The 55,339-nt window shown below is 63.0% G+C and carries 54 protein-coding genes and 2 pseudogenes; 21 read left to right on the plus strand and 35 right to left on the minus strand.

Annotated features, from left to right (window positions below; translation table 11 throughout):
- Positions 1 to 96 precede the first annotated feature (96 nt).
- A pseudogene (locus AC0ZT5_RS17615) lies at positions 97 to 737 on the plus strand (IS5 family transposase); the annotation flags it as partial.
- A gap of 172 nt (positions 738 to 909) precedes the next feature.
- Here AC0ZT5_RS17615 and AC0ZT5_RS17620 read toward each other — a convergent pair.
- The 9 genes and pseudogenes from AC0ZT5_RS17620 to AC0ZT5_RS17660 all read right to left on the minus strand — a co-directional run.
- A pseudogene (locus AC0ZT5_RS17620) lies at positions 910 to 1,648 on the minus strand (ABC transporter ATP-binding protein); the annotation flags it as partial.
- A gap of 30 nt (positions 1,649 to 1,678) precedes the next feature.
- Positions 1,679 to 2,470, minus strand: coding sequence for an ABC transporter permease (locus tag AC0ZT5_RS17625; RefSeq protein ID WP_184876711.1), 792 nt, complete (start codon positions 2,468 to 2,470; stop codon positions 1,679 to 1,681).
- Positions 2,467 to 3,381 (minus strand): ABC transporter permease, encoded by a 915-nt coding sequence (locus AC0ZT5_RS17630; RefSeq protein WP_425492274.1) that lies wholly within the window; start codon positions 3,379 to 3,381, stop codon positions 2,467 to 2,469. Before AC0ZT5_RS17630 ends, AC0ZT5_RS17625 begins: the two co-directional genes overlap by 4 nt.
- A 65-nt stretch (positions 3,382 to 3,446) precedes the next feature.
- Positions 3,447 to 4,553 carry an ABC transporter substrate-binding protein gene (locus AC0ZT5_RS17635; RefSeq protein WP_488497463.1) on the minus strand — a complete coding sequence of 369 codons (1,107 nt, stop codon included), beginning with the start codon at positions 4,551 to 4,553 and terminating at the stop codon, positions 3,447 to 3,449.
- A 243-nt stretch (positions 4,554 to 4,796) separates the two neighbouring features.
- A complete protein-coding gene (locus tag AC0ZT5_RS17640; protein WP_488497464.1) occupies positions 4,797 to 5,969 on the minus strand; it encodes an iron-containing alcohol dehydrogenase in 1,173 nt (390 codons plus the stop codon).
- Between the two features lie 19 nt (positions 5,970 to 5,988).
- Entirely contained in the window at positions 5,989 to 7,377 is a 1,389-nt protein-coding gene (locus tag AC0ZT5_RS17645) for an aldehyde dehydrogenase family protein (RefSeq protein ID WP_488497465.1), read from the minus strand.
- 175 nt (positions 7,378 to 7,552) lie between these two features.
- Positions 7,553 to 8,923 carry a glutamine synthetase family protein gene (locus AC0ZT5_RS17650; RefSeq protein WP_488497466.1) on the minus strand — a complete coding sequence of 457 codons (1,371 nt, stop codon included), beginning with the start codon at positions 8,921 to 8,923 and terminating at the stop codon, positions 7,553 to 7,555.
- An 87-nt stretch (positions 8,924 to 9,010) separates the two neighbouring features.
- On the minus strand, positions 9,011 to 10,567 hold the full coding sequence (locus tag AC0ZT5_RS17655; protein ID WP_477285816.1) for an amino acid permease: 1,557 nt from the start codon (positions 10,565 to 10,567) through the stop codon (positions 9,011 to 9,013).
- Between the two features lie 20 nt (positions 10,568 to 10,587).
- A complete protein-coding gene (locus tag AC0ZT5_RS17660; protein WP_488497467.1) occupies positions 10,588 to 11,406 on the minus strand; it encodes an N-formylglutamate amidohydrolase in 819 nt (272 codons plus the stop codon).
- A gap of 237 nt (positions 11,407 to 11,643) precedes the next feature.
- Between AC0ZT5_RS17660 and AC0ZT5_RS17665 the strand changes: the two genes are divergently transcribed.
- The 3 genes from AC0ZT5_RS17665 (at position 11,644) to AC0ZT5_RS17675 (ending at position 17,024) form a co-directional block, all read left to right on the plus strand.
- Positions 11,644 to 12,471, plus strand: a complete 828-nt coding sequence (locus AC0ZT5_RS17665) for a MurR/RpiR family transcriptional regulator (protein WP_457150364.1) — start codon at positions 11,644 to 11,646, stop codon at positions 12,469 to 12,471.
- A gap of 261 nt (positions 12,472 to 12,732) precedes the next feature.
- Positions 12,733 to 13,896, plus strand: coding sequence for an efflux RND transporter periplasmic adaptor subunit (locus AC0ZT5_RS17670; protein WP_488497468.1), 1,164 nt, complete (start codon positions 12,733 to 12,735; stop codon positions 13,894 to 13,896).
- Complete coding sequence (locus tag AC0ZT5_RS17675) at positions 13,893 to 17,024, plus strand: efflux RND transporter permease subunit (protein ID WP_488497469.1); 3,132 nt, start codon at positions 13,893 to 13,895, stop codon at positions 17,022 to 17,024. Before AC0ZT5_RS17670 ends, AC0ZT5_RS17675 begins: the two co-directional genes overlap by 4 nt.
- A 49-nt stretch (positions 17,025 to 17,073) precedes the next feature.
- Here AC0ZT5_RS17675 and AC0ZT5_RS17680 read toward each other — a convergent pair whose 3' ends face one another.
- The 6 genes from AC0ZT5_RS17680 to AC0ZT5_RS17705 all read right to left on the minus strand — a co-directional run bounded on the left by AC0ZT5_RS17680 (position 17,074) and on the right by AC0ZT5_RS17705 (position 22,975).
- Entirely contained in the window at positions 17,074 to 17,484 is a 411-nt protein-coding gene (locus AC0ZT5_RS17680) for a GtrA family protein (protein ID WP_488497470.1), read from the minus strand.
- The gene (locus AC0ZT5_RS17685; RefSeq protein WP_488497471.1) at positions 17,481 to 18,293 is read right to left on the minus strand and encodes a ChbG/HpnK family deacetylase; all 813 of its coding nucleotides are present in this window, start codon (positions 18,291 to 18,293) and stop codon (positions 17,481 to 17,483) included. Before AC0ZT5_RS17685 ends, AC0ZT5_RS17680 begins: the two co-directional genes overlap by 4 nt.
- The gene (locus AC0ZT5_RS17690) at positions 18,290 to 19,279 is read right to left on the minus strand and encodes a glycosyltransferase family 2 protein (protein ID WP_477285803.1); all 990 of its coding nucleotides are present in this window, start codon (positions 19,277 to 19,279) and stop codon (positions 18,290 to 18,292) included. The genes AC0ZT5_RS17685 and AC0ZT5_RS17690 overlap by 4 nt, the downstream gene beginning before the upstream one ends.
- On the minus strand, positions 19,272 to 20,435 hold the full coding sequence (locus AC0ZT5_RS17695; protein ID WP_488497472.1) for a glycosyltransferase 87 family protein: 1,164 nt from the start codon (positions 20,433 to 20,435) through the stop codon (positions 19,272 to 19,274). Before AC0ZT5_RS17695 ends, AC0ZT5_RS17690 begins: the two co-directional genes overlap by 8 nt.
- Positions 20,436 to 20,641: 206 nt before the next feature.
- On the minus strand, positions 20,642 to 21,679 hold the full coding sequence (locus AC0ZT5_RS17700; protein ID WP_488497473.1) for a zinc-binding dehydrogenase: 1,038 nt from the start codon (positions 21,677 to 21,679) through the stop codon (positions 20,642 to 20,644).
- Positions 21,680 to 21,733: 54 nt separating this feature from the next.
- Positions 21,734 to 22,975 carry an acyl-CoA dehydrogenase family protein gene (locus AC0ZT5_RS17705; protein ID WP_488497474.1) on the minus strand — a complete coding sequence of 414 codons (1,242 nt, stop codon included), beginning with the start codon at positions 22,973 to 22,975 and terminating at the stop codon, positions 21,734 to 21,736.
- Positions 22,976 to 23,107: 132 nt separating this feature from the next.
- Here AC0ZT5_RS17705 and AC0ZT5_RS17710 point away from each other — a divergent pair, with 132 nt between their 5' ends.
- The 6 genes from AC0ZT5_RS17710 to AC0ZT5_RS17735 all read left to right on the plus strand — a co-directional run bounded on the left by AC0ZT5_RS17710 (position 23,108) and on the right by AC0ZT5_RS17735 (position 27,453).
- Positions 23,108 to 23,923, plus strand: a complete 816-nt coding sequence (locus tag AC0ZT5_RS17710; RefSeq protein ID WP_488497475.1) for an SDR family oxidoreductase — start codon at positions 23,108 to 23,110, stop codon at positions 23,921 to 23,923.
- Between the two features lie 36 nt (positions 23,924 to 23,959).
- Positions 23,960 to 24,445 carry a MaoC family dehydratase gene (locus tag AC0ZT5_RS17715; RefSeq protein ID WP_378922604.1) on the plus strand — a complete coding sequence of 162 codons (486 nt, stop codon included), beginning with the start codon at positions 23,960 to 23,962 and terminating at the stop codon, positions 24,443 to 24,445.
- Positions 24,442 to 25,476: a phosphotransferase family protein gene (locus tag AC0ZT5_RS17720; RefSeq protein ID WP_488497476.1), complete on the plus strand. Its 1,035-nt coding sequence runs from the start codon at positions 24,442 to 24,444 to the stop codon at positions 25,474 to 25,476. The genes AC0ZT5_RS17715 and AC0ZT5_RS17720 overlap by 4 nt, the downstream gene beginning before the upstream one ends.
- Positions 25,476 to 26,252 (plus strand): SDR family NAD(P)-dependent oxidoreductase, encoded by a 777-nt coding sequence (locus AC0ZT5_RS17725; RefSeq protein WP_488497477.1) that lies wholly within the window; start codon positions 25,476 to 25,478, stop codon positions 26,250 to 26,252. The genes AC0ZT5_RS17720 and AC0ZT5_RS17725 overlap by 1 nt, the downstream gene beginning before the upstream one ends.
- Positions 26,253 to 26,344: 92 nt before the next feature.
- Entirely contained in the window at positions 26,345 to 26,989 is a 645-nt protein-coding gene (locus AC0ZT5_RS17730) for a TetR/AcrR family transcriptional regulator (RefSeq protein WP_488497478.1), read from the plus strand.
- Positions 26,990 to 27,204: 215 nt separating this feature from the next.
- A complete protein-coding gene (locus AC0ZT5_RS17735; protein WP_488497479.1) occupies positions 27,205 to 27,453 on the plus strand; it encodes a DUF680 domain-containing protein in 249 nt (82 codons plus the stop codon).
- A 133-nt stretch (positions 27,454 to 27,586) separates the two neighbouring features.
- On the opposite strand, the gene AC0ZT5_RS17740 is transcribed toward AC0ZT5_RS17735, so the two are convergent.
- The 7 genes from AC0ZT5_RS17740 to AC0ZT5_RS17770 all read right to left on the minus strand — a co-directional run bounded on the left by AC0ZT5_RS17740 (position 27,587) and on the right by AC0ZT5_RS17770 (position 34,304).
- Complete coding sequence (locus tag AC0ZT5_RS17740; RefSeq protein WP_457150377.1) at positions 27,587 to 28,372, minus strand: ThuA domain-containing protein; 786 nt, start codon at positions 28,370 to 28,372, stop codon at positions 27,587 to 27,589.
- A 76-nt stretch (positions 28,373 to 28,448) separates the two neighbouring features.
- A complete protein-coding gene (locus AC0ZT5_RS17745; RefSeq protein WP_457150378.1) occupies positions 28,449 to 28,679 on the minus strand; it encodes a hypothetical protein in 231 nt (76 codons plus the stop codon).
- Between the two features lie 59 nt (positions 28,680 to 28,738).
- Positions 28,739 to 29,323: a sarcosine oxidase subunit gamma gene (locus tag AC0ZT5_RS17750; RefSeq protein WP_488497480.1), complete on the minus strand. Its 585-nt coding sequence runs from the start codon at positions 29,321 to 29,323 to the stop codon at positions 28,739 to 28,741.
- Positions 29,316 to 32,309 (minus strand): sarcosine oxidase subunit alpha, encoded by a 2,994-nt coding sequence (locus AC0ZT5_RS17755; RefSeq protein ID WP_488497481.1) that lies wholly within the window; start codon positions 32,307 to 32,309, stop codon positions 29,316 to 29,318. The genes AC0ZT5_RS17750 and AC0ZT5_RS17755 overlap by 8 nt, the downstream gene beginning before the upstream one ends.
- Entirely contained in the window at positions 32,306 to 32,617 is a 312-nt protein-coding gene (locus tag AC0ZT5_RS17760; protein WP_379024984.1) for a sarcosine oxidase subunit delta, read from the minus strand. Before AC0ZT5_RS17760 ends, AC0ZT5_RS17755 begins: the two co-directional genes overlap by 4 nt.
- A gap of 11 nt (positions 32,618 to 32,628) precedes the next feature.
- Positions 32,629 to 33,051 (minus strand): hypothetical protein, encoded by a 423-nt coding sequence (locus AC0ZT5_RS17765; RefSeq protein WP_488497482.1) that lies wholly within the window; start codon positions 33,049 to 33,051, stop codon positions 32,629 to 32,631.
- Positions 33,051 to 34,304: a sarcosine oxidase subunit beta gene (locus tag AC0ZT5_RS17770; RefSeq protein WP_488497642.1), complete on the minus strand. Its 1,254-nt coding sequence runs from the start codon at positions 34,302 to 34,304 to the stop codon at positions 33,051 to 33,053. Before AC0ZT5_RS17770 ends, AC0ZT5_RS17765 begins: the two co-directional genes overlap by 1 nt.
- Positions 34,305 to 34,504: 200 nt before the next feature.
- On the opposite strand from AC0ZT5_RS17770, the gene AC0ZT5_RS17775 reads away from it, so the two are divergent.
- Positions 34,505 to 34,873: a DUF2568 domain-containing protein gene (locus AC0ZT5_RS17775; protein ID WP_488497483.1), complete on the plus strand. Its 369-nt coding sequence runs from the start codon at positions 34,505 to 34,507 to the stop codon at positions 34,871 to 34,873.
- Between the two features lie 47 nt (positions 34,874 to 34,920).
- Here AC0ZT5_RS17775 and AC0ZT5_RS17780 read toward each other — a convergent pair whose 3' ends face one another.
- Entirely contained in the window at positions 34,921 to 35,634 is a 714-nt protein-coding gene (locus AC0ZT5_RS17780; protein WP_488497484.1) for a hypothetical protein, read from the minus strand.
- A 194-nt stretch (positions 35,635 to 35,828) separates the two neighbouring features.
- On the opposite strand from AC0ZT5_RS17780, the gene AC0ZT5_RS17785 reads away from it, so the two are divergent.
- The 7 genes from AC0ZT5_RS17785 to AC0ZT5_RS17815 all read left to right on the plus strand — a co-directional run bounded on the left by AC0ZT5_RS17785 (position 35,829) and on the right by AC0ZT5_RS17815 (position 41,586).
- Positions 35,829 to 36,587, plus strand: a complete 759-nt coding sequence (locus AC0ZT5_RS17785; protein ID WP_488497485.1) for an SDR family oxidoreductase — start codon at positions 35,829 to 35,831, stop codon at positions 36,585 to 36,587.
- A gap of 126 nt (positions 36,588 to 36,713) precedes the next feature.
- On the plus strand, positions 36,714 to 37,100 hold the full coding sequence (locus AC0ZT5_RS17790) for an SET domain-containing protein (protein WP_457153128.1): 387 nt from the start codon (positions 36,714 to 36,716) through the stop codon (positions 37,098 to 37,100).
- Between the two features lie 177 nt (positions 37,101 to 37,277).
- Positions 37,278 to 37,556: a 30S ribosomal protein S21 gene (gene rpsU / locus AC0ZT5_RS17795; RefSeq protein WP_023810129.1), complete on the plus strand. Its 279-nt coding sequence runs from the start codon at positions 37,278 to 37,280 to the stop codon at positions 37,554 to 37,556.
- A 192-nt stretch (positions 37,557 to 37,748) separates the two neighbouring features.
- Positions 37,749 to 38,600 (plus strand): tetratricopeptide repeat protein, encoded by an 852-nt coding sequence (locus AC0ZT5_RS17800; protein ID WP_477398800.1) that lies wholly within the window; start codon positions 37,749 to 37,751, stop codon positions 38,598 to 38,600.
- A 188-nt stretch (positions 38,601 to 38,788) separates the two neighbouring features.
- Positions 38,789 to 39,265, plus strand: a complete 477-nt coding sequence (locus AC0ZT5_RS17805) for a DUF992 domain-containing protein (RefSeq protein WP_095084635.1) — start codon at positions 38,789 to 38,791, stop codon at positions 39,263 to 39,265.
- A 197-nt stretch (positions 39,266 to 39,462) separates the two neighbouring features.
- On the plus strand, positions 39,463 to 39,945 hold the full coding sequence (locus AC0ZT5_RS17810) for a DUF992 domain-containing protein (RefSeq protein ID WP_488497486.1): 483 nt from the start codon (positions 39,463 to 39,465) through the stop codon (positions 39,943 to 39,945).
- A 204-nt stretch (positions 39,946 to 40,149) separates the two neighbouring features.
- Positions 40,150 to 41,586: an MFS transporter gene (locus tag AC0ZT5_RS17815; protein ID WP_488497487.1), complete on the plus strand. Its 1,437-nt coding sequence runs from the start codon at positions 40,150 to 40,152 to the stop codon at positions 41,584 to 41,586.
- Between the two features lie 101 nt (positions 41,587 to 41,687).
- Here AC0ZT5_RS17815 and AC0ZT5_RS17820 read toward each other — a convergent pair whose 3' ends face one another.
- The 7 genes from AC0ZT5_RS17820 to AC0ZT5_RS17850 are packed head-to-tail and all read right to left on the minus strand — an operon-like array spanning position 41,688 to position 49,900.
- Positions 41,688 to 42,380: a response regulator transcription factor gene (locus tag AC0ZT5_RS17820; RefSeq protein ID WP_488497488.1), complete on the minus strand. Its 693-nt coding sequence runs from the start codon at positions 42,378 to 42,380 to the stop codon at positions 41,688 to 41,690.
- The gene (locus AC0ZT5_RS17825) at positions 42,377 to 45,112 is read right to left on the minus strand and encodes a DUF4118 domain-containing protein (RefSeq protein ID WP_488497489.1); all 2,736 of its coding nucleotides are present in this window, start codon (positions 45,110 to 45,112) and stop codon (positions 42,377 to 42,379) included. Before AC0ZT5_RS17825 ends, AC0ZT5_RS17820 begins: the two co-directional genes overlap by 4 nt.
- A gap of 57 nt (positions 45,113 to 45,169) precedes the next feature.
- Positions 45,170 to 45,736: a potassium-transporting ATPase subunit KdpC gene (gene kdpC, locus AC0ZT5_RS17830; RefSeq protein WP_488497490.1), complete on the minus strand. Its 567-nt coding sequence runs from the start codon at positions 45,734 to 45,736 to the stop codon at positions 45,170 to 45,172.
- A gap of 11 nt (positions 45,737 to 45,747) precedes the next feature.
- Positions 45,748 to 47,841 carry a potassium-transporting ATPase subunit KdpB gene (gene kdpB / locus AC0ZT5_RS17835; RefSeq protein ID WP_488497491.1) on the minus strand — a complete coding sequence of 698 codons (2,094 nt, stop codon included), beginning with the start codon at positions 47,839 to 47,841 and terminating at the stop codon, positions 45,748 to 45,750.
- Entirely contained in the window at positions 47,838 to 48,047 is a 210-nt protein-coding gene (locus AC0ZT5_RS17840) for a hypothetical protein (protein ID WP_488497492.1), read from the minus strand. Before AC0ZT5_RS17840 ends, kdpB begins: the two co-directional genes overlap by 4 nt.
- A 25-nt stretch (positions 48,048 to 48,072) precedes the next feature.
- Positions 48,073 to 49,776 (minus strand): potassium-transporting ATPase subunit KdpA, encoded by a 1,704-nt coding sequence (kdpA, locus tag AC0ZT5_RS17845; protein WP_488497493.1) that lies wholly within the window; start codon positions 49,774 to 49,776, stop codon positions 48,073 to 48,075.
- Positions 49,777 to 49,810: 34 nt separating this feature from the next.
- A complete protein-coding gene (locus tag AC0ZT5_RS17850) occupies positions 49,811 to 49,900 on the minus strand; it encodes a K(+)-transporting ATPase subunit F (protein ID WP_095084642.1) in 90 nt (29 codons plus the stop codon).
- A gap of 442 nt (positions 49,901 to 50,342) precedes the next feature.
- Here AC0ZT5_RS17850 and AC0ZT5_RS17855 point away from each other — a divergent pair, with 442 nt between their 5' ends.
- Positions 50,343 to 50,840 carry a YciE/YciF ferroxidase family protein gene (locus AC0ZT5_RS17855; RefSeq protein WP_488497494.1) on the plus strand — a complete coding sequence of 166 codons (498 nt, stop codon included), beginning with the start codon at positions 50,343 to 50,345 and terminating at the stop codon, positions 50,838 to 50,840.
- A 39-nt stretch (positions 50,841 to 50,879) separates the two neighbouring features.
- On the opposite strand, the gene AC0ZT5_RS17860 is transcribed toward AC0ZT5_RS17855, so the two are convergent.
- Positions 50,880 to 51,599: a Crp/Fnr family transcriptional regulator gene (locus tag AC0ZT5_RS17860; RefSeq protein ID WP_477227958.1), complete on the minus strand. Its 720-nt coding sequence runs from the start codon at positions 51,597 to 51,599 to the stop codon at positions 50,880 to 50,882.
- Positions 51,600 to 51,820: 221 nt separating this feature from the next.
- Between AC0ZT5_RS17860 and AC0ZT5_RS17865 the strand changes: the two genes are divergently transcribed.
- Positions 51,821 to 52,057, plus strand: a complete 237-nt coding sequence (locus AC0ZT5_RS17865) for a DUF6894 family protein (protein ID WP_095084645.1) — start codon at positions 51,821 to 51,823, stop codon at positions 52,055 to 52,057.
- Between the two features lie 145 nt (positions 52,058 to 52,202).
- Complete coding sequence (locus AC0ZT5_RS17870; RefSeq protein WP_488497495.1) at positions 52,203 to 52,400, plus strand: hypothetical protein; 198 nt, start codon at positions 52,203 to 52,205, stop codon at positions 52,398 to 52,400.
- A gap of 128 nt (positions 52,401 to 52,528) precedes the next feature.
- Here the strand turns inward: AC0ZT5_RS17870 and AC0ZT5_RS17875 are convergent, their stop codons facing one another.
- From AC0ZT5_RS17875 to AC0ZT5_RS17890, 4 genes are all read right to left on the minus strand, one after another.
- The gene (locus tag AC0ZT5_RS17875; protein WP_488497496.1) at positions 52,529 to 52,831 is read right to left on the minus strand and encodes a DUF982 domain-containing protein; all 303 of its coding nucleotides are present in this window, start codon (positions 52,829 to 52,831) and stop codon (positions 52,529 to 52,531) included.
- A 168-nt stretch (positions 52,832 to 52,999) separates the two neighbouring features.
- The gene (locus AC0ZT5_RS17880; RefSeq protein WP_488497497.1) at positions 53,000 to 54,241 is read right to left on the minus strand and encodes an acyltransferase family protein; all 1,242 of its coding nucleotides are present in this window, start codon (positions 54,239 to 54,241) and stop codon (positions 53,000 to 53,002) included.
- A 114-nt stretch (positions 54,242 to 54,355) separates the two neighbouring features.
- Positions 54,356 to 54,640, minus strand: a complete 285-nt coding sequence (locus tag AC0ZT5_RS17885; RefSeq protein WP_488497498.1) for a hypothetical protein — start codon at positions 54,638 to 54,640, stop codon at positions 54,356 to 54,358.
- 24 nt (positions 54,641 to 54,664) lie between these two features.
- The gene (locus tag AC0ZT5_RS17890; protein ID WP_488497499.1) at positions 54,665 to 54,913 is read right to left on the minus strand and encodes a hypothetical protein; all 249 of its coding nucleotides are present in this window, start codon (positions 54,911 to 54,913) and stop codon (positions 54,665 to 54,667) included.
- Positions 54,914 to 55,339: the final 426 nt, after the last annotated feature.

Below are 55,339 nucleotides of genomic sequence, written 5' to 3' on the forward strand. Positions count from 1 at the left end.
TAAGGCTTGTTGAGATTCGGGATTCCCCCTGAGCCTGGATTGTGATTCAAGCTTTGGATGGAACGATTTGTGCTGACGGACGCCCAATGGGCGAAGATGGAACCGCATTGCCTGGGTAAGCCAAGCGATCCCGGACGAAGTGGCGGTGACAATCGCCGCTTCATCGAAGCCTTGCTTTGGATCGTGCGGACAGGAAGTCCGTGGCGTGACCTTCCAGCCTTCTTCGGGAGCTGGAACACCGTTTTTAAGCGCTACCGCGATTGGGTCAAAGCCGATGTTTTCGTTCGGCTTTTCGAAGCCTGTTCGGATGAACCGGACATGGAATACGCCATGGTTGATGCCACCATCGTCAAGGTCCACCGCCACGGACAGGGCGCAAAAGGGGGACTCAAAGCCAGGCCATAGGCCGCTCCAAAGGCGGCATGACAACCAAAATCCTGGCACTCACCGATGCACTTGGCAATCTTGTGCGCTTTGTCCTCTTGCCCGGCCAGCGGTTCGATACGGTCGGCGTTGCACCACTTATCGATGGTGTCTGGTTCGGCGGCTTGATCGCCGACAAAGCCTTCGACAGCAACACCATCATTGCCGATCTGAATGAGCGCGGCGCCAAGATCGTTATTTCACAGCACTCACGTCGTACTTTTCCGCTGCCGCTCGACAAGGAACTCTACAAATGGCGCCACCTCATCGAGAACTTCTTCTGCAAACTCAAGGAATTCAAACGTATCGCCATGCGAGCTGACAAAACCGACCAGAGCTTCGCAGCCTTCATCAATCTCGCAGCCGCCGTCATAAATTCACGCTGAATCTCAACAAGCCTTAGGTCGCCGGACTTCGAGCCGTTGAGCTTGCCCTTGAGCGAGACTTCCTGCGTGTCGACTTGCACTTTGCCGGATGCAGCATCGGTGACCTTGCCTTCGAGCACGTTCAGCGTACCGACGAAATTGGCGACGAACTTGGTTGCCGGACGGTTGTAGATCTCGAACGGCGTGCCGACCTGTTCGGCCTTGCCGCCGTACATGACAGCAATGCGGTCCGAGATCGACAGCGCCTCTTCCTGGTCATGGGTGACGAAGATGGTGGTGATGCCGAGCTTCTTCTGGATGGAGCGGATTTCCTCGCGCAGCGACACGCGCACCTTGGCGTCGAGCGCCGAAAGGGGTTCGTCCAGCAGGAGCAGCTTCGGCTTCGGCGCGATGGCGCGGGCCAGCGCTATGCGCTGCTGCTGGCCGCCCGAGAGCTGGTAGGGATAGCGATCCGCCATCTGCGGCAGTTTGATGATGCCGAGCATCTCGGCGACACGAGCATCGATGTCCGCCCTGGGCATGCCGGCTACCTTCAGGCCGAAACCTATGTTCTGTGCCACCGTCAGGTTCGGGAAGAGTGCGTAGGCCTGGAACACCATGCCGACATTGCGCTGGTTGGGCTTCAGCCTGGTAATGTCCTTGCCACCGACGACGATCTTGCCGGCTGTCGGTTCCTCGAAGCCCGCCACCATGCGCAGCACGGTGGTCTTGCCGCAGCCGGACGGACCGAGGAACGAGACGAATTCGCCACGCTCGACGTCGAGATTGAAATCCTCCACCACCGTGGTGGCACCGAAGGATTTTCGCACGTGCTGGATGGAGAGGAACGGGTCGGCCATGGTGTTGTTCTTTCGATCAGTACTTTTCGATCAATTGGGGCGGTTCGCCGATCTCGGCGCGAAGCGGGACAGGATCTGGATCAGCGACATGCAGCCCCAGGTGATGGCAAAGGCGATGATGGCAAGGGCTGCCGGCTCATAGGCGCGGTTGGCGCCGATGTTCTGTAGATATGGGCCGAAAGCTGGCCGGTTGAGCAGGCTGGCCATGGTGAACTCGCCAATGACGATCGCGAAGGTCAGGAACGCGCCCGACAGCACCGCGATCAGCACATTGGGCAGGATAACGCGCGTGATGATCGTCGACCAGCCGGCGCCAAGGATCTGCGCCGCCTCCGTCAGCGTTCGCACATCGATGGTTCTGAGCCCGGTGTCGACCGCACGGTACATATAGGGCAGTGAAAGCGTGGCATAACCGATAACCAGCAGGGCGTTCGTACCGGTGTCGCTGGCCAGGAACGGCAGCGGCGAGTTCGATCCGTACATCCTGATATAGCCAAAGACGATGACGATGGCTGGAATGACCAGCGGCAACAGCGTGATGAACTCTACGAGCGGCCGCAACTGCGGCAGGCGCAGCCGGATCCAGTAGGCGGCCGGCACCACGATCAGCACGCCGAGGATGATGGTGAATACGGCGGCAAGCACTGAATAGCCGAACGTCGCCTGGAAGCGAGGATCGCCCAACACCACCTTGTAGGCGTCAAAGGAGTACGCCCCACGCCGCATGCGCATGGAAAACTCCACCGTCGCGATCAGCGGGATGAAGAAATAGGCCGCGCCCAGCGCGAAGACGACCCAGGCCCAGAACTTTCCCGACTTCATTTGAGCCACCTCTCGGAACGGGTCCGGAACCAAATATAGAAGACATTGGCTAGGCCGGTGATGAAGATCATGCCGAAGGCGATCGCGTAGCCAAGATGGGCATTATGCAGCACGTCGCCGCGAATCTGCGCGTAGAGCAGGATCGGCACGATATTGAGCGACGAGCCTGTCAGCGCATAGGCGGTGGCGATGGCGCCGAAGGCGTTGGCGAACAGCAGGATGACCGTGCCAAGGAAACTTGGCCAGATCACCGGAATGACCACCATGCGCCAGTATTGCGCCATGGTTGCACCGAGTGTCGCGGCGGCCTCGCCCCACTCCTTCTTCAAGCCGTCTATTGCCGGCACGATGATCACCACCATCAGCGGGATCTGGAAGTAGACATAGGTCAGCGTCAGCCCCCAGAAAGACAGGATGTTGAAGCCGTGAGCGTAAATGTTGAGGCCGAAAAAGGTGTTCAGGATCACCGTGGCAAGGCCAAGCCGGCCGAGCGTGGCGATAAAGGCGAAGGCCAGCGGCACACCGGCGAAATTGGAAGCGACACCGGAGAAGGTCAACGTTGCGGAGCGTATCCATTCCGGCAGACCGCCGCGCACGATCGCGATGGCGATGGCGAGACCGGCGAAGGCACCAATCAACGATGAGGCAAGGCTGACCTTGATCGAAATCCAGTAGGCGGCAACGATCGACGGCTGCGCCAGTGCTGCGATATTTTCGAAGGTGAACTCACCCGCATCATTCTGGAAAGCGCCCAGCATCAGATAGAGCGTGGGCAAGATCAGGAACATGATGGCAAAGATGAAGAAGGGGGCAACGCCGAACCACTGCGTCGGCAGCCTCATGCTGCGTGCCTCGGCGGGAGGCGCGGTCTTCCCGGTGACAGCGTGGTCTGACATTGGGATATCGGTCATGCGCCGGCTACCGTCTTCGAGAAAAGGAGACCGGGCGACCTCAAGGCCGCCCGGCATGGTATTGGTTACTTGACGTTGGCGCCGACGACCGCATCCCAGTTCTTGGTGATGGCTTCCTTGGACTTGGCTTGCTCGTCCAGCGTCGGGAACACCGCCGCGGCATAGGATTCGGCCGGCGGCAGCTTAGCCAGCACGTCCGCGGGGATCTTGCCGTTCTTGGCAAGGTCGTTGAAGCGGATCGGGTGGCAATAGCCCTTCAGCCAGCCGATCTGGCCTTCGTCGGAATAAAGGTATTCCAGCCACAGCTTGGCAGCGTTCGGATGCGGCGCGTAAGCGCTGATCGCCTGCACGTAGACACCGGCAACGACACCGGTCTTCGGCACGACGACGTCGACGGGCGGGTTGCCCTTCAGCGTGTCACGACCGGCGAGCGCGTTGTAGTCCCAGGTGATCAGGATCGGAGTCTGGCCCTGGGCGAGGGTCGCGGCCTTGCCGATGACCGGGACGAAATTGCCGGCGGCGTTCAGCTTCTTGAAGAAGTCGAGGCCAGCAGTGCCGGCGGCTTCACCAGCAGCGGCGCCCGACGACAGGCCAGCAGCATAGACGCCCTGGATAGCCTGGTTCGACGCGCGCGGATCGCCGGCCAGTGCGACGGTGTTGGCGAATTCCGGCTTCAGCAGATCGGCCCAGTCAGCGGGAGCTTCCTTGACGATGTCCTTGTTCACTTGGAAGGACAGCACGCCGTAATAGTCGCCAGTCCAGTAGCCTTCAGCATCCTTGGCGCTGTCGGGGATCGAGTCCCAGGTCGACACCTTGTAAGGCTGGATCAGACCATCCTTCTTGGCCGACGGGCCGAAGGACAGGCCGACGTCGATGACGTCAGGCGCCTGCGGACCCTTGTTGTCCTTGTTCGCCTTGATTGCCTCGACCTCATCGCCGGAGCCGGCATCGGGGTTGAGTTCGTTGACAGTGATTTCGGGATACTTCGCCTTAAAGCCGGCGATGACGTCACCGTAGCCGCACCAGTCATGTGGCAAGGCGATGGTGGTGAGCTGGCCTTCGGCCTTGGCGGCCTTGACGAGATCGTCCAGCGAAGCCGCGGACGAAATCACCGACGACACCATCAGGGTCGCGGCCGAAAGGGAAAGTACTTTCCCCGTGAATTTGAACATGTGTTCTCTCCGTTGAACTGACGCCGTTGGACGCCTGCGATCCGGTATCGTTTTCATGTGACAGCCAGATGAAAGCTTTGTGAAACCGGCTGCTCGCAGCGCGAAAAGTTAACTCTTTTTAACCGGCTGTAGCAATTAGCCATCACTTATTTTTCCGGCTAATTACTTTCTGCCATGTGTTTCATCCCTTCCCCCTTGGTTTGCCCTGATTTTTCCAGATCAATCTTCAACAAGAAAACCGTCTTACACCGTGCCGGCGATAGCGTTTTCAAGCAAGGTCAGGGCCGCCTTCTTGGTCAGCTTGACCGGGTTGCCGCCTGCGGTCGGATCGACCACCGCCATGTCGGCGATGAGCCCCTTGCGCTTCTTGTCCATGTCGAGCCCCTTGATCAGGCCCGGCAGCGCATGTGGCACCTTGAGTTCCCTACGCAATTTGATGATCGCCTTGGCGAAGCCGTCGAAGCCGCCCTTGATGCCGCAATAGGCGGCAAGCCGCCCGATGCGCTCCTCGATGGAGTCCCTGTTGAAGGCCAGCACATAGGGCATGAACACCGCATTGGTCATGCCGTGATGGGTGTCGTACAGCGCGCCGACCGGATGCGACAGCGAGTGGATGGCGCCCAGCCCCTTCTGGAAGGCGGTGGCGCCCATCGCGGCGGCGCTCATCATATGGGCACGCGCGACGAGATCCTTGCCGTTGGCATAGGCCTTCGGCAGGTTCTCGAAGACCAGACGGACACCTTCGACGGCGATGCCGTCGGCCATCGGATGGTAACCCGGCGCGCAATAGGCCTCGAGGCAATGGGCAAGCGCATCCATGCCGGTGCCGGCGGTGATGAAGCCGGGCATGCCGACCGACAGTTCCGGATCGGCAATGACGATGGCCGGCAGCAATTTGGGATGGAAGATGACCTTCTTGGTGTACGTCGCTTCATTGGTGATGACGCCGGCGCGGCCGACTTCCGATCCGGTACCGGCTGTGGTCGGCACCGCGATGATCGGCGCGATCGCGTCGGAATTGGCGCGCGTCCACCAGTCGTCGACATCCTCGAAGTCCCAAACCGGCCGCGTCTGGCCAGCCTGGAAGGCGATCAGCTTGCCGAGATCGAGCGCCGAGCCGCCGCCGAAAGCGATGACGCCGTCATGCTTGCCTTTCTTGAACACCGCGATGCCGGCGGTCAGATTGGACTCGACCGGGTTCGGCCTCACTTCGGAAAAGACGCCGTAGGGGACCTTGGCATCGTCGAGGATCTTCAGGGTCGAGGCAACGACCGGCAGTTTCGCCAGGCCGGGATCGGTGACGAACAGCGGCCGCTTGATGCCGGTAGCCGCCAACACCTCAGGCAGTTCCTTGATGCGTCCGGCGCCGAAGCGGACGGTGGTGGGGTAGTTCCATTTGGAGATCAGCTTGGACATTTTTTGTCTTTCGAAAAAATCAGATGGCTTCGCGCAGGTGGAACGACTTCGGCCTGGTCAGATTGTCATAGCCGATGGCCGACAGGGCAGCACCCTTGCCGGTGTCCTTGACGCCGGTCCAGACCAGGGCCGGATCGAGGTAGTCGCAGCGGTTCATGAACACCGTGCCGGTCTCGACGCGGTTGCCGATCGCGACGGCATGCTCTGTATCGCGGGTCCAGATCGAAGCGGTCAGCCCATAAGGGCTGTCGTTCATCAGCGCGATCGCCTCTTCATCGTTGCACACCTTCATGATGCCGACGATCGGCCCAAAACTCTCCTCGCGCATGACGCTCATCTGATGGTCGACTTGCGTCAGCACTTCCGGCGCCAGATAGGGCGAGCCGGCCTTGTCATTGGCCACCTTCATGTTGATGTGCGCCACCGCGCCCTTGCGCAGCGCTTCGGCCTTCTGCTCGCGGATCAGGTCGGCGAAACGCGCCTGCGCCATCGGCCCCATCGTCGTTGCCTGGTCGAGCGGATTGCCGACGACGTAGTTCTTGGTCTCGGCGATGAAGCCCTCGACGAACTCGTCATAGACCCTTTCGTGCACGTAGACGCGCTCGATGCCGCAGCAGCACTGGCCGGAATTGTAGAAGGCGCCATCGACCAGATTGGCGACCGCATGATCCATCTTGGCATCAGGCAGCACATAGGCCGGATCCTTGCCGCCAAGCTCGAGGCCGAGTGTCATGAAGGTACCGGCCGCCGCCTTTTCGATGGCGCGGCCGCCGCCGACCGACCCTGTGAAATTGACGTGGTCGATCTTGCCCGAACCGAGCAGCTTCTCGGTCTGCGCATGGTTGAGCACGACGTTCTGGAACACGCCCTTGGGCAGGCCAACCTTGTCGAAAGCCTGTTGGAAGCGCTCGCCAACCAGCAGCGTCTGCGCCGCATGCTTGAGGATGACGGCGTTGCCGGCCATCAGCGCCGGAACGATGGTGTTGACCGCGGTGAGGTAAGGATAGTTCCACGGCGCGATCACCATGACCACGCCGAGCGGGTCCTTCTTTACATAACGCCGGAAGCCGTCCTTCGGGTTGGAAGCCGGCACGGCCTTGAGCGCCGCCTCGGCGATCTCGACCATGTAGTTGGTGCGCTCCTTGACGCCGCCGAACTCGCCGCCATAGCGCACCGGGCGCCCCATCTGCCAGGCGATCTCCGGCACGATCTCGTCGGTCATCGCGACCAGCGCTTCCAGCATCGCCAGCATGTACTTGCCGCGCTCGACGATCGGCGTCTCGGCCCATTTCTCCTGCGCCGCCTTGGCGCGCTCGACCGCGGCATTGATCGCCTGGTCCGTTGCCACGGGCCGCTCGGCGTGAATCGAGCCATCGATGGGGGATTTGAGTTTGACCGTCTCGGTCATTTTGTAAGTCCTCGCATTCTACAACAAAATCTTGTGGCTTGGCGGCGCCCTCGTCCGCCTGCCCGGCACCTTCGCCTCGTATGGTGACGGGGGAAGTGCTCCGGCGCGGGCATCCCCTGCCCGTGTTTGACGGGAGGGGTAGGGTGAGAGGCGGCGCCAACGTTCGCCGGTTAGTTTAATACCGCTCGAACCCCCTGTGCAGCTCCCAATCCGTAATGCGGCGGTCGTATTCGAACTGCTCCCACTTTGCGGTGTGGACATAATGTTCGAGCACGTCCTCGCCGAGCGCCTGCTTGAGCATCTTCGATTTCGCCAGCGTCTCGGTGGCGTCGCGCAGCGTCTTCGGGATCTCCGGCAAACGCGACGCCTGGTAGGCATCGCCGACGAACGGCTGCTGCAGTTCCAGCTTCTCGTCGATGCCGGCAAGGCCGGCGGCGATCAGCGCCGCAAAGGCGAGATACGGGTTGAGGTCGGCGCCGCCGATGCGGCATTCCATGCGGATGCCCTTGGTGCCCTCACCGCACAGCCGGAAGCCGGCGGTGCGGTTGTCTTCGCTCCACATGATCTTGGTCGGCGCGAAGGTGCCTGCCTGGAAGCGCTTGTAGGAGTTGATGTAGGGCGCCAGGAACCAGGTGAATTCCTTGGCGTATTTCAGCTGTCCCGCCGCCCATTGCTGGCCAAGCGCCGACAGCGACCAGTCAGCCTTCTTGTCGAAGAACAGCGGCGTCTTGCCGTCGGCGCTCCACAGCGAATTATGGATATGGCTGGAATTGCCGGCCAGCCCGTAATTGTACTTGGACATGAAGGAAATCGCCTTGCCTTCGGACTCGGCAATCTCCTTGGCACCGTTCTTCAGGATGACGTGGCGGTCCGCCATGTCGAGCGCTTCGGCATAGCGCACATTGATCTCTTCCTGGCCTGGGCCCCACTCGCCCTTGGAGTTCTCGATCGGGATGCCGGCCGCTTCCATCTCGTTGCGAAGCCGGCGCATGACGCCTTCTTCCTTGGTGGTGATGCCGATCTGGTAGTCGCCGATGTAAGGCGAAGCGGTGTCGAGACCCTGCCAGTGTTTCTTGCGGGCGGAATCGTAGGTCTCGTTGAACAGATAGAATTCGAGCTCGGAAGCGAAATAGCCGATATAGCCGCGCTCCGTCAGCCGCTTGACCTGTTTCTTCAGGATGGCGCGCGGCGAATGCGGCAGGTCGTCATGCGTGTGGTGGTCGAGCACGTCGCAGATCACCAGCGCCGTCTTCTCCAGCCACGGAATGCGCCGCAGCGTCGCCAGATCCGGCTTCATGACGAAATCGCCATAGCCCTTCGACCAGCTCGCCGCCTTGTAGCCGGGCACCGGCTCCATATCGATGTCGGCGGCCAGGAGATAGTTGCAGCCATGCGTCTCGTCATGCGCGGAATCGACGAAATACTGCGCCAGGAACCGTTTTCCCGCCAGCCGCCCCTGCATGTCGACGATGCAGGCCAGCACCGTGTCGATCTCGCCACTGGAGACCGCTTTCTTCAACTGATCGAACGAGGAATTTCCGGCCATTCCTTTGGCACTCCAGCGCTTGAGCTTTGAACAGGTTAGACAAAACCATGGCCGGCGCGATGCCGGCCATGGCCAGGATGGTTGATGTCAGTGACCAGTTTCGCCGACGGCCTGTTCCGCCGCCTTGATGGCTGCCTGACGCGCCGCGATGATGTCGCCGAGCGGCGGACCCTGGAACCGGTTCCGTTCGAAGGCGAACCAGACGATCGCCGTCAGGATGAAGAAGCCGACGGTGATGTAGAGCGCCCAATCGTTCGGCGGCTGGATGCCGATGACGAAGATCAGGATCATCGACACGATCGACAGGAAGGCGAACAGCATAAAGACGCCGCGGCCCATGTTCCACGGACCCATCTTGTCCCACTTCGGTGTGCCCCATGCCAGCATGCCGAGCACGATCGGCACGGTGAAGGACAGGAACAGGAAGATGACGGTGCAGGACACGACGATGGTGTAGGCCGAGGTGCCGGCGACCGACACCAGCGTCGAACCCCAGACGAACAGCACCGACAGGATCGACGCCGTCCAGATCGCCGCCACCGGCGTGCGGTAGGTCGGGCTGACCTTGGCGAGTGCCGATGAACCCGGCAGGCCGCCGTCACGCGAGAAGGCGAAGATCATACGCGAGGCAGAGGTCACGGTTGCGAGGCCGCACAGAAGCTGCGCGACGAACACGACGAGGTACACGAACTCCTTGACACCGGGGCTGACGCGCTGGTCGAAGGCCCAGAAGAACACGTTCCAGCCCTGCTTGGCGGCGTCGTCCATGTTCGGGATCATCAGCACGAAGGCGGCCAGGAACAAATAGCCGAAGACGGCCGACCAGATCACCGACATGACCATGGCGCGCGGCACCGAGGAGGCTGCCTTGATGGTTTCCTCGGAGGTGTGCGCGGAAGCATCGTAGCCGGTGATCGTATAGATCGGCAGCAAGAGGCCAAGTGCGAACACCCAGGCATTCGAAACCGACGGCCAGACGCTGGCGCCGGCATCGCCGGAGTAGTTGTGGAAGGTGAACAGCCGGCTGAAATCCCAGGTCTCGGCGGAGAGAAGGCAAACGACCGCGATCAGGATCGAACCGAAGAAGATCAAATAACCCGAGAAGTCGGTCAGCTTCGCCGTCAGCTTGATGCCGAGATGATTGATCAGTGCCTGGGCGCCGGTGATGATGACCAGGAAGATCATCTGGTTGGTCAGCGTGCCCTCGATGCCGAGCGCCGGTCCGAAGGCGCCGACGAAGAACGTCCAGGTGCCGACATTGATGGCGCCGAGCACGGTGATCAGGCCGAGCAGGTTGAGCCAGGCCGTGACCCAGCCGGTGCCGCGGTTACCGAGAATCGAACCCCAGTGATAGAGGCCGCCGGCAGTCGGATAGGCCGAACTGATCTGCGACATAGCGACCGCGAAGGTCAGTGACACGAAGCAGCCGACCAGCCAGCCGATGCCGATGCCGATGCCGCCGGCGCCGGAGGTTGCCTGGGCCAGCGAATTGATGCCGCCCGAAAGGATGCAGATGATCGAGAAGGAAACGGCGAAATTTGAAAAGCGGCTGAGGCGCCGCTCCAGTTCCTGGGCGTAACCCATGCTGTGGAGGGCCTTTACGTCCTCCGCCTTGTCAACTTCAGTATATCCCGGTGCTGCCATTGGAAGTCCCCTGTTGGTTCTTAGCTGGCCGATTGAACTGACTTTCCGACTTTATGCGATCTGGCGTGTCCGGCCCCCTGTGGCTCCAGATCCGAAAAAATACCCGTGAGCAGATCCGCCCATTTCCGCTGCCCGGTCTCGCCGGCGATTTCGTCGTTGCGGATTTCGATCATCGCGCACGGCAGGCCGCGCGAACGTGCGTGCCGCTCCAGCGTGAAATAGACGCGGTCGGCAGGCGAATAGGGCTCGTTGACGCCGACGGTGACGCCGGCAAGCCGTTTCAGCGCGCCAATCAAAGGCGATGCCAGCCGGCGGTCCTCGTCGTGAATGATGCCGACATGCCAGGGCCGGTTGCGGCCCTTGTAGACAGGCGTGAAGGAATGCACGGAAACCAGGCGGGTTTCCTGCCCGCGCGCCAGCCTGCCGTCGACAATCTGCTCGATGGCAGCATGAAACGGCTGCCATGACAGCGCGACACGGGCCGCGCGCTGCTTGTCCGACAGGCCGGTATTGCCGGGTATCGCCGTGGTCTCGCTGACCGGCGGCACCAGATCGGGCGCATCGAGCGGACGGTTACAGTCGATGACGAGGCGCGAAATGCGGGTTTCGACCAGCGTCGCGTCAAGCGCCTCGGCCATGCGGCGGGCAACCGGCAGCGCACCGGGATCCCAGGCGATGTGACGGGACAGGTCCTCGGCGGCGAGGCCGAGCGTGCCGAATTCGGCCGGAAGGAAATTCGAGGCGTGATCGCAGGTCAGCACGAAAGGGCTCGATCCGCCGGGGTTGGTCACCCTCACGGTATCAGACGATGCAAGGCTGGCGGGCCGTGCTTGCTCCATAGTCTGCCGTCCCCGGGGAGCGCTGTATCGTATGTTACGTATTTTGTCTCATTGCGTCCCTATGGATGATTTCATACAGTTTACCCGGCTTTGTCAAATGCGATTTCGGAAAAGGCAGTGGACAGGGCCGAAGCATTTTGCAGCCAGGTGGAATCACCCGGCGTCGCGGAAATGCAGCCAAGACAAACAGACGGAGCCGGATGGTTTTAACCATTCCGCTCCGGGGGCGGGGAAAAGATGATTTCCAGCATTGCCGAACTGATCGCCGACCGCGTCGGCACGATGCCGGCCAGTGAAAGGCGCGCAGCCCAGACCCTGATCGCCAGCTATCCGATGATCGGGCTCAAGACGGTTGCCGAATTCTCGGCCGCGGCAGGCGTCTCTTCGCCGACGATCCTGCGCTTTGTTGCCCGGCTCGGCTTCCAGAATTACCCCGAATTCCAGTCGAGCCTGCAGGACGAACTGGCGGCGCAGCTGCAATCGCCGGCGATAAGGACGCTCAACCCGCCCTCGCCCGGCGGCGGCACCGCCTCACCGATGCTGGAAGCGACGCTCGACAATATGCGCGAGACGTTCAGGCACCTGTCCGACAAGCAGCTCGCCGACATCGCCGCCCGCCTTGCCGACCGACGCGGCAAGACCTTCCTGATTGGCGGCCGCTTCACCGATCCGCTGGCGCGTTACATGGCCGCCCACCTCGCCATCATCCAGCCCGAGGTCTTTCACCTCGCCGGCCAGGAAAGCATGTGGCGCGACCGGCTAATCGACATGGGCAAGCGCGACGTGCTGGTGATCTTCGACATCAGGCGCTACCAGGACAGCCTCCTCCGTTTCGCCGAGAAGGCACATCAGCGCGGCGTACAGATCGTGCTGTTCACCGACCAGTGGCTGTCGCCGATCGCCCGCTTTGCCCGCCACGTCATTGCCGGACGAACCGCGGTGCCGTCGGCATGGGACTCTTCGGCAGCCCTCTTCGTCGTCGCCGAAACACTGATCGGAGCCGTCACAAGGCAACTGGAAGCAGAAGGCGCCAAGCGCATCCGCGAGATGGAAGGTCTGCGTTAGACCGTCAACGTTACACAGATTTAATGTGCGCAGACACTGGCGAGTTGTCATAAAGGCGCGATATCGGGGCGTCTTCTTGCCTTAGAATAGCCTCGCTGCGTCTGCTTCCTTTCGGGAAACCGCCAATGCATGTCGCTCAAAAGTGGCCGCGGTTTTGAGATAACGACATGCATCAACAAAAGACCTAAAGCGCGTCACATGAATCCGTTTCGACGCGACGCGCTTTAGACGGAAGGATCGTTTTGCCCAACCGGAGTGCCTATGGCCGCCTGGAAACAGATACTTTTCGCGCTTGTGGTGCTGGTCGTGGCGGCAGCCGCCTGGCTGCGCTTTTTTCCGGGCGCACCGGAGGTGCTGGCACGCTGGGGGATAGACTGGGTTTACGCGGCAACGCTCCCGGCTGAAACCGGGGCCGCCAACGCCAAGCAGGCAAACGGCGGCAATGGCGGCAACCGGCGGGTGAACGTGGTCGCGCTGGCCGCCACTTCGGCCACCATCAACGACCGCCTTCAGGCGATCGGCACTGGCCGTGCCAATGCCTCGGTGACCGTCAATCCCTACAGCTCCGGCCGCCTTGCCGAACTGCTGGTCGAATCTGGCAGCCATGTCGACAAGGGACAGATCATTGCCACCCTCGATTCCGAGACCGAGGTGATCGCGCAGGATCGTGCCAAGCTCGTCTTACAGGACTCGCAGAACAAGCTCGACCGGGTGAAATCGCTGCGGGCCTCCAACGCAGCGACACCGGTCGCCGTCGCCGATGCCGAAGTGGTGCTGGCGGTCGCCAAACTGGTACTTCGCGATGCCGAACTTGCCCTGCAGCGCCGCTCCATCGTCGCGCCGATCGCCGGCACCGTCGGCATCCTGCCGATCGCCGCCGGGAATTATGTGACCAACCAGTCGGCGATCGCCACGCTCGACGACCGCTCCAGTATTCTTGTCGATTTCCTCGTGCCCGAACGTTTCGCCGCCGCCGTCAAGGTCGGCGCGCAATTGACGGCGACGCCAATCGCCAATCCCAGCAAAGCCTACACCGGCACGGTTTCGGCCATCGACAACCACATCGACGAAAAGAGCCGCACTTTGCTGGTCAAGGCCAAGATCGCCAACCCGGCCGATTCGCTGCGCGCCGGCATGTCGTTCGGCATAATCATGAAGTTCGCCGGCGAGACCTATCCGGCGGTCAGCCCCCTGGCGATCCTCTGGGGCTCGGACGGCGCCTATGTCTGGCAGGTCGAGGACGGCAAGGCCAGGCGGGTCCCGGTGCGCATCATCCAGCGCAACACCGAGACCGTGCTGATCGACGCGGAGATCGACAGCGGAGACATGGTGGTGACTGAAGGCACCCAGAGCGTCAGCGCGGGCGGTGCCGTGCGCATCGCCGGCGAAGACCAGCGCGCCGCGGACGCCGCTCAAGGCTCATGACCAGCCCCGTCAACGCTGGCAGCGACACCGGCTTTACCGCCCTGTTCATCCGCAGGCCGGTGATGGCCTTCGTGCTGAACACACTGATCGCAGTCGCCGGCCTGGCTGCCTTCTATGGCGTCGAGATCCGCGAACTGCCTGACGTCGACCGCGCGGTCGTCACGGTCTCGACCGCCTTCGAAGGCGCCGCGGCCGAAACCGTCGACCGTGAGCTGACCGACACCATCGAGGGCGCTGTCGCCCGCGTCTCCGGCGTCAAGTCGATCTCGTCTTCCTCCTCCTTCGGTTCGAGCCGCGTCACCATCGAGTTCAACGACGGCGTCGACCTTAACGTCGCCGCCTCGGACGTGCGCGATGCCGTCGGCCGTGTCGCCAACCTGATGCCGGACACCGCCGATCCACCGCGCATCGTCAAGGCCGACGCCAATTCCGACCCGGTGATGCGACTGGCGGTGACTTCGGACGACATGTCGATCCAGGACATGACGGTGGTGGTCCAGGATCAGATCGAGGACGAACTGGCCGCCGTGCCCGGCGTTGCCGACGTCCAGATCTATGGCTATCGAGACAAGATCTTCCGCATCGACGTCGACCAGAACAAGCTCGCCAGCCTCGGCTTTACCGTTGCCGACCTCAGGGCGGCGCTTGCTTCTGTCGCTTTCGATTCACCGGCCGGTTCGATCACCACGACAAACCAGGACCTGATCGTCCGCACCACGGCGGACGTGACCACGCCCGAGGAATTCGAAAACATCATCATCGGCGGCACGACGCGCATCCGCGACGTCGCCACCGTCACGCTCGGCCCCGATGTCGGCCAGACCACGCTGCGTTCGGATGGTAAGACCGGCATCGGCATCGGCATCATCCGCCAGGCGGAATCGAACACGCTGGACATCTCGACGGGCGTTCAGGCCGCCGTCGCCAAGCTGCAGGAGAACCTGCCCAAGGGTATGTCGATCAAGATCACCAGCGACGACGCGGTTTTCGTCAACGGCGCGGTGCACGAGGTCGAGATCGCACTCGGCCTGTCCGTCACCATGGTGCTGATCGTCATCTATGTGTTTCTGCTTGACTGGCGCGCAACGCTGATCCCGGGACTGTCGATGCCTGTTGCCATGATCGGCACCGTCGCCGCCATCTATCTGGCCGGCTTCTCGGTCAACATCCTGACCCTGCTCGCTTTGGTGCTGGCGACGGGACTGGTCGTCGACGACGCCATCGTCGTGCTCGAAAACATCGTGCGACGCCGCAATGAAGGCATGGGCCCGCGTGCCGCCGCCGTGCTCGGCGCCCAGGAAGTGTTCTTCGCCGTCATTGCCACGACGCTGACGCTGGTCGCCGTCTTCGTGCCGATCTCGTTCCTGCCCGGCCAGACCGGCGGCCTGTTCCGCGAATTTGGCTTCGTGCTCGCCATGTCGGTGCTTTTGTCCTGCGTGGTGGCGCTAACGCTGTGCCCGATGCTCGCCTCGCGCATGCTGTCCAGCGCCTCGCTCCACCATGAAGGCGGCCACGGCATCGGCGCCCGTATCGGCGGCGCGCTGAATTCAGCCTACAAGCGCGCCCTGCACGCTTGCCTCGACGCACCATGGATCGTGCTTCTGGTCGCGGTGCTGTTTGCGGGTACCGCCTTCACGCTGTTCGGCACCATCCGCCAGGAACTGACGCCGACCGAGGACCGCGCCGCCGTGCTGTTGCGCATCAACGCCCCGCAAGGTGTCAGCCTCGACTACACGACGCAGCAGATGCAGAAGATCGAGAGGCTGATCCAGCCGATGCGCGAGTCCGGCGAGATCCGCAGCACGTTCGAGAACGCCGGCCAGAACGGTTCCTACAACTCAGGCTTCATGGTGATGACGCTGGCGCCGTGGAACGAGCGCAGCCGCAGCCAGCAAGAGATCATGGCCGAGATCAGCCAGCTGACCAGGCAGGTGCCGAGCGTGCGCATCTTCCCGGTGCAGCCCAACAGCCTCGGCATTCGCGGTGCCGGCAACGGCCTGCAGTTCGCGCTGGTCGGCAATAACCGCAAGGCTCTCGGCGACGCGGCGGTCAAGATCATCGCCGAGATGCAGAAGGACCCGCGTTTCCAGACGCCGCGCCTGTCCATCGATCCGACGCAGCCGCAGCTGGCCGTGGCCATCGACCGCGAGCGCGCCTCCGACCTCGGTATCGACATCACCGGGATGGCCAACACCTTGCAGGCCATGCTCGACGGCAACGACGTCGTCGATGTCTACATCGCCGATCGCAGCTACGGCGTGAAGCTGGTCTCGACCACCAACCCGATCAACGACCCGACCGACCTGGAAAACATCTTCCTGAAGACATCAGACGGCCGCTTCGTGCCGATGTCGACCATTGCCACGCTGACCGAGCGTGCGGTGCCGCCGTCGCTGTCGCGCGAGCAGCAGCAGCCGTCGGTGGCGATCACCTCCAACCTCAACGGCGACTTCGCGCTTGGCGATGCCTTGACCCGCGCCGAGGAAATCGCCACGCCGCTTTTGCCTGCGGGCAGCCGCATCTTGCCGTTGGCCGAGGCCGCGACGCTGGGCGAGACCAACAGCGGCATGGTGACCATCTTCGGCTTCGCTCTGGTCATCATCCTGCTGGTGCTGGCCGCCCAGTTCGAAAGCTTCGTCAGCGCCGTCATCATCATGGCGACGGTGCCGCTGGGTCTTGCTTGCGCCATCTTCGCGCTGCTGCTCTCGGGCACCAGCCTCAACGCCTACAGCCAGATTGGCCTGGTGCTGCTGGTCGGCGTCATGGCCAAGAACGGCATCCTGATCGTCGAATTCGCCAACCAGCTGCGCGATCGCGGACTTGGCGTGCGCGAAGCGATCGAGCAGGCCTCGGTCATCCGCGTGCGACCGGTGATGATGACGATGATCTGCACCGTGCTCGGCGGCTTGCCGCTGGTGCTGGCAAGCGGCGCCGGTGCCGAGGCGCGCGTGGCGCTCGGCTGGGTCATCGTCGGCGGACTGGGCCTTGCCACCGTCTCGACGCTGTTCCTGACGCCGGTCGCCTATCTCTTGCTGGGCCGCTTCGTCACGCCGAAGACCCATGAGGAAGCGCGGCTGAAGCGCGAGTTGGAGGAAGCCGCCTATAGCAAGGTTGAGCCGGCCGAATAGAGAAGTCCAAGAAAGTGTATCGCGGTTTTCCGCCGTGAAACAGGTAGGCCTATCTCAAGAACCGGCCTTCGATCGACCAGCGCGCGGCGAGGAAATTCAGCACCGCCGCCACCACGACACCGCCGATCTTAGCCGGCCAGACTCCAACGGTGGCGGCAAACAGCGCGATCGAAAGGCTGGAGACACCGAGCGAAATCAGGGCCCCGAGCGAGGCGAACCGAAGGAACGCGTCACGCAGCCGGATGGCTTGATTGCGCTCGAACGCCCAGAAGCCGTTCGCCACGAACGAAAAGCTGACGGCGATGAACCAGGCAACAATGTTGGCGGGCACCGGCGGCATCTGCAGCTTGAGCAGCAGGAAGAAGCTGACAAGGTCGATGGCCGTGTTGGCAAGTCCGACAATGGCAAAGCGGACGATCTTGTTGCCGGTCGAACGCCGGGGTTGGTCGGCGCCGCTCATCCCGTGCCGTCCATGATTGCGACACCGGCGCGGGCCAGGCTGGCGCCGAAGTCGTCTGATGCGAGGACCGCGAATTCGACCTCGCGCACACCTTGCATCGGGTCACGCGCGCGCAACGTCTCGTCGACATGGCCGGGGTGGCACATGAACAGCCCCCGTTCCGGCAAGGCCTCGACAGCGGCTTGCAGCACCGATGCGAACTTTTCGGGTCGCCGCCAGTCGTAGATGCCCGCGAGCGGTCCGAAAACGGTGAAGCCGGCATGCTGCATGGACCGGTTGAACCCGGCAGCGAGCGCTGCGATCGCGGCGACTTTCGGCGCCGTGCCGGCCAGTGGCGGCGCGCCGCGCAGCGCCGGCCTGTCGACTTCCTCGTGCAGACGCGCGCGCAGCCATGTACGCACGACCGGAAGGAAATGCACATGCTGATGCCCGTCGACGAAATCGGGGCGGCGCCCGAGTGCCTCGACGAAGCGGCTGTATTGAGCGTCGAGTTCGGCATGGGCATCGCAGTCGTCGATGCGACCGCGCAGAACAGGCAACGCCAGCGAGCGGAGCGGCGGCAGCCGGCCTTCCGGCGCCAAGCTCGACCGGCCGGTGACGGCTGGCTGATCGGTTAGGGTAAGATGCAGCCCGACCGCGACGCGGCCGCACAGGGGCTTTATGCGCTCCGCCTCGTGCACCCATTCTGGAAAGCCTGTCATGCAGCTGGTGCCAGTCAGGCGCCCACGATCGAGCAAATCGAGGATCGCGGCGGAGACCCCTGGCGCCAGGCCGTAGTCGTCGGCGATTAGGCGGATGCGCCGCTTCATGCCTCGCGAGCGCCCGGTGCCAACCTGTCGGGAGCGACGTCGCTGCGTACGACATCGCGCACGATATAGACCGGCCGATCCTTGCTTTCGCTGAGCGTGACCCAGACATACTCGCCAATCAGGCCGAGAAGCGTCAGGTTGAGGCCGCCGAGCAGGACGACGGCGACCAGCAGGCTGGGATAGCCGGGAACGGCAATGCCGTAGAAGATCACCTCGAAGAACACCTTGGCGCCGTAGACAGCGCCTGCAAATGCGGCAAGCAGCCCGCTGAGGCTGATCAAGCGCAGCGGAATGACGGAAAAGGAGGTGAACCCTTCCAGCGAGAAGGCGATCAGGTTGAGCCGGCTCCATTTCGACGTGCCGCTGGCGCGGTTCTCCGGCGAATAGGGCAACGCTTTCTGGCGGAAGCCGGCCCAGGCAAACAGGCCCTTGTTGAAGCGTCGTTTGTCACGCAGGCTGGTCAGCGCACGCGCCACGGCACCGCGCATGACGCGAAAGTCGCCGGCATTTTCGGGAATGTCGAAACGCTGGCTGCTGTTGATCAGGCTGTAGAAAAGCCGCGCCAGCTGACTGCGTCGCCAACTGGCCTCACGCCTGTCGTTCTGCGCGTAGACGACGTCGATGTCGGGATGTTCCACCAGCTCGGCGATCATCTTCAGGCTGATGTCCATCGAATGCTGGAGGTCGGCGTCCATGATCAGCACCATGTCGCCGCGCGACTGGTCGAGGCCGGCAAGCACGGCGACTTCCTTGCCGAAATTGCGGCTTAGGCGGACGATCTCCCACGACCCCGTCAGGACCTGCGAAAACCGCTTGGCGCCATCGTCTCGGCTACCGTCGTCGACCAGGATCTTGTGCACGGCCATGCCGAAGCGCTGTGCCACCGCCGCCTCCAGCGCGGCAAGCAACTCGGCGAATGCCAATGCCGACGGCGCCTCGTTGAGGAACGGCGCGACGATATCGAGTACCGGCCGCGACTCAGCCATTTGCGACCCCCGCATTCACCACCTTTTCCCCCGCCTTGGCCCAGAACCACCAGATCAGGGAACAGGCTATGAAAGCAATCGCGATCGGCCGGAACCAGGGGTTGAGGAAAGCATGCACATGTTGCTCGACGCCGCCCAGCCCGGTCGCGAACAGCGCCGTCGACAGCACCGAGGCGAGGACGCCGCCTCGTTCCTCGCGCCATAACAGAGCGATGGCGAGCCCGGCAGGCACGGCGATCATCGCATAGGTGTTGGGCTCGACACGCGGATTGAAGACGCACATGTAGAATGTGGCCGTCAGGAAGATCGCCAGCCCTGCCGTCCCCCGCTCGAGCTTGCGATCGAACAAGAGCACGATCGAGAGCGTCAACAAGCCGACCACGAAACGCACCGCCGTGGCGCCGGATTCGGCGATGGGCATTCCCGCCGCCGCAAAAGGCGCGGTGAAATCGGAGGCAACAAAGCGGCTGGTCTTGTCGACCGCCATCGAGGTCAGCATGCGGGCGAAATCAAGATACTGGCCGTTCAGATAACTGGCTGGCGCGAAAGCATAAGGTATGGCGAGCACGAACAGCACCGCCAGCACCAGCACCGGGATCAGCCTGGGGCGCAGCCCTCCCGCCAACAGCAACATGATGATCGCGGTCGGCTTGGCAATGAGGGCCAGCGAAGCCCAGAAGAAGGTCTCGGCGCGCCGCCCTTCAAGCGCCGAAAGCGTAAGAAGCCAGCAGGCGCCTGTCAGCAGAATTGTCGATTGTCCGTTGCGGATCGCGCCAAGCGCCAGCGGCAGAGCGAGGAACAGACCGAATGAAAGCAGCCAGTTTAGTTCCTGACCGCCGAGCTTGCGAACCTGCCGCATGGCGGCGAAGGTCAGCACCGCGAAGCCCAGGGCGTGCCACACCAGGCCACCTAAATGCGGGCCCAGCTTCAACAGCGGAACATAGAGCGCGGCAAAAGCCGGAGCGTAGAGGTACCCCATCTGGGAGCCAAGATTGTAGAGCGGCCGGCCGGCCAGAAATTCCTCGCTGCCAAATCTGTAGGCCCCCAGCACCGAATGTGTGTCCGGAGACCACAGGACCATGACAAGAACGATCAGGAACGCTCCGATCCACATGCTAAGTCCCAAACGGTCGAAAACCGGCTTGGCAATCGTCATCAAGTCACTCCACACCGCCCCGGAACAGGCCCTTGCCGGCGCCGTCAGGCATTCGATGGCGGCGGCATATCACGGACAAAGCGGCGCGGCATAGAGGGCTGAAAGAGCGGATGGCCGCCCGACGGCGCCAGCGGCAGCCGGACGCCAGCATTTTTGGCATCGAGAGCGTCTGGAGGCTTCGTATTCGAGCTTCGGGCACCTTCATGCTACGGCCGGATGAACACCTTGCCGTTGGGCTTGGCCAGTTCGGTCGGCACCCGCGCCATTGCCTCGGCGAGCGGCACCACCGCCGTCACATCGGTCGACCAGCGCCCATCGGAGAACCTTTTCTGCGCTTCTAGGATCGCCGGGCCGCGGCGGTCGCGAAACTGACGCATCCATTCGCTCAGCCAGAAACCCTCGATGTGCTTGTGCTGGAAGATCAGTTGGCCGGGTTCACGGATGATCGTGGCTTCGGGATCGAGCCGTCCGTAGATGATCCAGCGTGAGCGCTTCGGCATGACGTCGAAAATGGCGGAGGCCAGCGGCCCGGTCACCGCGTCGAGGAAGATGCGCGGCTGTTCGGCCTTCATGACCTCGCGCAGCGCCGTCTTGAAATCCGGCGCCTTTTCGTTGAGGACGTGTGCGGCGCCAAGCTCCTTCAGAGCCGCGATCTGGTCGTCGCGGCGTACGGTGACGATGGGTCGAAAACCCGCTTCCCTGGCCAGGCCGATGATCAGCTTGCAGAGCTGGCTGGCGCCGGCGGTCATGACGAAGGCCTTTTCGCTCTCTTCCCTCACGATGTCGAACATGGCGAGCGCGGTGAGCGGGTTGACGATCATCGCCGCGCCATCCTCGTCGCGAACGGTGTCGAGCAGCGGGATACAGACCACCGCTTCCGCTACGGCATATTCGGCCCATGAGCCCCAGTTGCTGACGCCTGTGGCGAAAGCGACGCGCTTGCCGACGAGGCTTTTGGGGTAGGGCTCATCGCCACCGGCGACGACGGTGCCGACACCCTCGAAGCCGGCCGGCTGGCCCTTGGCGCGTGGCTGGCCGTACTGGCCCTTGATGAAGGCGACATCAGACGGATTGATCGAGGCGAGGCTGACCTTGATCAGCACCTGCGTCGGCCCCGGTGTCGGCACCTCGATGCTGCCCGGCTCAAGATAGGGCTCCATCGCTTCCAGCACGCTGCCGGAAGGCGTCCTGGTGTAGCCGTCGCCGACAAGCAGCAGCGCCTTCATTTCGGAGGGGACGGTCATCGGAACACTCCTTGCTTGGACCTGCCCGCGTCGCCGGGTGACGAATGCCGGCGCTCAGACCTTTTCCTGCGTGTATTTCTTCAGTTCGGTCCGCGCCACCTGGCGGCGATGCACGGCGTCAGGCCCATCGGCAAGGCGCAATGTCCGCAGATGCGTCCACGAGCGCGCCAGCGGCGTGTCCTGGCTGATGCCTTGCGCGCCGAACATCTGCACCGCCTCGTCGGTGACCTTGAGCGCCACACGCGGGGCGATCACCTTGATCTGGCTGATCCAGGGTGCCGCGGCGCGTGCATCGCCCTGGTCGATCATCCATGCCGCCTTCAGGCAGAGCAGCCGCGCCATCTCGATCTCCATGCGGCATTCGGCGATGATATCGAAATTGGCGCCGAGTTTTGCCAAGGGCTGGCCGAAGGCCTCGCGGCGCACGGAACGCTGGCACAGCATCTCCAGCGCCATCTCGGCCTGGCCGATGGCGCGCATGCAGTGATGGATGCGGCCGGGGCCGAGCCGGCCCTGCGCGATCTCGAACCCCCTGCCCTCGCCCAGGATCAGGTTCGATGCAGGCACCCGCACATTGTCGAAGCGAAGATGCATGTGGCCGTGCGGCGCGTCATCGTCGCCATAGACCTGCATGGCCCGGACCTTGGTCACGCCCTTTGCGTCGGACGGCACCAGGATCATCGAATGCCGCCTATGTTTCGGCTCTTCGTCGCCACCGGTCCGGACCATGACGACGTAGATGGCGCAGCGCGGATCGCCGGCGCCGGAAGCCCACCATTTCTCGCCGTTGAGCACATAGTCGCCGCCCTGGCGCTCACAGCGCATCGCAATGTTGGTGGCGTCGGACGAGGCGACATCCGGCTCGGTCATCAGATAGGCCGAGCGGATCTTGCCGTCGAGCAGCGGCTCGAGCCACGCCTTCTTGTGGTCGGCCGCGCCATACCGTTCCAGCACCTCCATGTTGCCGGTGTCGGGCGCCGAGCAGTTGAAGGTCTCGGCGCCGAGATGCGCCTTGCCCATCTCCTCGGCGAGATAGGCGTATTCGACCGTAGAGAGGCCGTAGCCGCGCTCCGAGCCGGTCAGCCAGAAGTTCCACAGGCCGCGCTCCCGTGCGGTCTTCTTCAGCCTTTCGAGGATTTCGCTCTGGCGCGCGCTATAGGCCCAGCGGTCGCCTTGCTTGCCCACTTCGCCGAGGAATTCCTTGTCGAGCGGCATGATCTCGTCGCGCACCATGGCCGCGACGCGCGCGTGGATCGGCTTCAGCCGCTCGGTCATGCCGAGATTCATCTCCGTCATCGCTAACCCCTCATGCAGGCCAGGCATTTTACCCGTGGCAAGGATGACCGTACTTCGGATAGCCTTGTCAACGCGAACTGTTTGCCTGCACACCGAGGCCCGCACACCAAGGCAGGGCGCGGAGGATTTGTGATGAGCTATCTGGACGAGCTGTTTTCGGTGGCCGGCAAGACCGCGCTGGTGACGGGAGCGGCGACCGGCATCGGCCGCATGGCGGCAACCGCGCTGGTTAAGGCCGGCGCGAGCGTGATGATCGCCTCGCGCAAGGGCGAGGATTGCATCAAGGTCGCCGGTGAACTGAACGGGCTTGGCGCACCTGGCCGGGCCGAAGGCTTCGCCGGCGATGTCTCCAGTGAGGCCGGCATTGCCGCACTCGTCACCGAGGTCAAGACGCGGACCGATCACCTGAACATCCTGGTCAACAATGCCGGTGTGTCCTGGGGCGCGCCGCTGGAGAGCTTTCCTTATTCCGCCTGGGCGAAAGTGTTCGGTGTCAATGTCACCGCGGTCTTCCATCTGACGCGCGAATTGCTGCCGCTGCTCGATGCCGCCGCCAGCGATGCCGATCCGGCCCGGGTCATCAACCTCGGTTCGGTGATGGGCACGCAGCCGCTGGCCGACGACGCCTATTCCTACACGGCGTCGAAGGCCGCGGTTCATCATCTGACGCGCACCTTGGCGCTCGAGTTCGCCGCCCGCCGCATCACCGTCAACGCCTTCGCCCCCGGCCCCTTCCAGAGCCGCATGACGGCGTTTGCCACCGGCACGGAAGAGCAAGCCAGGCATGTCGGCAACCACGTTCCGATCGGCCGTATCGGGGCACCGGATGACATTGCCGGCGCAACACTCTATTTGTGCAGCCGTGCAGGCAGCTATGTCACCGGCGCCATCCTGCCGATCGACGGCGGACAGTCGGTGCAGCATGGGCTGACCTTGTTCAAGGAATGACATTTTCCGGCCGGAGCCGGGGATGAACTGGAGGACATCCGCGTGGAACCGATCAGTCTCGATGTACTTCTGGCCAGTGTCGGCAAGGAAGTTGGCGTGTCGCCATGGCGGGTGGTCACGCAACGCATGATCGACCAGTTCGCCGACGCCACCGACGACCACCAGTTCATCCACTGCGATCCGGAGCGCGCCATGCGCGAGACGCCGTTCGGCGGCACCATCGCGCATGGCTTCCTGTCGCTGTCGCTGTTGTCGGCAATGACCTTCGAGACCATGCCGCCGCTTGAAAACGGCAAGATGGGCGTCAACCACGGCTTCGATTCGCTGCGCTTCCTGGCGCCGGTGAAGACCGGTGCGCGCATCCGCACCCGTTTCGTGCTGGCCGACGTCAAGGTCAGGCCGTCGGGCTGGGTGCAGACCGCGCATGACGTGACGATCGAGATCGAAGGCTCCAAGAAACCGGCGCTGACCGCTCGCTGGCTGACGCTGACCCTGATCGAACGCCAGCCCGAGACGGCATGAACGATCCGAACGTTCTCGACCAGGCAGCGCTCGCGCCTTATCTCGAGGCCAGCATCCCCGGCTTTACCGGGCTTGCCTCCATCGAAAAATTCAAATCCGGCCAATCGAACCCGACTTACCTTTTGACCGCGCAAAGCGGCCGCTACGTGCTGCGCGCCAAGCCGCCCGGGCAATTGCTGAAATCGGCGCATCAGGTCGACCGCGAATTCACCGTGATGAGCGCGCTTGCCGGCACCGCCGTGCCAGTGCCCAGGATGCTGCATCTGTCGGCGGAGGACTCGCCGATCGGCCGTATGTTTTACGTCATGGATTTCCTCGACGGCCGCATCCTCTGGGATCCGGCGCTGCCGGAGGCCCGCGACAACGACGAACGCGCCGCCATCTACGATGCCATGAACGCAACGCTCGCAGCGCTGCACGATGTCGATGTCGTGGCCGCGGGTCTCGTCGATTTCGGCCGGCCGGGCAATTACTTCGAGCGCCAGCTGGCCCGCTGGACCGCCCAGTATCGCGCCTCGGAAACCGGTACCATCGCCGATATGGACCGGCTGATTGCCTGGCTGGAGACGCATAGGCCCGCCGACGACGGCCGCGTCTCGCTGGTGCATGGCGACTACCGGCTGGACAATCTGATTTTTGCCGCCGATCAGCCGACGGTTCTGGCGGTGCTCGACTGGGAATTGTCGACGCTCGGGCACCCCTTCGCCGACCTAGCCTATCAGTGCATGCAATGGCGCCTGCCCCACGCCTCGGGCTTTCGCGGCCTAGGCGGTATCGACCGTCGCGCGCTCGGCCTGCCCTCCGAAGAGGACTATGTCGTCGCCTACTGCCGGCGACGCGGGCTGGACGGCATCGGCGACTGGACCTTCTTCCTGGCCTTCTCCTTCTTCCGTCTGGCGGCGATCTGCCAGGGCGTCTTCAAGCGGGCATTGGACGGCAACGCCTCCAATCCCGAAAAGGCCAGAACCTATGGCGAGGCGGTAAGACTGCTTTCGCATCTCGCCGCGAAACTGATCGGCCAGGAGGGGTGATGGGCCGTTTTGCGGGAGCAACCGTGCTGATCACCGGTGCGACCGGCGGGCTTGGCCGGGGTGCGGCGAAAGGCTTTGCCGCTGAAGGCGCGCGGCTGGTGCTGTCGGATATCGACGAAAGGGCGCTGGCCGACCTTGCAGCCACGCTGCAGGCCGAAACGGCGACCCTTGCCGGCAACATCGCCGACGAAAAACTGTCCGAGGATCTGGTTAGGTTGGCGGTCGATAAATTCGGACGGCTGGATGTCGCCATCAACAATGCCGGCATCGTGCAGAGCTTCGTGCGGTTGCCGCAGGTCCCCTCGGATGAGGCCCGCCGCGTGCTGGAGGTCGATCTGCTCGGCGTCTTCTATGCCATGAAGCATCAGATCCCGCAGATGGAGCGGCAGTTCAAGGCGACCGGCAAGCGCGGCGCCATCGTCAACATCGCTTCGGCCGCCGGCCTGTCCGGCGCGCCGAAACTCTCGGTCTATGCCGCCGCCAAGCACGGCGTCATCGGTTTGACCCGCTCGGCCGCGGTCGAATACGCCACCAAGGGCCTGCGTATCAACGCCATCTGCCCCGCCCACACGAGGACGGCGATGGTCGACAGCTTCGTGCGCGTCTCCGGCGCGCCGGAAGCGGAGGCGTTGGCGGAGCTGACGCGTGGCGTGCCGATGAAGCGGGTGGCGGAAGTCGACGAAATCACCACCGCCATCCTGTTTGCCGCCGATCCGGCAAACTCCTTCATGACCGGCCATGCGCTGGCCGTCGACGGCGGCATCGGCGCGATCTGAAGCATGCCGTTTGGGAACCTGTCGCGCCCTTGTCCGTTTTCGTACAGCGTATATAGTTTAGCCAGGTACCAACCAACCAAAGGCACGAGATCTTGCCGCCGAGCGTCCAGACACGCCGCGAGAAACAAAGGGCCGAACTGCGCTCCGAGTTGGTCGAGGCCGCGCACAAGCTCGTCCAGGAAGAAGGCTATGAAGGCCTGACCATCCGCAAACTGGCCAAGCGGGTCGGCTACGCGCCGATGTCGGTCTATTCCTATTTCGCCGACAAGCAGGACATCCTGTTCGCCCTGGCCGAAGATGCGTTCGAGACGCTTGCCCGCCGCATCGAGGAGCATTCGTCCGACGATCCGATCGAGGCATTGCAGGCGGTCATGACCGAGTATGCCGCCTTCGGGCTCGGCAATCCCAACGAATATCGCACCGTGTTCATGACCGAGAAGACCAAGCTGCCGGAAGGCAGGAGCTATGAGGACATGGAAGAGAGCAACCCGGCGATGAACGCGCTGATCAGTAGGGTCGAGGCCTGTGTCGCCGCCGGCAAGCTGCAGGGCGACTCGCGCGCCATCGCCACCATGCTGTGGGCGGTCGGCCACGGCACGATCTCGCTGCTGATTACCTTTCCGTTCTATCCGTTCGGCGACCCGCAGGCTTTCGTGAAGCGGATGTGCGATTTCACGCTTGCCACGCTGAGCACGCAGACCGTGCCGCCGCTGACCGAAACGCCGGTCAAGTGTTGAGCGGCATCCCACACAGGCTCTGACAACCGCGACCAACGTCCGGTTGGAGTGTTCGGCTGCGCCAGAACGCCGCGATTTTCGGCGTTCAATAAAAGTTCAATAAAATTCATTCGTACATGTACGTTTCTGACTTGAACGTCGGCATCGCCAGACGTATATGTACACCGTATCGTACACGTACGGAAAAATTCAACGGTCGAAAACGGAGACTGACGATGAAAACGACACTCCTCACACTCGCCGCCATGCTGGCACTTTCGGGCTCGGCCTTCGCCGCCGGCGCCACCCAACCGGTCAAGCAGGCACCTGCTGCGACCTGCGTCGACACCAGGACCCACGTGAAGCTCGATTGCGCTCCCACCGGCTCGGTCGAGAAGAAGGGTTCCACGGAAAATACCGCTGACGGCAAGGGCCCGCGGCTCGGCATCAGCATCAATCCGTGGATCGTGCCCAGCACATTCTGAGACAAAATCAAACGCCGAGGCCGGCGCAAATTGAAAGCCGGCCTGGCGAGCAGTTTGGTCTAAGCGACGCCGCCTCGGTTGGCGGCACCGGACTGGCCCAGTAGAACGCTGACGCGTAGCCCGGCCTGGCCCATCAACTCAGGCCCTTGTCACCGTCGGCATGCAGGCGCAGCCCTTTCTGGACGATCTTCTCCTTGGCGGCATCCGTCGGCACGTTCGGCGCATTGGTGATGCCGGACCAGGCCGGCGCCGGGTTGTGCGCCCAATGCACGGCGTTGCGCAGCACCTGTTGCACGCCCTCATTGTGGTAGATCGGGTAGGTTTCGTGGCCGGGCGAAAAGTAGAAGATCCTGCCGGCACCGCGCTGGTAGGTCAGCCCGGATCGGAACACCTCGCCGCCCTCGTACCAGGACACGAACACCGTCTCGAGCGGCTCCGGCACCGCGAACGGCTCGCCATACATCTCCGTCTCGCCGATCTCCAGGCACTCGCCGATGCCCTGCGCGATCGGATGGCTGCGGTTGATCGCCCAGACGCGCTCGCGCTCGCCCGCCTCGCGCCATTTCAGCGAACAGGGCGTGCCCATCAGCCGCTTGAATATCTTCGAGTAGTGGCCGGAATGGAGCACGATCAGCCCCATGCCTTCCCACACCCGCTTCTGCACGCGCTCGACGATCTCGTCCTTGACCTCGCCATGCGACCTGTGGCCCCACCACAGCAGGACATCGGTGGTGGCCAGGCGCTGTTCGCTCAAGCCGTGCTCGGGTTCCTGCAAGGTGGCGGTGGTCGCCTCGATACCCTTGTCCTGGTTGAGCGCCGCGGCGATCGTGCCATGCATGCCCAAGGGATAAAGGTCGCGCACGGCGGCATTGGTCTGCTCGTGGACGTTCTCGCCCCAAACGATGGCTTTTGTCGGCATTTTTCTCTCCCAAAGCGCTTTAAATAGCATGCCCGATGGGATTGAGAAGGCCCGATCCGGCCTGGTCCGATGGAAACTACCTCGTGCGCTTCTTGCGGCCGGCCACGGTCTTGGCCTTGCCCGGCTTCGCGGGACCGCCGGGGATGGCCGTTCCCGTTATCGACACCGGATCGCTGGCCGGAAAGGTGTCCTCGAGGCCTTCCTCAAGTTCTTCTTCGGCGCTCGAGCCTTCGTGCTTCTCATGTTCGAGCGAACGAACGGCAGGGCTCTTCTTGACCGGCGACTTCGGCGCGGAATTCGACGGCATCGGTATTCTCCCTCGGCGTGCGGATGCAGAACGAGCGTGCCCTGCAAAACGTTCCGAGTTCAGACCGCTGCGTCCCGCGATCCCTCGGACAGGAAAGTAAAGACATAGTCCGAGAAGGAACGCCAGCACTCGACCCTGAAGGCATCGGCCGCCGTGCGCAGCAGCACGATCTCGGCCTTGCCCAGGATGGTGCGCGAAGCCGCTCCGACCGGGAAGGCATCAAGGGACAGATCCTGCGGGCAGCCAGAATTGATCGCCGCTGCCGCGCCGGCGCCCGTCACGGCAATTGCAATGTTGCGATGCGATGTACCGACGGCCGAATGGAGGGCGGCAACCGCGGCGCAGTCGGCGAGCGGTTCGTTGCCGGCCTCGTCGATGACCAGCCATTCGTCGGGTCCAAGCCACAGAGCGGTGCGGCCGGCCTTCATGGCCGAGGTCTTCGGCTTTTTCGGCAAGGTCACACCAAGCGCCTTGGAAAGAGCGGCAGTCGAAGCCTCCGGCGCGCGCAGCGAGATGCGCTCGGCCGGCGGCAGCACCTCGACCTTGGCGCCAGTCGCGGCGGTGCTGCGTCCAGCCAGCGCCGGACGGCGCTCGACCGAAGGCGATGCAACCGGAGCTGTCTTCTTTGCAGCGGCCTTAGCCATTCAGGCGCCCTCCCGTCTCGTCGAAGAACACCATGCCGGAAACCTCCACTTCGATCACCCCGTTCGGCATCGGCACGTAGAGCGTGTCGCCCATCCGGTCGCGGCCGCCGGCGACCAGCGCAAGGGCAATCGAGCGCCCGCAATTTTCCGACCAGTAGCTCGAGGTGACGTGGCCGATCATCTTCATCGGGATCGCCTGCTTCGGATCCTCGACGATCTGAGCGCCCTCTTCCAGCACCACCTTGGGGTCCTTGGTCTTGAGTCCGACCAGTTGCTTGCGGCCCATGGCGACCAGATCCGGCCGCGCCATGCCGCGGATACCGACGAAATCGGCCTTCTTCTTGCCGACGGCCCAGTCGAGCCCGGCATCGTTCGGCGTCACCGTGCCGTCCGTGTCCTGGCCGACGATGATGTAGCCCTTTTCGGCGCGCAGCACGTGCATGGCTTCGGTGCCGTAGGCCGCCGCACCATGCTTTTGGCCCTCGGCCCACAGCGCTTCCCAGACGGCCTGGCCGTAGTCGGCCGGCACATTGACCTCGAAGCCACGCTCGCCGGTGAACGACATGCGGAACAGCCGGGTCGGCACGCCGCAGATCTTGCCTTCGCGCACCGACATGTGCGGCAGCGCCTCGTCGGACATGTCGATGCCTTCGACCAGCGGCGCGATGATGTCGCGCGACTTGGGACCCTGCACGGCGATGACCGCCCACTGCTCGGTGATCGAGGTCAGCCAGACATTGAGGTGCGGGAACTCGGTCTGGAGATAGTCCTCCATGTGGTTCATGACGCGCGGCGCGCCGCCGGTCGTCGTCGTCACATGGAAGCGGTCTGGCGCCAGCCTGCCGACGACGCCGTCATCATAGATGAAGCCGTCCTCGCGCAGCATGATGCCATAACGGCAGCGGCCTGGCTCCAGCTTCTCCCACGGATTGGTGTAGAGCAGTTCCATGAACTTGGCCGCATCCGGCCCCACCACTTCGATCTTGCCGAGCGTCGAGGCATCGAACAGGCCGGCCGTCTTTCGCACCGCGACGCATTCGCGGTCGACCGCGGCGTGCATGTCTTCACCCCCCTTGGGGAAATACCACGCGCGCTTCCACTGTCCGACATCCTCGAACACGGCGCCTTGCGCTTCGGCCCACGGATGGATCGCCGTCTTGCGCGTCGGGTCGAACAGCGGACCGCGCGCGTGGCTGACGATCGCGCCGAAGGTGACAGGCGTATAGGGCGCGCGGAACGTGGTCAGGCCGACTTCCGGGATCGGCTTGCCGAGTACCTCGGCGGCGATCGCCAGGCCGTGCATATTGGAGGTCTTGCCCTGGTCGGTCGCCATGCCGTTGGTGGTGAAGCGCTTGACGTGCTCGATCGAGCGCATGCCCTCATGCACCGCCTGGCGGATATCCTTGGCGGTGACGTCGTTCTGGAAATCGACAAAGGCCTTGACCGTCGTGTCCGGGCCGGCACCAGGGGCAGCCCCCAGCATGCCGCGCGACCAGCTTTCCGAGGCGTCGACCTTCGGCTTGTTGCTCTTGGCGGTTTTAGCAGCGGCATCTTTCGCTGCCTTCTCGCCGGCCGCATAAGCCTCGTCGATCGTCGCCGACAGCCCGTCGGTGCCGTTGCAGGCGCCGACCGAGACGCAATCCTGCGCATAAGTGCCGGGCACGAAGCGCTTGGTCTCGTCGTTGAAAGCGACCTTGCCGCGCGACTGCGAGAACAGATGCACCGACGGCGTCCAGCCGGCCGACATCAGTATCGCATCGACCGGGATGGTGCGTTCGCCGCCGCCATTCTTCGGCTGCACGGTCATCGACGACACCCGCAATTTGCCGCCGGCGCGGATCACCGCGCGGCCGAAATTGACCTCGATGCCGAGCGCCCTCGCCTCGTCGATCACCGGTCCGGTCGGATGGTCGCGCAGGTCGACGATCGCCGCCACGTTGACGCCGGCCTTCTTAAGGTCGATCGCCGCCGCATAGGCGGAATCATTGGCGGTGTAGACGCCGACTTGTCTGCCGACAGCGACGCCATAATGGTTGAGATATGTGCGCGCCGCACCGGCCAGCATGATGCCCGGCCGATCATTGTCGGCGAACACCATGTGCCGTTCGATGGCGCCGGAGGCCAGCACCACGCGCTTGGCCCTCACCTGCCACAGCCGCTCGCGCGGCAGGTCGTGGCCAGGGGCTGAGAGATGATCGCTGACGCGCTCGACCAGGCCGACGAAATTCTGCGCGTAGTAGCCGAAGGCCGTCGTGCGCGGGAGCACGCGGACATTGTCCATCCCTTGAAGCCTAGCAATCGCCGCCTGCGCCCAGGCAAAACCGTCCTGGCCATCGATCCCGGCACCGGTCTCGAAACGCAGGCTGCCGCCGAACTCGGCCTGCTCGTCGGCCAGGATGACGCGCACGCCCGTCTCGGCCGCGGCAAGTGCTGCCGCGATGCCGGCGGCACCGCCGCCCAGCACCAGCACGTCGCAATGCGCATAGCGCGACGAATAATGATCGGGATCAGGTTTATCCGGGGAAACGCCAAGGCCGGCCGCGGCGCGGATCTTCGGCTCGTAAAGGCTCTTCCAGGCCGCTTTCGGCCACATGAAGGTCTTGTAGTAGAAGCCGGCCGAAAACAACGGCGACGCGATGTCGTTGACCGCGCCGACGTCGAAGGACAGCGACGGCCAGCGGTTCTGCGACTGTGCTTCAAGCCCGTCATAGAGCTCTTGCACGGTGGCCCGCACGTTTGGCGTCTTGCGCGCCGCGTCGCGCTTGATCTCGACCAGCGCGTTGGGCTCTTCCGCGCCCGCCGACAGGATGCCGCGCGGACGGTGATATTTGAATGAGCGGCCGACGAGATGGACGCCATTGGCAAGCAGCGCCGAAGCCAGCGTGTCGCCCTCGATGCCGGCGTAGGACTGGCCATCGAAGCTGAACCGCGCGGTCTTCGCCTGCTTGAGGCGACCGGCACCGGGAATGCGGAACGCGCCGCTCATTTGGCAACCACTTCGTTGGAGATTTTGGGCAGCTTCGACGGTTTTGGTTCGCCGGCCTTGTAGGTCATGATGAACTTGTCGGTGACGGTGTCGCGCACCGCATTGAAGAAGCGCGCGCAGCCATGCATGTGCCGCCAGCGCTCATAGATGATCCCCTTGGGGTTAGAGCGGATGAAGAAGAACTTTTCGAAATCGTCGTCGCTCTCGCCAGCCATGTTGGCCGAGCGCGCGATATGCGCCTCGCCGGCGTTGCGGAACTCGAGTTCCGGGCGCTCTTCCTCGCAATAGGGGCAGCGGATGAGAAGCATTTGGTTCGTTCCTACAATTCGCCGTTGCCGACGTGAGCGCCGGCGGGTTGGTCGCAAAGCCTCTGGCCCATGGCCGCAAAGGGCGCGACGAGCCGGATGCGCTCCTCCACGCTTGCGGCCGGACGAAACAGGTCGCGGTACGCCATGTTGCCGACGGTGAGTTGCATCGGATCGGTCGTGACGATGACGCGGCGCGGCTCGAATGTGTCGTCCTCATCCTGGTCGGAAGGCATGTTCTCCAGGAACATGACCACCTTCTGGCCGCCGCTCCACACGCAGGCCAGGATGCCGTCATCGACGGAAAACGGCCATCCGGCCTCGTTCCCGGCGCGACTGATCGGCTGCGTGCGCACTTCGTCCGCCGACGGAAAATGGAACATGCCCTGTTCCCCCGCCAGCATCAGCGGCATCGCGACAGCCATCTGCGCCATCATCAGTGCGCCACCGCCGCCGCTGCCGCCTCGTCGATGAGGCGGCCAGTACGGAAGCGTTCGATGGTGAAGGGCGCGTTGATCGGATGCGGATCGTCCTTGGCGATGGTGTGGGCAAAGACATGGCCGGAGCCCGGCGTCGCCTTGAAGCCGCCCGTGCCCCAGCCGCAATTGACATAGAGGCCGGGCACCGGCGTCTTGGCCAGGATCGGCGAGCGGTCGGGCGTGACGTCGACGATGCCGCCCCATGAGCGCAGCATCTTCATGCGCGTGAAGATCGGGAACATCTCGCAGATGGCGTCGAGCGTGTGCTGCAATATGTGCAGGCCCCCGGTCTGGGAATAGGAGACATACTGGTCGGTGCCGGCGCCGATCACCAGCTCGCCCTTGTCGGACTGCGAAATATAGGCATGCACCGTGTTCGACATCACCACGCAAGGCACCACCGGCTTGACCGGCTCCGACACCAGCGCCTGCAGCGGATAACTTTCCAGCGGCATGCGCACGCCGGCCATGTTCATGATGACGGACGAGTGGCCGGCGGCAACGACGCCGACCTTCTTGGCGCCGATGAAGCCGCGCGTCGTGTCGACGCCCATGATTGCGCCATTGGCCGCCCGCTTGACGCCGGTGACCTCGCAATTCTGGATGATGTGGACGCCGCGCGCCGAGGCGCCGCGGGCATAGCCCCAGGCCACGGCATCGTGGCGCGCTGTGCCGCCGCGGCGCTGCAAGGCCGCACCGACGACGGGATAGCGGGCATCCTTGGAGGTGTTTAGCGGCGGGCAGAATTCCTTCGCCTGCTCCGGCGTCAGCCATTCATTGTCGATGCCGTTCAGCCGGTTGGCGTGGACATGACGCTTCAGCACCTGGATGTCGTGCACGTTGTGGGCCAGCATCATGACGCCACGCGCCGAATACATGACGTTGTAGTTGAGCTCCTGGCTGAGCCCGTCCCACAGCTTCAGCGCATGGTCGTAGATGCCGGCGCTCTCGTCATAGAGATAGTTCGAGCGGATGATGGTGGTGTTGCGGCCGGTGTTGCCGCCGCCGAGCCAGCCTTTTTCCAGCACCGCGACATTGGTGATGCCGTGCACCGTGGCGAGGTAATAGGCGGTGGCCAGGCCATGACCGCCGGCGCCGACGATGATGACGTCATACTCCTTCTTCGGCTCAGGAGAGGACCACTGTTCCTCCCACCCCTTGTGGCCGCGCATGGCCTCGCGGGCGATGGCGAATACCGAATATTTCTTCAACGTTCCAGCCTCGCAAATGGCAGCCAAGCGTTCATCAAGCCTCGGCGCGCGAGGTGTATCACTAGCGAAACGCAGCTTCCACCCTTGCGCTGTTTGCGACGGCGCTTGCCGTTTTGCGCCGCGCCGAAAATGACGCATGCGATCTGGTAGCCATGGTTGCCTTCAGTCACATTGCCGTCGCGACACTCTGGAGGACGATCATGGGCAATGCCTGGTGGAATTTGACGTTGCGCTTCCTGCTGGAGCTTGCCGCCTTGCTCGGCCTCGGCTTGTCGGGCTGGGGTCTCTCCGATGGATTGTGGCGCTGGCTCCTGGCCCTGGCCTTGCCGCTCATCGCCGCTGCCTTGTGGGGCACCTTCGCCGTCCTCGACGATCCGAGCCGGTCGGGCCGTGCCCCGGTGCCGGTACCGGGTGCGGTGCGGCTGGCGCTGGAACTGACGATCCTGTTCGGTGGTGCCGCCGGATTCTACGTGCCCGGCTACACGACCACGGGCATCATCGTCGCCCTGCTCATCGTCATCAGCTACGCGTTCTCGCTCGATCGCCTGGGATGGCTGCTGAAGCAATAGTTCGGGCCGATACAGGGGCCGCCAGACTCTCGATGCGCCTCAGCAAGTCACGCGGATGACATGCCTTGCCTGAACAGTGCAGACGACCAGACGGCGTAGATCGGTGTCAGATGGCTATGATAACAACTGGCCGCGATCTCTCTGACTTCGGCATCATCCGACCCTTCGGCCATTGCCAGGAGCTGCTCGTCGACCACATAGCGTGGCCTGACTGCGACGGCTGCACCGAAGCGCCGCACAAGCGCGTCCGGATGATCGAGCAGCCACCGTATCCCCTTGGTCGTAGCCCTGAAGTGCTGGCCATGAGCCTTTGCCAGGATCGGGAAGGCCGAGTCCGGACGCAGCGTGGCAGCATTTTCCACCGCGAGCCGTAACTGCCACCGGTCCGCGAACCGGATGAACTCGGTTGTTCTCCATCGAACGCCGGCATGCTCGTCATCCAGCCGCAGCATGACGCGACCGAGAATGGCGCCGTCCGCAGGCGTCGTGCATCCCAGAAGCGCTTCGATTGCGTCGAACCGGATGCCCGAAACTTCACTGTCGAGCAGATCGGCTATCTCCGCGACGACGCAATTCACTTTGTAGCTTATTTTGGAACTGATTTCGGCCACCAAGAAAGCGGCGGCGGCCTGGGTATGAAGGTTGTCGGACGTCAGCAGCGGCCGAAGATTTTCGAGCGGAAAGCCTCTATTAAATTCCGATTGAAGAGCGAACGTCAACGTACTGTCGCCTTCGAAGCCGGGCTCCAGCAACTTGCTCATGATGTCTTGGGGGGTCATTGGAATGGGTGGCGCGTCCACCCGCAATGTTGAATGACGGCTTGGTAGCTTGGCGTCCGCCCGGCGTCAAGAAATCTTAGCAGATGCCTCCGCACGTATCGGGTGGCTCGCGCGCGCCCATCCTGCGATCAACCTCCCGATTGCCGGCGCCGCTGGCGAAGAAAAGGATGCAGAAAATGCTCGCACTCGCCAACAAGATCGCCATCGTCACCGGCGCCAGTTCCGGCATCGGCCGCGCCGCCGCAAGACTCTTCGCCGAGGAAGGCGCCAGGGTCATCGTCGCCGCCCGCCGCCAGGCCGAGCTCGATGCGCTGGTGGCCGAGATAGCCGACGCCGACGGCACGGCCGTCGCCCTTGCCGGCAATGTCCGTGACGAAGCCTATGCGAAAGCCCTTGTCGATCTGGCGGTCGAAAAATTCGGTGGGCTCGACATCGCCTTCAACAACGCCGGCGCCGTCGGTCTCATGGGTCCGATTTCGGAACTGCCGCTGGAGGAATGGCGCGAGACGCTCGACACCAACCTCACCAGCGCGTTTCTCGGCGCGAAGTATCAGGTGCCGGCGATGATCGAGCGTGGCCGTGGTTCGCTGATCTTCACTTCCACGTTCGTCGGTAACACCGTCGGCATGCCCGGCATGACCAGCTATGCCGCGAGCAAGGCCGGCCTGATCGGGCTGACGCAGGTGCTGGCCGCGGAATATGGCCCAAAGGGCGTGCGGGTCAACGCGCTGCTGCCCGGCGGCACCGACACGCCGGCAGCGACCTTCAAGACTCCTGAGTCTCGGGCTTTCGTCGAAAACCTGCATGCGTTGAAGCGTGTCGCGACACCGGAAGAGATCGCCCGTTCGGCCCTCTACCTCGCCTCCGACGCGTCGAGCTTCACCACGGGAGCCGCGCTCTTTGCCGATGGCGGCGTGTCGATCAACCGGACGTGAAGGCTTTCCCCGCCAGGATGCATGTTGATTGTCGCAAGGTGGACGGCCGGTCTTGCTTTTTCCGTGCGATTTGGCGATGCCGTTTCCTGTCGAAACGGGTCTTTTGCCAATACAGGTCCTGGAACCATGATGCTGATCAGAACCTACGTGGCTGCGAGTGCAATCGAAGGCGTCGGCGTGTTCGCCGCCGAGCCGATCAGGAAAGGCGCCTCGATCTGGCGGCTCGATCCGGATTTCGACCGATTGATTCCGATGGAAAAATACGAGGCAGCCCCCTCGCATCTGAGGGAATTGCTCGACCGCTATGCCTATCCAAGCCCGGACCGTCCCGGTTTCATGGTCTATGAGGTCGACAATGGGCGTTTCATGAATCACGCCGAGCGGCCGAATACCGATTTTTCGCAGTATGGCGGCGCCATCGCCACCCGCGACATCGCGGCCGGGGAGGAGATCACGTGCGACTATGGTGAGTTCTTCGAGGATTTCGAGCGGCTTCACCTCGCTACGGCGTAGTCGGCTCCCGATCCAGCGGCAAACCGGCTGCGGTTTGCCGCTGATGTTCATTTCGGCTGTGGACAGCGCGGCCTGATTCTGCTATCAGCCGCCACAATTCGTGGTGTAGATCGCCGCGGAGGCTTGTGGCTATGGCCGCTTGCCTGTTGATATCAAACCCGAAAGACAGGATTGCCCGTGCAGGTACTCGTCCGCGACAATAACGTTGATCAGGCGCTTCGCGCGCTCAAGAAGAAGATGCAGCGCGAAGGCATTTTCCGCGAAATGAAGATGCGCGGCCATTACGAAAAGCCTTCCGAGAAGCGTGCCCGTGAAAAGGCCGAAGCCGTGCGCCGCGCCCGCAAGCTGGCCCGCAAGCGCGCACAGCGCGAAGGCCTGCTGCCGATGACGCCGCGTCCGGTTGCTGCTGGCGCCGCCGGCGGTGCAGGTGGTGCTCCGCGCCCGCCGCGGTTCTAACGTCAATTTTTCGTCCTTTTCGAAGGATACCAGAGGTGGCGCGATGCGGAATCGCCGCCACCTTTTTGTTTAGGGCGACAGGCGTCCACTTGGACGCGCAAAGGACGCTCTAACGCTTTACGACAATTTTGACCCGGCCCGGAGGGGGGACCCGGACCCGAGTGACGCGACTGAAGTGAGGACAGGGCAGACATGAACGCAATCAGCGTGGAGCGCAGAACCCCATTGCGCGGCTTTGCCCTGACGGCAGCCCTGCTTTCCGGGCTGGCGCTGGCCGGCTGCCAGACGGCGGGCCCTACAGGCGAATTCAACAACATCGACAAGGCGCAAGGCTCGAGCGAGAACATCTCCTCGCTGTCGGCGGTGATCCAGCGCAATCCCAAGGATCCCGAAGGCTACAATGTGCGCGGCTCCGCTTATGGCCGTGGCGGCCAGTACCAGGCGGCGCTCCAGGATTTCAACACGGCCATCCAGCTCAACCCGAATTTCTACCAGGCCTACTCGAACCGTGCGCTCATTCAGCGCTTCCTCGGCAATCAGAAGGCCGCGCTCGACGACTACAACCGTTCGATCCAGATCAATAGCAATTATGACGCCGCCTATATCGGCCGCGGCAATCTCTACCGCAAGGCGGGTCGCACCCAGGATGCCTTCAACGACTTCCAGAAGGCAATCCAGCTCGACACCACCGATGCGCGCGCTTACCACAATCGCGGCCTGATCTATCAGAGCCAGGGCCAGCACAAATTCGCCATCGAGGATTTCTCGACCGCCATCTCGCTGGCGCCGGACGCCGCCGAGCCCTACAATGGCCGCGGCCTTTCCTATCTGGCCACCAACGACGAAGACAACGCCTTTGCCGACTTCAACATGGCGATCAAGCTCGACGGCAAGAACGCCGAGGCCTGGGCCAATCAGGCGCTGATCTACGAGCGGCGCGGCGACAAGGTCAAGGCGGGGAAATCCTACCGCGAAGCCGTGCATCTTGATCCGACCTACCAGCCGGCCAAGGATGGCCTCGCCCGCGTCAGCGGTGCGACCTAGACGCTAATCAAAGCGCTGCCCGTTGTGCGCCCGAACGAGCGCGCGGCTCTCGAAAACCCATCAGTCCGGCAACCGCGCATTAACCCCGGCGGAAAGGTGTTGGCGCGTGCCTTGTTCGCGCCAAGTTTTCAGGGGAACGGTCTGGCCACCCAAGCCGTTATTCCAAGCAATTTGCGAAAGGACCCACCATGATCAAGAAACTCGCTTGCGCCGCTGCCCTCGCCACGACGGTGTTCGCCGCCGCCCCTGCCAGCGCCGGCAAGCTGCAGCTCGGAACGCTCGACTGCACCATTGATGGCGGCACCTCTTACATCGTCGCTTCCAACAAGGGCGTGTCCTGTGTCTTCCGCCCCTACCATCACGGACCGTCGGAGATTTACACCGGGGTCATCTCCAAGATCGGCGTCGATGTCGGCCAGACGCATCAGGGCCAGCTCGTCTGGGCCGTGCTGGCGGCAACGCGCGAACGTGATGCGGGCGATCTCGCCGGCAGCTATTATGGTGTCAATGCCGAGGCCAGCGTGGTTACAGGCGGTGGCGCCAACCTGCTGGTCGGTGGCTTCAACAGCGCCTTCATGCTGGAGCCGCTCAGCGTACAGGCACAGACCGGCGTCAACCTCGCAGTTGCAGTGACCTCGCTCGAGCTGATCCACTCGCTCAAGTGATTGCATGGAGCCATGCGCTCCACGACCCCTCTATTTGCGGCGCGGAACCAGATAAGATGGTTCCGCGCCGTTTGATTCTTGGAGCGATACCCGGAAAAGAGTGAAACGGCTTTCCCGGGTAAAGCGCGTGGCGCTTTCCCTTAGGGAATTGCGTCAAAACAAAGAGATAGAGCGGTTCCGAACCGCTGGGGGACTGCATGCCAAAGACAGCCATCGCTGCTGCCATATTCGCCACCACGCTTACCGGAGCGGCGCATGCACAGGACAAGGGCATCGAACTCGGCGTGCTGGATTGCGCCATCGGCGGCGGCACCGGGTTCATCTTCGGCTCAAGCAAGGATTTGAGCTGCACCTTCAACCCCGCCGACAAGACTTTTGCACCGGAAGCCTATTTCGGCGCCGTCAACAAATACGGCCTCGACATCGGCACCACGAAGCAGACGGTGATGCAGTGGATCGTGCTGACACCGCTGAAGAACATCTACGCGCCGGGCGCGCTGGCAGGCGACTATATCGGCGCCAGCGCTGAGGTGACCGCCGCAGTCGGCGCCGGTGCCAATCTGCTGGTCGGCGGCTCCTCGCAGGCCTTCACCCTGCAGCCACTCAGCCTGCAGACGCAGACCGGCATCAACCTCGCCATCGGCGTCAGCCAGTTCCAGTTGCGCAGCACCGAGAATTGATCGCTCGGTCGCTTGCCGATAAACCCTCGAAAAATTTCGCTTGAGCTCAACCCCGGTTGAGGTTTTACAAGCCTGCCCCGACTTGAGCGGCGCCCTCGACGCGGCGCGCGATGCACGCTCCTGCCTGCGCATGGTCCTGCCGGAAACCCAGACTGGCTTCTGGCGCCATGCGTTGGCGTCGAGATATGGAAGGCAGGGGTGGACATGACCGGAATCAGCACCAACAGGGTCGACTGGCGCGCTTTGTGGGCAAGCGGCGACCTGGCGCGTTTCTGCTTCATCAGCCTCGGCATCCTGCTGCACGCCACCAACGAGACGATGGTGGCGACGGTGATGCCGGCCATGGTCGGCGAACTGGCCGGCGTCCAGCTCGTCGGCTGGTCTTTGGCCATCTATGAACTCGGCGCCATCGTCGCCGGCGCTGCGGCCGGACGGCTGGTGAGCTATGTGGCGCTGCGCACCAACATGGTGGTTGCCGCCCTCCTTTATGCCACCGGGGCGCTGATCTGCGCCACCTCGCCTTCCATGCAATTGTTCCTTGCCGGCCGCCTGATCGAGGGGCTTGGCGGCGGCGCGTTGGTGTCGCTGGCCTTCGTCTCGGTCGAACGGCTGTTCTCGCGCGCCATCTGGCCGCAGCTTTTCGGCATCATGTCGGCGATCTGGGGCGTCGCTGCCTTCAGCGGCCCGCTTCTCGGCGCGATCATGACCGAGGTTTTGTCATGGCGCTGGGCCTTTGGCATCTTCACCTTCGGCGGCACTGCGATGGCCCTGGCGAGCCTGATTGTCCTCAACACGCCCGAGGCCACCAGGCCGCAGGCGACCGCGGGCAAGGCGCCGCCCTTCCCATTCGCAGCGCTTGGCTGCCTTGCCGTCGCCGTGGTGCTGATCGCCTCGGCAGGCGTTGACATCGCCCTGCTGCGCTCGTCGGTGCTGATGGCCCTCGGCCTCATCGGCCTGGTGCTGTTCTTCTACATCGACGCGCTGAAGCCGCGCTCCCGGCTTTTTCCGACGCGGCTGTTCTCTTGGCGCACACCGGTCGGCGCCGGCATGACCATGGTCGCCGCCTTTTCGGTAGCGACCTGTTCCTTCGGCGTCTACGGGCCGCTGATCCTGACCAGCCTGCACAACATCCCGCTGCTCACCACCGGCTACATCATCGCCGCCGAATCGATCGCCTGGTCGATCCTGTCGATCCTCGTCGCCAATGCGCCACCGCACCGAGAGCGGTTGATCATCGTTGGCGGCGCGCTGATGATCGCGGCAGGCATCGCCGGCTTTGCCTACACGATACCGCTGGGTTCCATTCCGCTGATCCTGCTTTGCGCCCTGCTGCAAGGCGGCGGCTTCGGCATCGCCTGGCCGTTCCTGACCCGCGTCATCGTCGCCTCCGCCCCGGAGGACGAGCAGACCATCGCCTCGGCGGCCGTGCCGACCATGCAGCGCATCGGCTATGCCGTGGGGGCAGCACTTGCCGGCATCGTTGCCAATGCCAGCGGCTTTTCAGAAGGACTGAATCATGACGCGGCCGCGAATGTCGCGTCCTGGCTGTTTCTTGCCTTCGTGCCGCTCGGCATTGTGGGCTGCCTCGCGGCCTTGCGGACATCGTCGACGGCAAACCGCCTGCAGGAGGCTGTTGGTTAAAGCAATTCGAGGAAAGTGTGAAACCCGGGAAAAGCGCGTTGGCGCTTTCCCTCATGGAATTGCTTTAAAACAAAGAGATAGAGCGTCACATCGAACGGCCTCTATTCGACCTCTCGCAGTCGATAGCCGACACCGGTCTCGGTGGTGATATAGCGCGGCTGGTCGGGGGTCTTCTCGATCTTCTGCCTGAGCTGCCGCACATAGACCCTGAGATACTGCACGTCGGTCGAATCGCCCCAGACCTGCTTCAAAAGGAAATGGTGGGTCAGCACCTTGCCGGCGTGCTGCACCAGGATGCGCAGGATCTCGTATTCCTTCGGCGACAGCTTGACGTCCTTGCCTTCGACCTTGACGATGCGTTTGACCAGATCGACGGACAGGTCGCCGGTTTGGAACACCGGCTTTTCACCCTGCTGCTGGAACTTGTGGCGCAGCGCCACACGGATGCGCGCAACCAGCTCATTCATCCCGAACGGCTTGGTGACATAGTCGTCGGCGCCAAGTTCTAGAGCCTGGACGATGCCGGCCTCGTCGGTCCGGCTGGACAGGATGACCACCGGAATGTCGAGGCCGTCGTCGCGCCATTTGCGCAACAGCTCGTGGCCACCCATGCCGGGCAGGCCGAGATCGAGCAGGACGAGATCCGGCTTCTCCACATCCATCAGTTCGATCGCTGCCTTGGCATTCGGCGCCTCGCTGATCGCGTAGCCCTGGCTGCCGAGCCCGACACGAAGCAGCTTGCGGATCGGCGGCTCGTCGTCGACAACCAATATCCTGACGTTCGAGTTTGTCATGCCAAGTCACCCACTTCGTTGTCGTCCGTATTGGCGGCATCGAGATCGGGCTGGTTCGCCGGCTTCGGCATCCTGATGGTGAAGACCGCGCCCGAACGGTCGGTTCGGTTTGCCGCCGTGATCGTGCCCCCCATCGCCTCGATGAAGCCGCGGCAGATCGACAGGCCGAGCCCGGTGCCGGCGCGGACCTGGTCGCGCTTGCGCACTCGGTAGAACGTGTCGAAAATCCGTTCCAGGTCGCCGGGAGGAATGCCCAGCCCTTCATCCATGATCTGCAGGATAACGGAACCATTGTCGGACCAGCCCTGTATCCGGATCGTCGAGCCGGGCGGCGCGTATTTCGCCGCATTGTCGAGGAGATTGAACAGCGCCTGCTCGAACAGCACGGGGTCGACTTTCAACATCGGCAAATCGTTGGGGATGTCGATCTCGGTCTTGTGCTCAGCGATGATTTTCCTGGCCCTCTGCAGGGCGGAACCGACGATGTCGCCGACATAGTGGAAGGCGTAGTTTGGCTCCATCGCGCCGGACTCGATCTTGGTCATGTCGAGCAGATTGGCGATGAAGCGGTTCAACCGCTCGGATTCGTCGAGCACGGTTGTCAGCAGCTCCGACCGGTCCTGTTCAGGAAGTGCCGGCGCGAACTCCCTCAGCGTACCGGCCGCGCCCATGATGGCGGCGAGCGGCGTTTTCAGGTCATGCGAGATGGAAGTGAGCAGTGCCGAGCGCAGCCTGTCCGCCTCTGCCGCGAGCTTGGCGCGGTCGACGTCGGCGACGAGCTGGATGCGCTCGATGGCGACCGCCGCCTGGTCGGCCAGCGCATCGAGCAGGCGCTGCTGCTCGGGCGTCAGCAACGGACCCTGCTTGTTGTTGTCGAGGCCGATGACGCCGATTGCCGTGCGCCCAGTGCGCAAGGGAAGATAGAGGCGCTTGGCGCCCGGAAGCGTATCGGCGCCGCGTCCCGCGGCACGGTTGTGCTCCCAGGCCCAGCGGGCGGCTGCGATGTCGGCCTCGGCCAGCGTGTCGTCGGGCGGATAGCCGGCCTTGACGGTGATCGTTCCGTCTTCGGGCAGCAACAACACCACCCGCAGCTTCAGCATCGAGGCAATCTGGAAGGCGGTGGCCCAGAGAACGTCGTCGAGCGTGCCGGCGCCGGCGAGCTTCTTTGAAAAGAGGTAGATGTCCTCGGTGGCCCGCGCCCGCGAGCGGGCGGCGATCGCCTGGCGCTGCACGCGCACCGTCAGATTGCTTGCAATGACGGCGACAACCAGGAACACGCCGAGCGCAACGATGCTCTCCGGATCCCGGATCGTCAGTGTATAGCGCGGCTCCAGGAAAAAATAGTTGAACGCAAGCGCGCTGGCGAGACAGGCATACAGAGCCGGCCACAATCCGCCGGTCACCGCCGATGCCAGCACCCCGACGAGAAAGATGATGGCGAGGTTGCGAACGTCCAGGAACTGGTCGAGAAGGACGGCGAAGGCGAGCGAGCCCATGACATAGGCCGTGGCCTTGAGATAGGGCCCGATCTGGAACTGCCACTGCTCGTCCGCCGCCCTGACGTTCCTCGACGTCGCCTCGGTGTTGCGTTCGTTTCCCGAAATGACATGGACGCTGATGTCACCGGCATTGCGGATGAGATCGTAGGTGAGCGAGCCTTCGATCAATTCGCGCCAGCGCGACCGGGTCGGCCTGCCGACCACGATATGGGTGAAATTGTTCGCCGTCGCATAACGCACGATGTCCTGCGCCAAATTCTGACCCGGAATGGTCGTCACCTCGGCACCAAGCTGTTGGGCGAGGCGCAGGTTCGTGGCGAGCCGGTCCTTGTCCTCCTCGGGCATGCTGGCCGAGCGAGGGCTGTCGACATGCAGCGCCGTCCACGGCGCGCGGAGCCGGTCGGCCAGCCTGCGTGCATAGCGGACGCGGGCCGATCCTCCCTGGCGCGCGTCGAGACAGACGAGGACCCTTTCCCCCGCTGCCCACGGTCCGGGAATGGCGTGCGCCTGCATATGGATCAGCAACTGGTCGTCGACGCGCTGGGCGGTGCGGCGCAGCGCCAATTCCCTAAGCGCTGTCAGATTGCCGGGCGAGAAATAATTCTCGATGGCGCGCTGGGCAGTGTTGGGGAAATAGACCTTGCCTTCCTCAAGCCGCTTGATCAGGTCGTCGGGGGTGAGATCGATGATCTCGACATCGTCGGCCTGGTCGATGATTAAATCGGGAACCGTCTCGCGGACCCTGACCTTGGTGATCTGGGCGACGACATCGTTCAGGCTTTCGACATGCTGGATGTTGAGCGTCGTGTAGACGTCGATGCCTCGCGTCAGGATTTCCTGGACGTCGAGGTAGCGCTTGGGGTGGCGGCTGCCAGGCGCGTTGGTGTGGGCGAGTTCGTCGACGAGAACCAGCGCCGGACGCCGGGCGAGGATGGCGTCGATATCCATCTCGTCGAGGACGCGCCCCTTGTAGTCGACCTTGCGGCGCGGAATGACCTCATAGCCCTCGACCAGGGCCAGTGTTTCCTTGCGGCCATGCGTCTCGACGACGCCGATCACCACGTCCACGCCGTCGGCCAGCCTGGCGCGGCCCGACATCAGCATCTCGTAGGTCTTGCCGACGCCGGGTGCCGCACCCAGGAATATTCTCAGGCGGCCGCGTTCCTCCCGCTCGGCATGATCGAGAAGCGCGTCGGGAGAAGGTCTGGTTTCGTTGCGGCTGTCGTCCGGCATCAGCATCGATCATGGATGGCGCCGGGGGTACTGTCGATCCCCGGCACCCACCATTCACTATTTCGCGGCGTCCAGCGCAAGGTTGAGACCGAGCACGTTGACCACCGGTTCTCCCATGAAGCCGAGCTCCCTGCCCTTGACCTGGCCGTCGACAAGCGCCTTGACCTTGGCTTCGTCGATACCCCTGGCCTTGGCCACCCGGGCGACCTGGAAATAGGCCGCTTCGGGGCTGATATCAGGATCGAGGCCGCTGCCGGACGTCGTCACCAGGTCCATCGGAACAGGCTGGCTCGGGTTCTCCGCCTTCAGCTTCTCGGCGTCGCCCTTGATGCGGTCGATCAGCTTGGGGTTGGTCGGGCCGAGGTTGCTGCCGCTGGAGGAGGAGGCGTCGTAGCCATTGGTGCCGGCCGCTGAAAGCCGGCCGTGGAAATACTTGTCGCTGGCAAAGCCCTGGCCGATCAGTTCGGAGCCGATGACCTTGCCGTCCTTTTCGATCAGGCTGCCATTGGCCTGGCGCGGGAACAGCGCCTGGGCGATGCCGGTCATGCCGATCGGATAGATCAGGCCGGTCAGCACCGTGAAGAAGACGATCATGACGATCGCGGGTCTTATCTGGGTGAGCATGGAAATATTCCTTAAGCGAGGCCGAGGGCGGTGACGATCATGTCGATCGCCTTGATGCCGACGAAGGGGACGATGATACCGCCGAGGCCGTAGACGAGCAGGTTGCGGCTGAGCAGCGCACCGGCGCCGATGGCACGATATTTGACGCCTTTCAGTGACAGCGGGATCAGCGCGATGATGATCAGCGCGTTGAAGATGATGGCCGACAGGATGGCGCTTTGCGGCGTCGCCAGATGCATGATGTTGAGCGCCTGCAGCGGGCCGGTCGTCTGTCCCGGCGCGACGTAGAAGACGGCGAACATCGCCGGGATGATGGCGAAGTACTTGGCGACGTCGTTGGCGATCGAGAAGGTGGTCAGCGAACCGCGCGTCATCAGCAGCGCCTTGCCGATCTCGACGATCTCGATCAGCTTGGTCGGATCGCTGTCGAGATCGATCATGTTGCCGGCCTCGCGGGCGGCGACCGTACCGGTGTTCATGGCAACGCCGACATCGGCCTGGGCAAGGGCCGGCGCATCGTTGGTGCCGTCGCCGCACATGGCGACCAGCTTGCCCTTGGCCTGCTCGTCGCGGATCAGCTTCAGCTTGTCCTCGGGTGTCGCCTGGGCGAGGAAGTCGTCGACGCCGGCTTCCGCGGCGATCGCCGCGGCCGTCATCGGATTGTCGCCGGTGATCATCACCGTGCGGATGCCCATGCGGCGCAGTTCGGTGAAGCGTTCGCTGATACCGCCCTTGACGATGTCCTTGAGGTGCACGACGCCGAGCAGGCGCCCGTCACGCTCCACCGCCAGCGGCGTGCCGCCTGACTTGGCGATCTCGTCGGCGATGGCCTGCAGATCGCGGACGGATTCGCTGCTTGGGCGCGTGCCATGGGAGGCTGATGTCGACTGGTTGACATGGGCGAGAACCGAATCGACGGCGCCCTTGCGGACCGACGAACCATCGATGTCGACGCCGCTCATGCGGGTCTGCGCGGTGAAGGGCACGAAGGTGGCGTGCAACGTTGCCATGTCGCGGGCGCGGATGGCGTATTTCTCCTTGGCCAGCACGACGATCGAGCGGCCTTCAGGCGTCTCGTCGGCGAGCGAGGCGAGCTGGGCCGCGTCGGCCAGTTCCTGCTCGGTGACACCCTTGACCGGGCGGAACTGCGTCGCCTGGCGATTGCCGAGCGTGATCGTGCCGGTCTTGTCGAGCAGCAGCGTGTCGACGTCGCCGGCCGCTTCGACGGCGCGGCCGGACATGGCCAGCACGTTGAAGCGCACCAGGCGGTCCATGCCGGCGATGCCGATGGCCGACAGCAGGGCGCCGATCGTCGTCGGGATTAAGGTCACGAACAGGGCGACCAGAACGGTCACCGAGATATAGCCGCCCGAATAGGAGGCAAAGCTCGGGATCGTCGCGGTGGCCAGCACGAAGATCAGCGTCATGCCGACGAGCAGGATGTTGAGCGCGATCTCGTTCGGCGTCTTCTGGCGCTCGGCGCCTTCGACCAGCGAGATCATGCGGTCGAGGAAGGTGTGGCCGGAAGCGGCAGTGATGCGCACGCGGATCCAGTCGGACAACACCTGCGTGCCGCCGGTGACCGCCGAACGGTCGCCGCCGGATTCGCGGATGACCGGCGCCGATTCACCGGTGATCGCGGCCTCGTTGACCGAGGCGACGCCTTCTATCACCTCGCCGTCGGACGGGATGATGTCGCCGGCCTCGACCAGCACGGCATCTCCGACCTTGAGGCTGGTGCCGGGCACAAGCTTGTATTTCGTGCGGTCTTCGCCGGTCAAAAGCTTGGCCTGGGTCTCGGTGCGCGCCTTGCGCAACGAATCGGCCTGCGCCTTGCCGCGGCCTTCGGCGACCGCTTCGGCGAAATTGGCGAACAGCACGGTGAACCACAGCCAGATGATGATCTGCAGCGTGAATTTGAAATCGCCGCCGCCGGTGATCAGGTCCCTGACGAACAGGACGGTCGTAAGCGCCGAGACAACGGCGACGACGAACATCACCGGATTCTTGATCAGGGTGCGCGGGTTCAATTTCCTGAAGGCCCCGCCGATGGCGGGCCACAAGATGCTAGCATCCAGGATGCTCGCTGATTTGGACTGGCTCATTTGATGGCTCCAGTATCGGTGTTGTTGGATGGCACCGATCGATCGGATGCCGAAAAGGGTGGCCCGTAGACCAGCAGCCAGATCACGATCATGACCGCCGCAATGCCTAGGAATGTGGATACGGTCGGGAAGGGAGGGGGAGTTGCCTCCCCCTCATTGTCGGCCTTGGGCCGAGCCTTGCGACGCATATGGTTGAACCAGGACATAACTTTTATCCAAGGCGGGGCAGTTTCAGAAGGTCTGCCCATGGATCATCGCCAGCTGTTCGACGATCGGTCCGATCGCCAGCGCCGGGAAGAAGGTCAGGCCGACGACGATCAGGATGACGCCGACCAGCAGCCCGACGAACAGCGGGCCATCGGTCGGGAAGGTGCCGGCAGAGGCCGGGACCGTTTTCTTGGCCACCAGCGAGCCGGCGATGGCCAGCGCCGGAATGATGACCAGGAAGCGGCCCATCAGCATCGTGATGCCGAGCGTGATGTTGTACCATGGCGTGTTGCCGCTGAGGCCGCCAAAGGCTGAGCCGTTGTTCGCCGCCGCGGAGGTATAGGCATAAAGTATCTCGGAGAAGCCATGCGGCCCGCCATTGGCGATCGATGCCACGGCGCTTGGCAGAACCGCCGCAATGGCCGTGAACGTCAGCATCGCCAGTGGCAGGCACAGGATGGCGAGCATCGCCATCTTGACCTCCTTGGCCTCGATCTTCTTGCCGAGATATTCCGGCGTGCGGCCGACCATCAGACCGGCAACGAAGACGGCGACGACGATGAACATCAGGATGCCGTAGAAGCCGGCGCCGACGCCGCCGACGATGACTTCGCCGAGCTGCATGTTGACCATCGGGATCAAGCCGCCAAGCGCGGTGAAGCTGTCATGCATGGCATTCACGGCGCCGCAGGACGCGGCCGTGGTGATGACGGCGAACAGCGCCGACAAGGTGATGCCGAAGCGCGTTTCCTTGCCTTCCATGTTGCCGCCGTCGATGCCAAGCGCGTGCACCAGCGGATTGCCGCCGGCTTCCGCCCAGTAGCAGACGGCGACACCGGCGATGAACAGGACACCCATGGTGGCCAGGATCGCCCAGCCCTGGCGTTGGTTGCCGACCATGCGGCCGAAGACGTTGGTCAAGGCAGCACCGAGTGCGAAGATCGTCACCATCTGGATCAGGTTGGAGATCGCGTCGGGATTCTCGAAGGGATGCGCGGCATTGGCGTTGAAGAAACCGCCGCCATTGGTGCCGAGCATCTTTATGGCCACCTGCGAGGCAACGGGACCGACCGCAATCGTCTGCTGGGCGCCTTCGAGCGTCGTGGCGTTGACATAAGGGCCGAGCGTCTGCGGCATGCCGAGCCAGACGTAGACGAGGGTGAGCACGATGCAGAGCGGCAGCAGCACATAGAGGGTGCAGCGGGTCATATCGACCCAGAAATTGCCGATAGATTTGGCCGAAGCGCGGGCAAAACCACGGATCAGCGCCACTGCAATGGCGATACCAACCGCCGCCGACATGAAGTTCTGCACGGTGAAGCCGGCCATCTGCACGAGATAGGACATCGTGCTTTCGCCGCCATAGTTCTGCCAGTTGGTGTTGGTCGGGAAGCTGACGGCGGTGTTGAAGGCGAGATTGGGTTCGACGGCGGTCATGCCCGCCGGATTGTAAGGCAGGACGCCCTGCAGCCGCTGCAGGACATAAAGCACCAGGAAGCTGGCAATGCTGAAAAACATGATGCCTGCCGCATAGGTGGTCCAGTGTTGTTCCTCGCGCTCGCTGGTTCCCGAAATGCGATAGAGCCCGTGCTCAATCGGGCCTAGAACCGGCGAAAGAAATGTCCGGTCGCCGTTGAAGACGCGGTACATGTAGCCGCCGAGCGGCTTCACCAGCAAAACGACGATCCCGCAGTAGACGAGGATCTGTAGCCATCCGTTGAGAGTCATGATTGTAGCTTTCCGTGCCTTGCGCCAATTGCCGTCAGAAGCGTTCTGGACGAACGAGGGCGTATGTCAGGTAGACGAGCAGGAACAGCGTCACGCTGCCACCGAGAATATAGTCGACGAGCATTTCGCGATCCTCGCGTTAGAGAATGTCACAGGCTTTGATGTAGGCGAAGGACAGGGCAAAAAACAAAATCCCGATCCCGAGAACGACGATGTCCATTGTGCTTGTTCCTTGCTTCCGATCTTCTACTTTCGACCGTAGCGCCTGCCACAGGCTGGTCGGCGATTGCGTAAACAGGTCGGCGATTGCGTAAAAAGCGGCCCGCCATACTTCAGGTGTGACGGCGCCAACTTTTGCTCAAGGCGGAATATGGACCCGATCGCCATAAAGGTTCGAGACGGGACTGGAAGGAAAGAAATAGGATTTTTATAAAGGTTTTGCGCCCGGCTCGTGGCCGGCCCCGGGCCAACAAATTTGGGTCGCTGGGGACGTCATTGCCGGAACGAGCGGAACAAAACTTCCAATGCGAGATTGTCGACCTGAGGGCTCACCACAGGAGACGACCATGGCAAAGCAGAAAATGCTCGACGACCTATTTCACGACACCCTGAAGGACATCTATTTCGCCGAGAAGAAGATCCTGGCGACGCTGCCGAAAATGGCCAAGGCCGCGCAAAGCGCCGACCTGAAAGCCGCCTTCGAAAAGCATCGCGCCGAGACCGAGGGCCATGTCGCAAGGCTGGAGAAGGTCTTCGGCGTCATCGGCAAGAAGCCGGTCGGCAAGACGTGTGCGGCCATCATGGGCATCACCGAGGAAGGCGCCGAGATCATGGAGGAATACAAGGGATCTCCCGCGCTCGACGCCGGCCTGTTGGCCGCCGCGCAGGCGGTCGAACACTACGAGATTTCGCGCTATGGCACGCTAAGGACCTGGGCCGGCGAACTCGGGCTGAACGAAGCCGCGACACTTCTCGAAGCGACGCTGAAGGAAGAGAAGGCTACGGACGAAGCGCTGACGCAGATCGCGGAGTCAGCCGTCAACCTGGCGGCAGAAGCAGCATAGCTACCGAAAGCAATGATCGGCGACCGCGTCAGGAACAACCTAACGCGGTTCCCGCATCATGCTGAGATAGGTTGGGTCGAACTCGGCGATTTCCTGCAGCCGGTGCCAGTCGAGAATGGTCACCGTGTGGTTTGCCCAATTGACGACGCCGACCTTGCGCAGGGCGCCGATGACGCGGTTCATGTGCACAACCGAGAGGCCGAGCACGTCGGCCAGTTCGGCCTGCGAGAGCGGCAGATGGAAGCTCATGCCGTTGGTGCGTTGCACCACCTGCAAGCGTACGAAAAGCTCACAGACGAGATGGGCCAGATGCGAGGTCTTGGAACGGCGCCCCATCGCCACGATCCATTCGCGGTGGATGGCGCCGTCGACAAGCGTGTCCAGCCACAACAGCCGGGTCAGGTGCGGTGCTTCCTCGGTGATGGCACGCAGCCGACTATGATCGGCGAACATGACATGACAAGGCGACAGGGCGACGATGCCGTGATCCATGGTTTTCAGCAGGAAAGCGTGGAGATCGACGAAGTCGCCAGGCACCTGCAATGAGGTGAACTGTCGGCCGCCATTCTCCAGCACCTTGTAGCGTGCCGCCAGGCCGTCGAGGATCAACGTCGAGTAAGTCGGCCGCGATCCCGAGGCGACAATGTCCTGTCCGGTCGCAAAATGCCTTTCGAAGGTCATGGCACCGGCCAGCAACGCTTTCTCGCCGTCGGAGAGCGCGTCGTGTTGACCTAGGTTCAGATAAAGGGATTCAAGCACCGCTATCTCCAGCGAAGGGGCTCAGAGCCGATCGCCAATTCGTTTGGCGCAAGCATGGGGCGGCTGCGGAAGCACTAGGTCTTCGGACGGGGCCAGGCATTAACATTTGTTAGAGTGCACTTATTCGCCGGCAAGCGCCACCTCAGGTGGAACAACAGTTCGGTCCGCGAATTGTCGGTTGAATCTCTCGCGAACATCATCACCTGGAGGTCCAGCGCATCATGCCCAGATATTACCTCGACCTCTACAATGGTGACGGTCTGACGGTCGACGATGACGGGCAGGTGTTCGAAACGCGCGAACGCCTGCGGCGAGAGGCGATACGCATACTGCCCGACATCGTCCGCGACGAGATGATCGAGAACGATCGCACGGTCATTACCGTCAAAGTGCGGGACGAGAGCGGGCGCCATGTCTTCGAAGCATCGCTGGTCGTCTCTTCGGGGTGGTGTGACTGAGAGCCTCGGCCCAGGGCTCGGACCGAAAGATTCCACTGGCCATCATTTGTAATCGTCACCGCCGCCGCACCGCTGCACCATGCGGAAACTGATTGAGGTGACAACGGTTCCGAAACCGACGTCCCAGCAGCGGAAGGACCGGCATATGAATCGCGCGAAAGTCGATACGGAGCGCGACGAACGCGCCAAGCGTGAGTCGCTGATCGTGACCGCCGCCGAGCGAGCGGCGCGAGATGAAAAGACGGCCAGGCTAAGAGCTCTGCGCCTTGCCGCGCAGTCGGCGGATGAGCCGGCATCGGCCGGCCCCAAGCCGCCGCGGCCACGCGCACGTTCGACGCAATGATTGTCGCGCAAGATACACAGCCCGCATCTGTGATTTCCTGCGGCTCCTGAAAAAGCGAAAGCCCGGCTGGGTCGAGCCGGGCTTCTGCGATGGCCGGTATAGATTAGCCACCACGATGGGAGGTGGCGTCAGGCGGCGTAACCGCCATAACCACGGGCAACGGCGTGTACGCCCGCGGCCGGCTCGAGATCCGGCCACAGGATGCCGGAAGCCTGTGCAAATTCGACCAGCGCACGGCGCGCCTGCTCGATGGTCACATAACCCGGAACCGCGAGATCACATGCCTTCATCGCGTTGCGATAAAGCGGGCCGCGGCGGGAAGTCGTCCAATCGGTCAGGAAATCGTGCATTTCGGCCAGCGAGGCAATCTCGCGCTTGAAGCCAAGGCCGACGGTCAGTGCGACCGGTGAATGAAACAGCTTGTCGTGCATGAAAAGGGCTCCTGATTTCGCAGCGCCCGGGAGAGATATCCGGGCTGGTCCACGGACGGGACGCCGTGAAACGCGCCGCGAGGCAGGAGGTTCCAGGCCCAAGCGCTTTTAGGTGAATGCAGCGGTCATCCTTTGACCGGAATCCCCGCACAGCCCTCTCGGGCGCTATCAGCGGTCGGCGGATTGTCGCGTGAGGCTGGTCGGCATCCGCCAGGACCTTGCTTCACTCGCGACTGGAGCCTCGCGTGTCTCACGCTGGTTCGACAGGCGAAGAACTGCTGCAAGCCTGTTTCCCAGCGAGACGCCGGACTTTTCAACAAAAAGGTGCGCGACCAGCGCCATGAGGAGCAGAAGCACCATCGCCATCACGATCACAAGCCAATACTGCGTGGCGTTGTCCAGGGCGAAGGTTCGCACGGGCACGATGGAAAATATCGAGACGAAGGCAAGCCCCTGCAAGAGATAGATGCCATAGCTGATCTCGCCCAGTCGCACTGAACGGGTGGCGGTCAGAAGGCCAAAGAAATCGGCGCCCGAGACGATCAAGAAGAAGGCACTGGTGCACAGCAGCATCGGTCCCGGCGCGTAGGCAACCCTGTAGGTGGCAAAAATATACACCAGCAGCGCCAGGGCGATGGCGGACAGGACGTGCCGATGCAACTTCACCAGCAGGGCGCTTGCTTCAAACGTCGCGCACAGCATGCCGCCTGCGAAAAGTCCTAGATAGGAGTAGGCGCCGCTGCCTCCCCCCATTGACATGAGGATGGAAAAAGCCAGCAGAACGGCCGGTAATCCTATGCGGGTAACCGGGTGCCGGCTGAATATGGCTGCGATCGGCAGGCTGAAATAGAACAGCCATTCATAGGGCAAGGTCCAGGTTACGCAGGCCAATGTGCAGACGCGGGCATTCGAAAGCGGGACATAGCCAAAGACACCAAACAGCAGATTGAAAAACGCCCGCTCGTAGGTCGCGAAGGTCGAATAATCGATCCGCCCGTCAACGACCTCCAAAGCCATCGCCACGCCGACGGCCAAGATGTAGAGCGGCCCGATCCTGAAAGCCCGCTTGAGCAACAGGGTCGGAAAATCCACGGGGGCCTTTGCCGACAGCAGTTTCCCCCAGAACAGATAGGCGGAGATGATGAAGAAGAAGGACACCCCCACCTGTCCCAACAGGCCGTAGAAAGCGGAGGGCGGATACTTCCATGCGCCGGTCGTCAGGAATTCGTGGTAGATGACGGCGTGGTGGAGTGCGACGGCAAGCGCCAGATAGCCTCGCATCCCGTCGATCCCCCGGACCCTGGCGGTGGTCGCTTCGAAGCCGACCCGCTGAAACAGCGGCAAGCCCGCAAGCGGCCAAAGCAGCGCGACGACCACGAAGGCGGGCCAGAGATCATAAAGTCCAATCACGATTGCTCCGAGCCGATGCGCAAAACCTGCTGAGTCCCCTGTTGGACTATGCAACCTTGCCCAGCGCCGGCACAAGCGCTCGCCACGATCCGCCTGATGCTTTCCCGCGGGCGGCTAGCCGAACAATGGCTGCCTGGCCGAAGCCATCGAGCGCTTGCACGAAACCGGGATCGGGAATTCTGGAGGCGTTGGCCGATAGCGCTGTCGCCGACGTGTGGCCCTACTGCCGCACGAGCGCGTTTGCTTCAGCCCATGTTGCCAGCATTGCTCGACTTTCTGCGCCGAGGCGTCCGTGCGCTCGATCTGCCCCATCATTTGCTGCGTCAGCATCGCAAGCCTTGCGGTGCGATAGACGTCGCCGTTTCTCGCGGTATCAGGGTTGAAGATCGCGATCATCATGGGGCAACCCCAAAAATCATGGGACTACAATTCGAGTGCCGGTGGATCGATCTTCGTCAGGCGCTCTCTGGCCTCGATCACACGCCGCTTAGCGGCCCGTATTCTGCCGCAGAGCGCGAGATTGATCCCGACTCCGCAGTCTTCGTCCAGCATTTCCTTGGCGCGCCTGAGGGCGGACTCCGCCCGCTTGACGCGCTGTCTGGCCTTGGCCAGTTCCAAGATTACGAGATCGGCCATCGCGCCACGTTCGTTGTGCTCTGGGGTGTACATCATGAAGTGCTAACTCATGACGGCGCGGATCGTTCCCCCGTTGAGGCCCGGCATCGAGATCACGAATAGAGTCTTCGTTGCGACGAGCCCCTTCAACGGAGATCTTTTTCCCATGACAGTGAGACCACGATGGCGGGCTTTTCTATTGCCCCGCGGTCAGGACGAGCGTGCGCACTCTTGCGTCAGTTCGTTTCAGGCAATGCTCTGGAATATCTGGCCACGTCGCCTCAGCGCATTCTTTCCCTGTGTCCGCAACAGTTTCGCGAGGCTGCACGTTCGCGGCTTGGGTAGCGGTGGTTGACGTGAAGAGCACTGTCTGCGTTATGAGGGCCGCAACAGTGGCGACCTGGATCAGGACGGTAGCTAGGGCGATTTTCTTGAGCACGCGAGGAAACGCTCCACCCCGCTCCTGGTTCCTCAGGCTTCTGA

The sequence above is a fragment of the Mesorhizobium sp. CNPSo 4670 genome (assembly GCF_057784235.1).

Excerpts from the sequence above, each read along its gene's own strand:
- kdpB (WP_488497491.1), bottom strand. The coding sequence starts at position 47,841 with ATGAGCCAGTCCAAATCAGCGAGCATCCTGGATGCTAGCATCTTGTGG.
- AC0ZT5_RS17660 (WP_488497467.1), bottom strand. The coding sequence starts at position 11,406 with ATGGAGCAAGCACGGCCCGCCAGCCTTGCATCGTCTGATACCGTGAGG.
- AC0ZT5_RS17865 (WP_095084645.1), top strand. The coding sequence starts at position 51,821 with ATGCCCAGATATTACCTCGACCTCTACAATGGTGACGGTCTGACGGTC.
- kdpA (WP_488497493.1), bottom strand. The coding sequence starts at position 49,776 with ATGACTCTCAACGGATGGCTACAGATCCTCGTCTACTGCGGGATCGTC.
- AC0ZT5_RS17710 (WP_488497475.1), top strand. The coding sequence starts at position 23,108 with ATGAGCTATCTGGACGAGCTGTTTTCGGTGGCCGGCAAGACCGCGCTG.
- AC0ZT5_RS17625 (WP_184876711.1), bottom strand. The coding sequence starts at position 2,470 with ATGAAGTCGGGAAAGTTCTGGGCCTGGGTCGTCTTCGCGCTGGGCGCG.
- AC0ZT5_RS17720 (WP_488497476.1), top strand. The coding sequence starts at position 24,442 with ATGAACGATCCGAACGTTCTCGACCAGGCAGCGCTCGCGCCTTATCTC.
- AC0ZT5_RS17675 (WP_488497469.1), top strand. The coding sequence starts at position 13,893 with ATGACCAGCCCCGTCAACGCTGGCAGCGACACCGGCTTTACCGCCCTG.
- AC0ZT5_RS17890 (WP_488497499.1), bottom strand. The coding sequence starts at position 54,913 with ATGATGTACACCCCAGAGCACAACGAACGTGGCGCGATGGCCGATCTC.
- AC0ZT5_RS17635 (WP_488497463.1), bottom strand. The coding sequence starts at position 4,553 with ATGTTCAAATTCACGGGGAAAGTACTTTCCCTTTCGGCCGCGACCCTG.
- AC0ZT5_RS17790 (WP_457153128.1), top strand. The coding sequence starts at position 36,714 with ATGATGCTGATCAGAACCTACGTGGCTGCGAGTGCAATCGAAGGCGTC.
- AC0ZT5_RS17740 (WP_457150377.1), bottom strand. The coding sequence starts at position 28,372 with ATGCCGACAAAAGCCATCGTTTGGGGCGAGAACGTCCACGAGCAGACC.
- AC0ZT5_RS17690 (WP_477285803.1), bottom strand. The coding sequence starts at position 19,279 with ATGGCTGAGTCGCGGCCGGTACTCGATATCGTCGCGCCGTTCCTCAAC.
- AC0ZT5_RS17780 (WP_488497484.1), bottom strand. The coding sequence starts at position 35,634 with ATGAGCAAGTTGCTGGAGCCCGGCTTCGAAGGCGACAGTACGTTGACG.
- AC0ZT5_RS17725 (WP_488497477.1), top strand. The coding sequence starts at position 25,476 with ATGGGCCGTTTTGCGGGAGCAACCGTGCTGATCACCGGTGCGACCGGC.
- AC0ZT5_RS17870 (WP_488497495.1), top strand. The coding sequence starts at position 52,203 with ATGAATCGCGCGAAAGTCGATACGGAGCGCGACGAACGCGCCAAGCGT.
- AC0ZT5_RS17850 (WP_095084642.1), bottom strand. The coding sequence starts at position 49,900 with ATGCTCGTCGACTATATTCTCGGTGGCAGCGTGACGCTGTTCCTGCTC.
- AC0ZT5_RS17755 (WP_488497481.1), bottom strand. The coding sequence starts at position 32,309 with ATGAGCGGCGCGTTCCGCATTCCCGGTGCCGGTCGCCTCAAGCAGGCG.
- AC0ZT5_RS17700 (WP_488497473.1), bottom strand. The coding sequence starts at position 21,679 with ATGACCGTCCCCTCCGAAATGAAGGCGCTGCTGCTTGTCGGCGACGGC.
- AC0ZT5_RS17680 (WP_488497470.1), bottom strand. The coding sequence starts at position 17,484 with ATGAGCGGCGCCGACCAACCCCGGCGTTCGACCGGCAACAAGATCGTC.
- AC0ZT5_RS17630 (WP_425492274.1), bottom strand. The coding sequence starts at position 3,381 with ATGACCGATATCCCAATGTCAGACCACGCTGTCACCGGGAAGACCGCG.
- AC0ZT5_RS17655 (WP_477285816.1), bottom strand. The coding sequence starts at position 10,567 with ATGGCAGCACCGGGATATACTGAAGTTGACAAGGCGGAGGACGTAAAG.
- AC0ZT5_RS17640 (WP_488497464.1), bottom strand. The coding sequence starts at position 5,969 with ATGTCCAAGCTGATCTCCAAATGGAACTACCCCACCACCGTCCGCTTC.
- AC0ZT5_RS17875 (WP_488497496.1), bottom strand. The coding sequence starts at position 52,831 with ATGCACGACAAGCTGTTTCATTCACCGGTCGCACTGACCGTCGGCCTT.
- AC0ZT5_RS17885 (WP_488497498.1), bottom strand. The coding sequence starts at position 54,640 with ATGATGATCGCGATCTTCAACCCTGATACCGCGAGAAACGGCGACGTC.
- AC0ZT5_RS17760 (WP_379024984.1), bottom strand. The coding sequence starts at position 32,617 with ATGCTTCTCATCCGCTGCCCCTATTGCGAGGAAGAGCGCCCGGAACTC.
- AC0ZT5_RS17705 (WP_488497474.1), bottom strand. The coding sequence starts at position 22,975 with ATGACGGAGATGAATCTCGGCATGACCGAGCGGCTGAAGCCGATCCAC.
- AC0ZT5_RS17750 (WP_488497480.1), bottom strand. The coding sequence starts at position 29,323 with ATGGCTAAGGCCGCTGCAAAGAAGACAGCTCCGGTTGCATCGCCTTCG.
- AC0ZT5_RS17840 (WP_488497492.1), bottom strand. The coding sequence starts at position 48,047 with ATGTCCTGGTTCAACCATATGCGTCGCAAGGCTCGGCCCAAGGCCGAC.
- AC0ZT5_RS17685 (WP_488497471.1), bottom strand. The coding sequence starts at position 18,293 with ATGAAGCGGCGCATCCGCCTAATCGCCGACGACTACGGCCTGGCGCCA.
- AC0ZT5_RS17645 (WP_488497465.1), bottom strand. The coding sequence starts at position 7,377 with ATGACCGAGACGGTCAAACTCAAATCCCCCATCGATGGCTCGATTCAC.
- AC0ZT5_RS17765 (WP_488497482.1), bottom strand. The coding sequence starts at position 33,051 with ATGATGGCGCAGATGGCTGTCGCGATGCCGCTGATGCTGGCGGGGGAA.
- AC0ZT5_RS17815 (WP_488497487.1), top strand. The coding sequence starts at position 40,150 with ATGACCGGAATCAGCACCAACAGGGTCGACTGGCGCGCTTTGTGGGCA.
- AC0ZT5_RS17665 (WP_457150364.1), top strand. The coding sequence starts at position 11,644 with ATGATTTCCAGCATTGCCGAACTGATCGCCGACCGCGTCGGCACGATG.
- AC0ZT5_RS17670 (WP_488497468.1), top strand. The coding sequence starts at position 12,733 with ATGGCCGCCTGGAAACAGATACTTTTCGCGCTTGTGGTGCTGGTCGTG.
- AC0ZT5_RS17800 (WP_477398800.1), top strand. The coding sequence starts at position 37,749 with ATGAACGCAATCAGCGTGGAGCGCAGAACCCCATTGCGCGGCTTTGCC.
- AC0ZT5_RS17820 (WP_488497488.1), bottom strand. The coding sequence starts at position 42,380 with ATGACAAACTCGAACGTCAGGATATTGGTTGTCGACGACGAGCCGCCG.
- AC0ZT5_RS17745 (WP_457150378.1), bottom strand. The coding sequence starts at position 28,679 with ATGCCGTCGAATTCCGCGCCGAAGTCGCCGGTCAAGAAGAGCCCTGCC.
- AC0ZT5_RS17650 (WP_488497466.1), bottom strand. The coding sequence starts at position 8,923 with ATGGCCGGAAATTCCTCGTTCGATCAGTTGAAGAAAGCGGTCTCCAGT.
- AC0ZT5_RS17805 (WP_095084635.1), top strand. The coding sequence starts at position 38,789 with ATGATCAAGAAACTCGCTTGCGCCGCTGCCCTCGCCACGACGGTGTTC.
- AC0ZT5_RS17695 (WP_488497472.1), bottom strand. The coding sequence starts at position 20,435 with ATGACGATTGCCAAGCCGGTTTTCGACCGTTTGGGACTTAGCATGTGG.
- AC0ZT5_RS17825 (WP_488497489.1), bottom strand. The coding sequence starts at position 45,112 with ATGCCGGACGACAGCCGCAACGAAACCAGACCTTCTCCCGACGCGCTT.
- AC0ZT5_RS17810 (WP_488497486.1), top strand. The coding sequence starts at position 39,463 with ATGCCAAAGACAGCCATCGCTGCTGCCATATTCGCCACCACGCTTACC.
- AC0ZT5_RS17855 (WP_488497494.1), top strand. The coding sequence starts at position 50,343 with ATGGCAAAGCAGAAAATGCTCGACGACCTATTTCACGACACCCTGAAG.
- AC0ZT5_RS17775 (WP_488497483.1), top strand. The coding sequence starts at position 34,505 with ATGGGCAATGCCTGGTGGAATTTGACGTTGCGCTTCCTGCTGGAGCTT.
- kdpC (WP_488497490.1), bottom strand. The coding sequence starts at position 45,736 with ATGCTCACCCAGATAAGACCCGCGATCGTCATGATCGTCTTCTTCACG.
- AC0ZT5_RS17785 (WP_488497485.1), top strand. The coding sequence starts at position 35,829 with ATGCTCGCACTCGCCAACAAGATCGCCATCGTCACCGGCGCCAGTTCC.
- AC0ZT5_RS17735 (WP_488497479.1), top strand. The coding sequence starts at position 27,205 with ATGAAAACGACACTCCTCACACTCGCCGCCATGCTGGCACTTTCGGGC.